The sequence below is a fragment of the Streptomyces monomycini genome, from assembly GCF_022271435.1.
Classification (GTDB): domain Bacteria; phylum Actinomycetota; class Actinomycetes; order Streptomycetales; family Streptomycetaceae; genus Streptomyces; species Streptomyces monomycini.
Map to the genome: position 1 here is coordinate 103471 of NZ_JAFIQY010000014.1, position 56959 is coordinate 160429.

A 56959-nucleotide genomic window follows, 5' to 3' on the forward strand; every position below is an offset into this window, starting at 1 on the left:
CGCGGTGGTGCCCGCCGGCTCCTTCGACCAGACGCCATAGACGATCGCCATGGCGAGGACGAAGACGGAGAGCCAGATGAACATCTTGCCCTGGATCTTCACTTGCCGACCTCCTTGCCGCCGAAGAGCGCCGTGTCCTTCTGGCCCTCGTTCTCGATGGCCTCCATCGCGGCGATCTCAGGGTGGTGCAGGTCGAACGCCGGGGATTCCGAGCGGATGCGCGGCAGCGTGAGGAAGTTGTGCCGCGGCGGCGGGCAGGAGGTCGCCCACTCCAGCGAGCGGCCGTAACCCCACGGGTCGTCGACCTCGACCTTCTTGCCGTACTTGGCCGTCTTCCAGACGTTGTACATGAACGGCAGCATCGACAGGCCCAGCAGGAACGAGGCGATCGTCGAGATCGTGTTCAGCGTGGTGAAGCCGTCCGCGTTCAGGTAGTCCGCGTAACGCCGCGGCATGCCCTCGGCGCCCAGCCAGTGCTGGACGAGGAAGGTGCCGTGGAAGCCGACGAACAGCGTCCAGAACGTGATCTTGCCGAGGCGCTCGTCGAGCATCTTGCCGGTGAACTTCGGCCACCAGAAGTGGAAGCCGGCGAACATCGCGAAGACGACGGTGCCGAAGATGACGTAGTGGAAGTGCGCCACGACGAAGTACGAGTCCGAGACGTGGAAGTCCATCGGCGGCGACGCCAGGATGACGCCGGTCAGACCACCGAAGGTGAAGGTGATCAGGAAGCCGACGGCCCAGAGCATCGGTGTCTCGAAGGACAGTGAGCCCTTCCACATCGTGCCGATCCAGTTGAAGAACTTCACACCGGTCGGTACCGCGATCAGGAACGTCATGAACGAGAAGAACGGTAGGAGTACCCCGCCCGTCACGTACATGTGGTGCGCCCAGACGGTGACCGAAAGGCCCGCGATCGAAATCGTCGCCGCGATCAGACCGATGTAACCGAACATCGGCTTCCGGGAGAAGACCGGAATGACCTCGGAAATGATGCCGAAGAACGGCAGCGCGATGATGTACACCTCGGGGTGGCCGAAGAACCAGAAGAGGTGCTGCCACAGCAATGCGCCGCCATTGGCCGCGTCGAATACATGCGCCCCGAATTTACGGTCCGCCTCCAGGGCGAACAGCGCGGCGGCCAGGACCGGGAAGGCCAGCAGGACCAGCACACCGGTCAGCAGGACGTTCCAGGTGAAGATCGGCATGCGGAACATCGTCATGCCGGGGGCGCGCATGCAGATGATCGTGGTGATGAAGTTGACCGAACCGAGGATCGTGCCGAAGCCGGAGAAGGCCAGACCCATGATCCACATGTCCGCGCCCACGCCCGGCGAACGCACCGCGTCCGACAGCGGCGAGTAGGCGAACCAGCCGAAGTCCGCCGCACCCTGCGGGGTGAGGAAGCCGGCCACCGCGATCAGCGAGCCGAAGAGGTACAGCCAGTACGCGAACATGTTCAGCCGCGGGAACGCCACGTCGGGCGCGCCGATCTGCAGCGGCATGATCCAGTTCGCGAAACCGGAGAACAGCGGCGTCGCGAACATCAGCAGCATGATCGTGCCGTGCATCGTAAACGCCTGGTTGAACTGCTCGTTCGACATGATCTGCGTGCCGGGACGAGCGAGTTCGGCGCGCATCAGCAGCGCCATCAGGCCGCCGATGCAGAAGAACGCGAACGAGGTGACCAGGTAGAGCGTACCGATGGTCTTGTGGTCAGTGGTCGTCAGCCAGCTCACCACGACGGAGCCGGGAGACTTCTTTCGTGCGGGTGGTGCTGCCGGAGCCGTTGCGGCGGCGGCACCCTGAGGTTCGTTGAGGATGCTCACTTGTTGTTGGTCTCCGCGTTCCTGGCGTGATCCGTCTGCTTGATGCCCGACGGCAGGTAACCGGTCTGGCCCTTCTTCGCCAGGTCCTTCAGGTGCTCCCGGTACTTCTCGGGGGAGACGACCTTGACGTTGAAGAGCATCCGGGAGTGGTCGACGCCGCAGAGCTCGGCGCACTTGCCCATGAAGGTGCCCTCCTTGTTGGGGGTCACCTCGAAGACGTTGGTGTGGCCGGGGATCACGTCCTGCTTCATCAGGAACGGCACCACCCAGAACGAGTGGATGACATCACGCGACGTCAGGACGAACTGGACCGTCTCGCCCTTGGGCAGCCACAGGGTCGGACCCGGGTTGCCGGTCTGCGGGTTCCGCGTGCCCGGAATGCCCTCGTCGTACACGCCGTCGGCGCCGGCGGGGACATTCTTCTTCCACTTGTCCGGGATCGCGTCGAGTTCCTTGGAGTTGATGTTCGTGGTGTCGGCCTTGCCGTCCACGTTCTCCAGGTAGTTGAACGCCCAGCTCCACTGATAGCCCACCACGTTGATGACGTGGTCGGGCTTCTTGGAAGTCTTGAGGAGTTCGCTCTCATCGCGCGCGGTGAAGTAGAAGAGCACCGCGATGATGATGAACGGAACGATGGTGTACAACGCCTCGATGGGCATGTTGTACCGCGTCTGTGCGGGGACCTCCACCTTGGTCCGGCTGCGGCGGTGGAAGATCCAGCTCCAGATGATCAGGCCCCACACCAGCACGCCCACTGCAAGGGCGGCGGCCCAGGAGCCCTGCCAAAGGGAGAGGATCCGCGGCGCCTCTTCAGTAGCCGGATTGGGCATGCCGAGGTTGGGAAAGTCCTTGTATGTGCAACCGGTCGCGGTTGCCAGGACCAGTCCCGCAGCCAGCACCTGCGGCAGCTTCCGCCGCATCGGGCGCCGCGACGAGCGGTCGGAGCCGTTGGGACTCACGTAGCGCCTTCCCGAGAGTCTCGCCCGCGAGACCGGCTGCGGCCGTCTCGCTGGTCGGTCGCCGGCCCTGGCACGGGCAGGGGTTTGGATGTTTATGCGGACCAAACCCTACTGGACGCTATTTGGGGTCGCGCGGGGAGGGTGCCCAACGCGCCGCACCGCTCCCCGAAGGGGTGGCTGCGGCATCCGGGGGAAGCCCCCCGAGCCCCGGAATGCCGGGCTCCGGCGGCCGTCTGACGCCACGCCCGGACACGCGTACGACGCGCTAGCGTCTGGGGCGTGTCCTACTTCGACGCCGCTTCGGCCGTTCCCCTGCACCCGGTCGCCCGGGAAGCCCTGCTCGCCTCGCTCGACGAGGGCTGGGCCGACCCGGCGCGCCCCTACCGGGAGGGCCGGCGCGCCCGGCTGCTGCTGGACGCCGCGCGGGAGGCCGCGGCGGAGGCCGTGGGCTGCCGCCCCGACGAGCTCGTTTTCACTCCATCGGGGACGCAGGCGGTGCATTCGGCCATGTCCGGCACGCTCGCCGCGCGTCGGCGTGTCGGCTGCCATCTGGTCCACTCCGCGGTGGAGCACTCCTCCGTCCTGCACGCCGCCGCGGCCCACGAGGCGGCGGGCGGCACGGTGTCCGAGGTCGGCGTGGACCGTACGGGCCGGGTGGACGCCGGGGACCTCGCCGCCGCGCTGCGCCCGGACACCGCGCTGGCGGCCCTCCAGTCCGCGAACCACGAGGTGGGCACCGAGCAGCCCGTGGAGGAGGCCGCCGCGGCCTGCCGGGAGGCAGACGTACCGCTGCTGGTGGACGCCGCCCAGTCGCTCCCCTGGGGGCCGGTCGGCGGCGCCTGGTCGCTGCTGACGGCCAGCGCGCACAAGTGGGGCGGCCCGCCGGGCGTGGGGCTGCTGGCCGTACGCAAGGGCACCCGGTTCGCGCCGCAGGGCCCGCAGGACGAGCGGGAGTCCGGCCGGGTGCCGGGCTTCGGGAATCTGCCCGCGGTGGTCGCGGCGGCGGCGTCACTGCGTGCCGTACGGGCGGAGGCGGCGGCCGAGGCGGCGCGGCTGCGGGAGCTGGTGGACCGGATCCGTACGCGGGTGGCCGAAGCGGTGCCCGACACCGAGGTCGTCGGCGACCCCGTGCGCCGGCTCCCCCACCTGGTCACCTTCTCGTGTCTCTATGTCGACGGGGAGACCCTGCTGCACGCGCTGGACCGGGCGGGCTTCTCCGTCTCGTCCGGCTCGTCCTGCACCTCCAGCACCCTGACGCCGAGCCATGTGCTGCGGGCGATGGGCGTGCTGTCGGAGGGCAACGTCCGGGTGTCACTGCCGCCGGGCACCGCCGAGGCCGACGTCGAACGCTTCCTGGACGTCCTCCCGGAAGCGGTCCGCTCCGTACGGGAACAGCTCGGCGCCCCCGCGGCCGCGCGGCCGGAAAGCGACCCCTCCCCCGCCGCGGAACACGTCGTGGACGCCCTGGGCAAGCGCTGCCCGGTACCCGTCATCGAGCTGGCGAAGGTGATCGGCGACGTGCCGGTGGGCGCCACGCTGGCCGTCCTGGCGGACGACGAGGCGGCGCGGCTGGACATTCCCGCGTGGTGCGGGATGCGGGGGCAGGAGTACGTGGGCGAGCGGGCGGCGGGGCGGGGCACCGCGTACGTGGTGCGGCGCCTCGTGTGACCGGAGCCGGGCCGAAGCCGGAACCGGGCCGGGGCCCGGCACGGAACCGGGGCAGCGGGCCCGCGCGGCCCGCCACCCCTGTACGGCGGTCCGATCAGGCCAGGTGACCCCGGATGTCGGCGGCCGCGTCGTGCCCGTACGCCTTGGTGAAGCGGTCCATGAAGTGGCTGCGGTGCAGCTCGTACTCCTGGGTGCCGACGGTCTCGATGACCAGCGTCGCCAGCATGCAGCCGACCTGCGCGGCGCGCTCCAGGCCGACGCCCCAGGAGAGACCGGACAGGAAGCCGGCGCGGAACGCGTCGCCCACGCCGGTCGGGTCGGCCTTGGCCTTCTCCTCGGCGGTGCCGACGACGATGTCCGGCTCGCCGGCCCGCTGGATGCGGACGCCGTCGGCGCCCAGCGTCGTCACCCGGGTGCCGACCTTGGCCAGGATCTCCTCGGCGGTCCAGCCCGTCTTGGACTCGATGAGGCTCGCCTCGTACTCGTTGTTGAACAGGTAGGCGGCACCGTCCATGAGGGTGCGGATGCCGTCGCCGTCCATCCGGGCGATCTGCTGGGAGAAGTCGGCCGCGAAGGGGATGCCGCGGCTCCGGCACTCCTCGGTGTGGCGGACCATGGCCTCCGGGTCGTCCGCGCCGATCAGGACGAGGTCGAGGCCGCCGACGCGCTCCGCGACGGCGTGCAGCTCGATCAGCCGCGCCTCGCTCATCGCGCCGGTGTAGAAGGAGCCGATCTGGTTGTGGTCGGCGTCGGTGGTGCACACGAAGCGGGCGGTGTGCTTGACCTCGGAGATGCGGACCGAGCGGGTGTCCACACCGTGCCGGTCGAGCCAGGCACGGTACTCCTCGAAGTCGTTGCCGGCGGCGCCGACCAGGATCGGCGCGGTGCCGAGCTGGCCCATGCCGTAACAGATGTTGGGACCCACGCCCCCGCGCCGGACGTCGAGTTCGTCGACCAGGAAGGAGAGAGAGATCGTGTGCAACTGGTCGGCGACCAGCTGATCGGCGAAACGGCCGGGGAAGGTCATCAGGTGGTCGGTGGCGATGGAGCCGGTGACTGCGATACGCACGACGGGTCTGCTCCTGCGGGAGGCGGAAGGACGAGGCGGACGTTGGTCAACGGTACCGGCTGTCCTGATCTCGGCCCACCAGCCGAAACTACCCGATAGTAGGGCTTTCTTCGCGCGGCGCCGGATGCGTACGGTGCGCGTATGACCAAGTATGTGAAGGGCGTCACACCCCATTCGTCCGCAGTTCGCCCCGCGCTCGAACCGGAGTCCATGGCTCAGCTGCTGGGCGACTGCGCACGGATGGCACCGCACTGGCGCAGCGGCCGCCAGGCACCGCCGCCGCCCGCCCGCGAACTGCACGGGATCAGCGTCCCCGCCTCCTCCGCGGCCCTGGTCAAGGGCATGTCCGAATACGGGGACTGAGCGCCCTCCCGGGCCCGGCCCCCGGGCCCGGGGAACCGCGGACGCACCGGCTCCGTCCAACCCGCGTCCTCCCCACGCAGGAGGGCACGTCAGTTGTTCAGCGGAGCCGAAGGAGCGATGCGGTGAGCACCGAGGACACTCCCCCCGCCACCGGCGGGGAGAATTCCAGCGACGACACCCGGGAGACGACCGCACGGCGCCGGCGCAGCCCGCTGATCGCGGCCTCGGTGGCCGCGGCGGTGCTGCTGGCCGGCGGCGGCGCGGCCTATTGGGCCTCCAGCACCTCCGGCGGCGGGGAGAGCGGCACCGGCGCCCGTCCGGAAGGCGGCCCGCCGCCGCTCGCCCTGGACGGCCACGCGAAGGAGACTGGCTCGCGCAGCGGCATCGCGCCCGGCGAGCCGGACCCGCAGGGCGCGGGCTACCGGGCCGCGGCCAAGCTGCCCGACGGCCCCTCCTCCGCCCCGGTCTACCAGCCGCGCGGCGAGGTCACCCAGGAAGCCGTGGCCCGACTGGCGAAGGCCCTGGACCTGCCCGGCAAGGTGCGTTCGGACGGCGACTCCTGGAAGGTGGGCGGCCTGACGCGGGACGCGCGCAGCCCCGTCCTGGAGGTGGCCAAGGGCGGTTCGGGCGCCTGGACGTACTCGCAGTACGGCACCCCCGACGGATCCGGCTGCGCGGAGACCGCGCCGAAGGGCAGCGGCTCGCAGGCGAGCGGGCCCGGCTGCCCGGGCGGCGACACCTCCGCCCAGAACGACAGCGGCACCCAGGACGCCGTCTCCCCGGAGAAGGCGAAGCAGGCGGCGCAGCCGGTGCTGGAGGCACTCGGCCAGAAGAACGCCGAGCTGGACGCGAGCGGTCTGTCCGGCGCGGTACGGACGGTCAGCGCCAACCCGGTGATCGGCGGGCTGCCCACGTACGGCTGGCAGAGCGAGATCCGGGTCGGCTCGGACGGCCAGGTCGTCGACGGCAGCGGGCAGTTGGCCCAGCCGGTCAAGGGGCACACGTATCCGGTGCAGAGCGCCGAGAAGACGCTGGAGCGGCTGAACGCCGCGCACCGCGGCGCGAGCCCCGGCATCGGCGGGTGCGCGACGGCCGAGCCGCAGAAGAAGCAGGGCGCCGACACCACGGACGTCGAGCCGTGCGCGGGCAGCGCCGCCGCGCGCAAGCCCGCCGACGTGACCGGCGCGGTCTTCGGCCTCTCGGCCCAGTACGTCGGCGGCCGTCAGGCGCTGGTGCCCTCGTGGCTCTACAAGGTCCAGCGGACCGGCGGCGGCACGGTCACCCACCCCGCCGTCGACCCGAAGTACGTCAAGAACGGCGACAGCGGCGCCCCGTCCAGTCCCGCCCAGCCGCCCAGCAGCGGCAAGCCGTCGGGCAAGGCCGGGGCGATGGGCCTGGAGTCGTACGAGGTCAGCGCGGACGGCAAGTCGCTCAAGCTGCACTTCTGGGGCGGCGTGTGCAGCACGTACTCGGCGACCGCCGAGCAGACCGGTAAGAGCGTCAAGGCCGAGGTCATCGGCAAGGAGAAGAAGCCGAACCAGATCTGCGTGAAGATGGCGAAGCAGTTCACGCAGACGGTGCCGCTGGAGCAGCCGCTGGCCGGGCGGGACGTGATCGACGCGTCGACGGGCAAGGAGGTCCCGGCGAAATAGCCGTACGCACGCCGGGCGCGGATACGACAACGGCGGCGCCCCCTGCGAAGGGGGGCGCCGCCGTCGTACGTCCTGCTGTCCGTCCTGCACCGGCTCCGCCGGCGTCACCGACGGATCAGTTGAAGGAGTCACCACAGGCGCAGGAGCCCGTGGCGTTCGGGTTGTCGATCGTGAAGCCCTGCTTCTCGATGGTGTCGACGAAGTCGATGGAGGCGCCGCCCAGGTACGGGGCGCTCATCCGGTCGGTGACGACCTTGACGCCGTCGAAGTCCTTGACGACATCGCCGTCCAGCGACCGCTCGTCGAAGAAGAGCTGGTAGCGCAGTCCGGAGCAGCCGCCGGGCTGGACGGCCACCCGCAGCGCGAGGTCGTCGCGGCCTTCCTGTTCCAGCAGGGCCTTCACCTTCGACGCGGCCGCGTCGGACAGGATGATGCCGTCGCTGACGGTTGTCTCGTCCTGAACGCTCATCTAGATCTCTCCCGGGTTGGTACGGACCGCTTGCCCTCGGCTGCAACCGACGGGGCCCGGAATTCATTCCGGCTGGCGCGACGTGTTCTCGTTCTTTCGTCTTTCATGCTCGCACACTGCGCACCTGTCGCGGGCGGCCCCTGCACGGGGATGCGTCACATCGACACGATGTCCATCGTCAAAGTGACGTGAAGCGGCTATGATAGATAGCGTCAAATAGACGAAAAGGGTTCCGGTGCCACCACCGGCCCTCGGTACGGCCCCGTCGGCCGTGCTCAGACGAAAAGAGAGGGTGCGTGTCGTGACCACCGCCCAGCCCCTGGACGTCCAGCCGACCCCGCTCGCGCTGCTCCTCCTCGGCCGTGAGGCCGACCCCAAGAGCGAGCGCGGCGTGGACTGCCCCGGCGACCTGCCGGCCCCGTCCGACCCCGGTCTCGTCGAGCGGGCCCGGGCCGCCAAGGCGAAGCTCGGCGACAAGGTCTTCGTCCTGGGGCACCACTACCAGCGCGACGAGGTCATCGAGTTCGCGGACGTGACCGGCGACTCCTTCAAGCTGGCGCGCGACGCGGCAGCCCGGCCGGACGCCGAGTACATCGTCTTCTGCGGTGTGCACTTCATGGCCGAGTCCGCCGACATCCTGACCTCCGACGACCAGCAGGTCGTCCTGCCCGACCTGGCCGCCGGCTGCTCCATGGCCGACATGGCGACGGCCGAGCAGGTCGCGGAGTGCTGGGACGTGCTCACCGAGGCCGGCGTGGCCGAGCAGGTCGTCCCCGTCTCGTACATGAACTCCTCCGCCGACATCAAGGCCTTCACCGGCAAGCACGGCGGCACCATCTGCACCTCCTCCAACGCCAAGCGCGCGCTGGACTGGGCCTTCGAGCAGGGGGACCCCTCAACAGGCAAGGTCCTGTTCCTGCCCGACCAGCACCTGGGCCGCAACACCGCCGTACGCGACATGGGCATGTCCCTGGACGACTGCGTCGTCTACAACCCCCACAAGCCGAACGGCGGCCTCACCGCCGAGCAGCTCCGCGCTGCCAAGATGATCCTCTGGCGGGGCCACTGCTCTGTCCACGGCCGGTTCTCCCTCGAATCCGTCGAGGACGTACGGGCCCGGATACCCGGCGTGAACGTCCTCGTCCACCCCGAGTGCAAGCACGAGGTCGTCGCCGCCGCCGACTACGTGGGCTCCACCGAATACATCATCAAGGCCCTGGAAGCCGCCCCGCCCGGCTCCAAATGGGCCATCGGCACCGAACTGAACCTCGTCCGCCGCCTGGCCAACCGTTTCGCCGCCGAGGACAAGGAGATCGTCTTCCTCGACAAGACGGTCTGCTTCTGCTCCACCATGAACCGCATCGACCTCCCCCACCTGGTCTGGGCCCTGGAGTCCCTGGCCGAGGGCAAGGTCGTCAACCGCATCCAGGTGGACCGGGAGACGGAGAGCTTCGCGAAGCTGGCGCTGGAGCGGATGCTGGCGTTGCCGTAGGGCACGGGGCGCGCCTTGGGCGCGCAGCCTCACGGTGACGTGGGGCTGCGCGCCGCAGGGCACTCGGGTCAGGGCACGAGGCCGTCGAGGTCGATGACGACGGGGAACGGGACGGAGACCTTCAGCCGGCCCCGGTGAATGCCGGTGGCCACATAGGCGCCGGTCATGCCGTCGAGCTCGTAGGCGTGCACGGCCGGGGCGCCGCCCTAGTCCTCGATGCGCCAGAAGTGAGCGATCTTGGCCTGTGCGTACTTGAAGGGCTTCAGTGACCTGTCACGGTCCGCGGATTCCTCCGAGACGACTTCGATGACCAGGGCAACGTCTTCGGGCGCGTACCAGGTCCGGTCGGGATCGTACGCGGCGGTGGCGACCAGGACGTCCGGCTCGGGGCGGCTCTTCTTGTCGAGCCGGACGGTCATCTCCCGCTCGGTCTCGAACCCGGCGGGGGCGGATTGCCGCAGCGCGAAAGTCAGGTTCTCCACGAGCCGGGAGTGCCACGACCGCTGTGGCGACCTCCTGAAGATCAAGGCTCCATCGATGAGTTCGGTGTGCCGCGGCGCCTGGGGAAGGTGGTCGAGGTCGCCGGCTTCCCAGCCACTGGGCCTCGGCGGGACCATCCAGTCGGGGAGTTCGGCGGTCACGGCTTCCTCCAGGCGCCTCGAAGACGGCGGTCAGGGGCCTTGATCCCGGATCGCGGACGCGGTCGGACGGCTGCTGCCAGCGTAGTTGATGCGGCTGCCGGACACTGGCCCACGGCCCGGCTCACAGGTAGATCTGCCGTCGGCACCCACAGCAGAACGTTTTGCCCTCGCACCTCTCGATCGCCCCGTGCCCACAGGGCCGTACCTCTGCCAGTCGGGCACCCCGGCTGATCGCGACGCGCAGTACGTCGCGCAGCGCGCGGAGCAGCCTCCGGGGTCCGACATCGGCCGTCACCAGTTCCTCCGCCGCATTCAGCACCCCTTCCTCCGCCTCGTCGGCGATCAAGGACAGCAGGCTCTCCGCGTCATCCGTACTGAGGTAGCACGCCTTGCCCTCGGGCGTGGTCCACGGCAGGAGGCGCAGCGGCGTACCGCACCGGTCACCGGTCATCACGCCGTCACCCCGGCGCCACGGCACGTCCGCCACGTACGGAACTCCTCCGGCGACATGGCGTACGGCCGAACCAGCGCGCTCGCCTCCCCGCGCAGCATGACCTCGGGCCGCCGACGCGGCGCCTTGACGGCGGGCACGTATCGCCCGGCCGGGGCGGCCGGGGGCCCGGACGCGCGGTGGCGGCCGCCCGCGGACAGCAACCCGCCCATCAGCGCCCTGCCCGATCGCACGATGCGACGCAACATGAATTCTCGCCTTCTTCGGAACCCGTAACCACCCGGCGACTACCGTGTGCATCACCATCGTCACCGTGTGACGTGGCTCTCAACGGGGGCGTCCCGTCCCAGCGTTGGGAATGGGACGGCAGAGAGGCAGACGCCGTGAAATTCACGCCGCAGAACCTGACCCCGTACGTATCCGCCCGCCATTACTTCGGCTCCGAACAACGCCGCCACCGCGAGGCCGCGAAGCTGTCGCTGGTGCAGTTGGCGAGCGTGGTCAGCTCCAGCAAGAGCACGCTGGCGCGCATCGAGACGGCGGAGCTGATGCCACCACCGGACCTGCCATCCAGGCTGGACGCGGCCTTCGGCACGGACAAGCACTTCCACGGGCTGTACCAGCTCGCGAAGCGGGAGGCGCATCCGGATCAGTACCGGCGGTTCATGGACCTGGAGGCGCAAGCCCATACGGTCGAGACTTACGAACCGCAGGTCGTACCTGGCCTGTTCCAGACCGAGGCGTATGCCCGAGTGCTGCTCCGCTGCCAGGAAGACTTGTCCGAGGAGCAGGTCGAGGAACGGGTCGCCGCGCGGATGTCCCGGCAAGAGCTCCGGCAGCCCGCCCCCTTCCGCTGGACGATCATCGATGAGTCGGTGTTGCGGCGACAGGTCGGCGGAAGGGGCTGCATGCATAAGCAATTGGCTTCGCTGCTGGAGCAGGGGAATACTCCGGACAGCAAGGTTCAGGTGATGCCGTTCAGTGCGGGCCCTCACACGCTGATGGGCGGGGCACTGAACTTGCTGACACTGCCCAACGGCTCCACAGCGGCCTACGAAGAGGGCATCGAGACCGGCCACCTGCACGAGGGGCCGGACGTGGTGCAGAAGTGGCGACGGCAGTACGAGGTACTGCGCGCCAATGCTCTCCCGCTGACTGCTTCGGCGGAGCTGATCCGAAAGGCGATGGAGGACTACGAAGCATGCGACACACCCCCGAGCTGAGCACGGTTCACTGGCGCAAGAGCAGCCACAGCAACACCAACGGGGGCAGTTGCGTCGAGGTCACCGATGACATCCCCGGCATCGTCCCCGTACGCGACAGCAAAACCCCCCACGGCCCCATACTCACCTTCCCGACCACCGCCTGGGCCGCGTTCATCGCCACGCTCAAGACGGCCTGACGCGCAGGTCAGCCCGTCCCAGAGACCTTCTGGGACGGGCTGAGCCATATGCGCCTGGCGCTCCGGGCGGATCAGACCCCCGCCGCCTCCGGCGTCCGGGGCACGCTCTCGTCGGCTGCTCCGGCCCTACGGGCCGATCGCTTGGCCGCCCGCCGTTCCTTCCGCAGCTCGATCATCGCGTACAGCGTCGGGACGAGCAGCAGCGTCAGCAGGGTGGACGTGATCAGGCCGCCGATGACGACCACCGCCAGCGGCTGGGAGATGAAGCCGCCGTCGCCGGTGATGGACAGCGCCATCGGGAGCAGGGCCATGATCGTGGCCAGGGCCGTCATCAGGATCGGGCGGAGGCGGTGGCGGCCGCCCTCGATGACGGCTTCGACCACGCCGTAGCCCTGCGACCGGTACTGGTTGATCAAGTCGATCAGCACGATCGCGTTGGTGACCACGATGCCGATGAGCATCAGCATGCCGATCATCGCGGGGACGCCCATCGGGGTGCCCGTGACGAGGAGCAGGCCGAGCGCGCCGGTCGCCGCGAAGGGGATCGAGATGAGCAGGATCAGCGGCTGGACGAGGGACCGGAAGGTGCCTACGAGCAGCATGAAGACGATCGCGATGGCGGCGAGCATGGCCAGGCCGAGCGAGGAGAACGCGTCGGACTGGTCGGCGGAGACGCCGCCGATCTCGGCGGTGGCGCCCTCCGGCAGCTTCAGGGACTTGATCTTGGACTGGAGCTGGGCGGTGACCGCGCCGGTGTTGTCGCCGGTCGGCTTGGCGGTGACGGTGGCGGACCGGGCGCCGTCGATGCGGGTGCTCTGGACCGGGCCCGCGACCGTACGGATCGTGGCGAGGTCGCCGAGCTTCGCCGGGCCGGCCGGGGTCGGTACGGGAAGGGCGCGCAGCGCCGCCTCGGAGGTGACCGGGTGGGCGGACCTGACGACGATGTCCCGCTCGGCGTTGTCGATCATGGCCTTGCCGCTGGTGGTGCCGCGCACCGCCTGGGCGACGACCTGGCCGAGGGCGGCCTGGCTGTAACCGGCGGCCGCCGCCTTCTCGTTGGCCTGGACGGAGATGCGGGGCACGCTCTGCGCGAGGTCGCTCTGCACGTCGGTGACGTGGTCGAGGCCGGCGACGGTGTCCCGTACCTGTTCCGAGGCCTTCTTCAGAACGTCCGCGTCGGCGGCCTTGACCACCACGCTCAGGTCCTGGTTGCCGAAGCCGCCGCCTCCCGACGAGACGGTCGTCTCGCCGATGTCCTTGCCGAGCTTGTCGAGTGCGGCGCGGAGTGTGTCGGTGACCTTCCCGGAGTCCGCCGCGTCCTTCAGCTTCACCTGGTACGAGGCCTGGTTGGCGCCGCTGCCGCCCCCGAAGGCGGCCATGAAGCCGGAGGAACCGACGGTGACCTGGTAGTCCTCGACCCCGTCGAGCCCGCCGAGGATCTTCTCGACGCGCTTCGCCTGCGCGTCGGCGGCCGTCAGGCTCGTACCGGGCTTCAACTCCTGCTTGACGCTGAGGGTGTCCTGATCGCCCTGGTCGAAGAAGTTGGTCTTGAGGAGGGGGGCCATGCCGAACGTACCGAGGAGGACGACGACGGCGATGACGATGCTGGTGACGCGGCGGCGCGTCGCGAAGCGCAGCACGGGGACGTACAGGCGCTGGAGCGGGCTGCCGCTCTCCTTGGCCTCGGCGGCCCGGCGCAGCTCCTCGGGGTCGGTGCCCTCGGGTATCTCCGGGGCGCGCAGGAACCAGTAGGAGAGGACCGGGACGACGGTCAGGGAGACGAGGAGGGAGGCGAGCAGGGCGACCGTGACGGTGATCGAGAAGGACCCGAACAGGGCGCCCACCATGCCGCCGACCACGCCGATGGGCAGGAAGACCGCCACCGTGGTCAGGGTGGAGGAGGTGATCGCGCCGGCCACCTCGCGGACCGCGGTCAGGATGGCCTGCTGCCGCTCCTCGCCGTAGCCGAGGTGGCGTTTGATGTTCTCCAGGACGACGATCGAGTCGTCCACGACGCGTCCGACGGCGATGGTCAGCGCGCCGAGGGTGAGCATGTTCAGCGACAGGTCGCCGGTCCACAGCACGATCAGCGTGATGACGACGGACAGCGGGATGGAGACCGCGGTGACCAGCGTCGAGCGCAGGCTGAGCAGGAAGACCAGGATCACGATCACGGCCATGACCAGGCCGAGCAGTCCTTCGGTGGTCAGCGAGTCGATGGACTTCGAGACCGCCGGGCCCTGGTCGGAGACGACCGTGACCTCGGTGCCCTTGCCGAGCGCCGTACGGATCTCCGGCAGCTTGTCCTGGACGGCCTCGGAGATGTCGACGGCGCTGCCGTCCTGGCCCATGGTCACCATGACGGCCAGGCTGGGCTTGCCGTTGGTGCGGGTGAGGGAGGTGGGGGTGGCCGCCTCCTCCTTGACGGTGGCCACGTCTCCGAGGCGTACCGGCTTGCCCGCCGCGGTGCCGCCGGAGCCGGCCGCGCCGCCGGACCCGCCGGGGCCCGCCGCCGGAGTCAGGGGCAGGTCGCGGATCTGCTGCGCGGAGGTGAAGCCGGAGCCGACCTGGACGGTGTTGCTGCGGCCCTGCTCGGCGAACGAACCGGCCGGTACGGACGCGCCGCCCGCCTCCAGGGCCTGGCCGAGCGCCGCGGCCGTCGTCCCGGCCTGCGCGAGCTTGGCGTCGTCGGGGGTGACGGCGACGACGCGGTCCCGGACCCCGTCCACGGTGACCTGGCCGACGCCGTCGATGTTCTTCAGGCCGGGCACCACGCTGCGGTCGAGCCGGTCGGCCAGCGCCTGCTCGTCCTTGCCGCCGGACACGGCGAGCACGACGGCCGGGATGTCGTCCGTCGAACCGGCCACGACCTGCGGGTCCACGTCCTTCGGCAGCTTGGCCCTGGACCGGTTGACGGCCTGCTGCACATCGGCGACCAGCCGCTTGGAGTCGTTGCCGTAGTCGAACTGGGCCATGATGACGGCCGAGCCCTCGCTCGCCGTCGAGGTGACGCCCTTGATGCCGTCGACCGCCTGGATTCCGTCCTCCAGCGGTTCGATCACCTGCTTCTCGACGACGTCGGGCGAGGCGCCCTGGTAGGGCGCCAGCACGGACACCATGGGCAGTTCGATGGTGGGCAGGAGCTGCTGTTTGAGCTGGGGGATCGCGATGGCGCCGAAGGCGATCGCGACGATCGACATCAGCGCTACCAGGCCCCGTTGTACGAGGCTGAGTCGGGACAGCCAGGACATGGGTGGGGTCTCTCTTCTTTTCTGTACGGCGTTCCGGCGGCCTGTACGGCGTTCCGGCGGGTCCGCACGGCGTTCCGGCGGGCGGGCACGACGGGCCCGACTAAACGATCCACCAAGCCCCGGACGCTTTTCCTCGCTCCCAGGTCGGTTTCCGCCCCACCCGCAGTACCGCGTTCGGAGTAGGGCGGTCTCCACCCCCTACTGCACCCGTGGGCGCACCAGCCCCGACTCGTACGCGATGACGACGAGCTGCGCCCGGTCGCGGGCGCCCAGTTTGGCCATCGCACGGTTGACGTGCGTCTTGACGGTGAGCGGGCTGACCGCCAGCTGCCCGGCGATCTCGTCGTTGGACAGGCCGCCCGCGACCAGGACCAGCACCTCGCGCTCCCGGCCGGTGAGGGTGGCCAGCTCGGCGGCGCCGCGGCGACCGGGCCCGGCCTCGGCGGTGTCCTCTCCCTGGGCGAGGAACTTGGCGATCAGCCCTTTGGTGGCGGCCGGTGACAGCAGCGCCTCGCCGGCCGCCGCGATCCGGATGGCGCCCAGCAGTTCGTCCGGCTCCGCGCCCTTGCCGAGGAAGCCGCTGGCGCCCGCGCGCAGCGACTGCACCACGTATTCGTCGACCTCGAAAGTGGTCAGGATCACCACGCGTACGGCGGTCAGGTCCGGATCGGCGCTGATCATGCGGGTGGCGGCGAGGCCGTCGGTGCCGGGCATCCGGATGTCCATCAGGACCACGTCGGCGCCGGTGGCGCGGGCCAGCTCGTAGGCCTGGGCGCCGTCGGACGCCTCCCCCACCACCTCCATGTCGGGCTCGGAGTCGACGAGGATGCGAAAGGCACTGCGCAGGAGTGCCTGATCGTCGGCGAGCAGTACTTTGATGGTCACTCGGTCTCCCCCGTGCAAAAGCCGCGGCCGGGCCGGGCGGCCCGGTTGGTGGCGTGAGTGGTCTGGAGCGGCAGCCGTACGCGTACCTGGAAGCCGCCGGCCGGGCGGGGGCCGGTCTCGGCCGTGCCGCGCAGGGCGGCGACCCGCTCGCGCATGCCGATCAGGCCGTGGCCGCCGCCGGGGTCCAGGGGGCGGGGGGCCGGGTCCGGGCCGGTGGCGCCGCCGTCGTCCAGGACCGTGACGGTCAGGGCGTCGGTGTCCCGCGCGATGCGGACCGTGGCGCGGGCGCCCGTACCGGCGTGCTTGTGGACGTTGGTCAGCGCTTCCTGGACGATGCGGTACGCGGTGAGGTCGAGGGCGGCGGGCAGCGCGTCCGTCGCTTCCGGGACGTCGAGCGTGACGGGCAGGCCGGCGCGGACGAAGCCGTCCACGAGCTGGTCCAGCACGCCGAGGCCCGGCGCGGGTTCGGTGGGGGCCCGCGGGTCGTCGGACTGGCGCAGCAGGCCCACGGTGGCGCGCAGTTCGTCGAGGGCGGAGCGGGACGCCTCGCGTACGTGCGCCAGCGCCTGCTTGGCCTGGTCGGGGCGGCTGTCCATGACGTGCGAGGCGACTCCGGCCTGCACGTTGACCAGGGCGATGTGGTGCGCGACCACGTCGTGCAGTTCGCGGGCGATGCGCATCCGTTCCTCGGCGACGCGGCGCCGGGCCTCCTCCTCGCGGGTGCGCTCGGCGCGTTCGGCCCGTTCCCGTATGGCGGTCACGAAGGCGCGGCGGCTGCGGACCGCGTCACCGGCCGCGGCGGCCATGCCGGTCCACGCGAAGATCCCGAGGTTTTCCTGCGCGTACCAGGGGCGGTCCCCGAGGAGCATCGCGGCGGCGGTGAGGCCGAGGACGGTCAGCGCGCCGACGCGCCAGGTGGTGGAGCGGTCCGTGCGGGCGGCGAGGGTGCACAGCGCGATGACCGCGGAGCATAAGACCGGGGCGCGTGGCACTCCGGTCTCCAGGAGCAGTTCGAGGACGGTGCAGAGGCCGGTGGCCGCCAGGACGCTGCGCGGGAAGCGGCGGCGCAGGACCAGGGCGCCGCCGGCGGCGACGGCGAGGACCACGGTGGTGGCGGTCAGTTCGCGTTCGCCGAACCGGGGCCCGTGCGGGCCGTGCGGCTCGGCCACCGCGCCGACCAGGATCGCCACGACGACGGCGAGGGCGAGCGCGCTGTCGAACGCGTACGGGTGGGCGCGTATCCAGGCGAGCGGGGCGCCGCCCGGACGCGGACCGGGCTGCCCGGGGGCGAGGGGAGTCACGGGAAAACGGTAGCGCCCCGGTCCCGTGCGGAATCCGGGGCGCTGCCTGCGCTGGAGGTGGTGCGGGCCGCCCGGCGGACCGGGCGGCCGGTCAGCCCGGGATCAGGCCGTCGTCGCTGAGCATCTGCTTGACCTCGTCGAGGGTGGCGTCCTCGGAGGGCAGGATCAGCTCGGACGGTTCCAGGGAGTCGTCCGGCAGCGGGGTGCCGAGGCGGCGCACCGCGTCCAGAAGGGCGCTCAGGGTGCGCCGGAAGCCGTCCTCGTCGCCGCTCTCCATCTCGTCGAGCAGCTCGTCGTCCAGCTTGTTCAGCTCGACGAAGTGCGCGTCGTCGAGCTTCACCTGCCCCTCCCCCATGATCCGTACGATCACGACGGTCTCCTTCTGGTCCGGTGCGGCGGCCTGGTCCGGTGCGCGGACCGGGCCCGGTGCGGCGGCCTGGCCCGGTGCGGCGGTACCGACGAGGCTAGCGGCCGCCGGCCGTCACTGCTTGTCGAAACGCGGCTGCCCGGGCTGCGCCTGCGGGGCCTGCTGCCCCTGGCCCGCCTGGCCGCCCTCGATGGCCTGCTTGTCGGCGCCCGGGCCGGCCAGCTCCGCCTTCATGCGCTGGAGCTCCAGCTCGACGTCGCTGCCGCCGGAGAGCCGGTCCAGCTCGGCGGTGATGTCGTCCTTGGCCATACCGGTCGGGTCGTCGAGCGCGCCGGAGGCCAGCAGCTCGTCGATGGCACCGGCCCTGGCCTGCATCTGCGCGGTCTTGTCCTCCGCGCGCTCGATGGCCATGCCGACGTCGCCCATCTCCTCGGAGATGCCGGAGAACGCCTCGCCGATCCGGGTCTGGGCCTGGGCGGCGGTGTACGTGGCCTTGATCGTTTCCTTCTTCGTACGGAAGGCGTCGACCTTGGCCTGGAGGCGCTGGGCGGCGAGGGTGAGCTTCTCTTCCTCGCCTTGCAGCGTCTGGTGCTGCGTCTGCAGGTCCGTGACCTGCTGCTGGAGGGCTGCCCGGCGGGAAAGGGCCTCGCGGGCGAGGTCCTCGCGGCCGAGCGAGAGGGCCTTGCGGCCCTGGTCCTCCAGTTTGGAGGACTGGTTCTGGAGCTGGTTGAGCTGCAGCTCCAGGCGCTTGCGGGAGGTCGCCACGTCGGCGACGCCGCGGCGCACCTTCTGCAGCAGCTCCAGCTGCTTCTGGTACGAGTAGTCAAGGGTCTCGCGCGGATCCTCGGCCCGGTCCAGGGCCTTGTTGGCCTTCGCGCGGAAGATCATCCCCATCCGCTTCATGACACCGCTCATGGGCCTCGCGCGCCCCTTTCTGACCGAGTTACATCGGGCTTCGGCTCCAGCACATCTACAGACCCCACAGTACGGGCCTCGGTTCCATTACCGCACTGTTCGGCCCCGGATGTGCTCCTCCTGCAGGACGATCAGGATGCCGCCGCCATCCGGCGCAAGGAGTAGGGACGGCCCCGGGAACCCACCCCGCGCACCTTTCGCGCCGAATGTCCCCTGCGCGGCGCCCCTCGCGGATCAGCGCCGTTGCCGGATCGTTCCCCATGCCACTGTGGTCCATGCGCGGCCAACCCGTACTCTTGCGTGTGTGTTCCGAAGCCGTTCGAAGGATGAGCAGGCCGCGACCGCCAAGGTGACCGCGTCCGAGCCGAAGCAGCCCCGCGACCCGCAGGCCCCCAAGGGCCGCCCGACGCCGAAGCGGAGCCAGGCGCAGTCGCAGCGCCGTACGCGCGCGCAGACGCCGGCCAACCGCAAGGAGGCGACGAAGGCGTCGCGTGAGGCGCGCCGCGCCGACATGGCCCGGCAGCGCGAGGCGCTGGCCAACGGCGACGAGCGGTTCCTGCCGATCCGCGACAAGGGCCCGGTGCGGCGTTTCGCCCGTGACTTCGTCGACTCGCGCTGGTGCGTGGCGGAGTTCTTCCTGCCGATGGCCGTGATCATCCTGGTGCTGACTATGCTGCGCCAGCCGGGGATCCAGAACATCGCGCTGCTGCTGTGGCTGTTCATCATCGTGCTGATCGTCGTCGACTCGTTCGTGCTGTGGTTCTCGCTGAACAAGCGCCTCAAGCAGCGCTTCCCGAACGAGAACCACAAGGGCGTCAAGCCGTACGCCCTGATGCGCACGCTCCAGATGCGCCGGCTGCGTCTGCCGAAGCCGCAGGTCAAGCGCGGAGAGCGGCCCTGAACGCAACCCCTTTGGGCTTCTCGCCCGGCGCCGAACGGTGGCTGGGCGGGCTGGACGGCCTGCGCAACACCGTCCGGCAGGAGCTGGTGGCCCGCCAGCTGGAGGAACAGATCGCGGCCCGCTTCCCGGTGGGGCAGCGGCTGCGGGTGCTCGACGTGGGCGCGGGCCAGGGCACCCAGGCACTGCGGCTGGCCCGGGCCGGGCACAAGGTCACGGGCCTGGAGTCCGACCCGGCGATGCTGGCGGCGGCCCGTACCGCGCTGGCGGAGGAGCCGGCCGGCATCCAGGAGCGGATGGAACTGATCGAGGGGGACGGCCGGGACACCGGCGTGCACTTCCTCCCCGGCGCCTTCGACATGGTGCTCTGCCACGGCGTGCTGATGTACGTGGCGGAGCCGGACCCGATGCTGGCCGGACTGGCCCGCGTCCTGGCACCCGGCGGGCTGCTGTCCCTGGTGGTGCGCAACGCCGACGCGCTCGCGATGCGGCCCGGCCTGTCCGGTGACTGGGACGGCGCCCTGGGCGCCTTCGACACGGCCGAGTACGTCAACCGCCTCGGCCTCACGGCGCGCGCCGACCGCCTGGCGGCGCTGACCGCGACGCTCGACGGGATCGGCGCGCCGCTGGAGACCTGGTACGGCGTACGGGTCTTCACCGACACCGCGCCGGACGACGCGCCGCTGCCCGCCGACGGCGAGCTGGAACGGCTGCTGGCCGCCGAGGCCCGGGCCGGACGCACCGACCCGTACCGGGCGGTGGCGGCACTGCTGCACCTGTGCGGCGTACGGGGCGGGACGGGCGGCGAGGGGCGCCAGGGCGGCTGAGCCGGCGCCCGGCTCTCAGCGGCGGCGCCGGGGTTCGACGGTGACGACGTCGTAGCCCGGGTCCTCCGATTGCCGGCCGCCGTAGCCGCCGTAGGCACCATAGGAGGACTCACCGCCGTACGCCTGGCCGCCGGGCTCGACCGTGACGACGTCCGCGCCACCGTACGACTGACCGCCGTAGCCGCCGCCGTACGACTGACCGCCGTACGCCCCGCCGCCGGGTCCGACCGTGACAATCTCCGCGCCGCCGCCGTAGGCCCCGTAGGAGGGGTCCTCGTACTGCTCGGCTCCCGGCCCGTAGTAGGCGGGACCGGTCCACCGCGCGCCGGACCCGTCCATGTAGCGGCTCTCACTCCTGGCCGCCCTGGTGCCGCCGTTGCACTTCTTGCACAGGACGCGGAGGTTCCCGGGGTGGCTAGCCGCCGCCCTGGCGTCGTCCAGGCTGATCGCCTCGACGTCGCGGTAGATGTTCTCGCCCACCTGCACGGTCCAGTTCATGGGATCCACCGAGCGGTGCACGTTGGCGATGATGCCTTCCACGTGGTCGATCTCGTACCAGTTGCTCTCCTTGGCGGCGCCGCGCGCTTCCGCCTTACTGAGGACCATTTTCCCGCATTTACCGCATTCATAGCGGTAAGTACCGGTCCGCGAACTCAGGCGCTTGGGCGTCACCGCCAGCACCGCGTTCACGGCGCCTTCCATCCAGTTGAGGTGCTTGCGGCTGCCGTCCCAGAGTCTCTGGCCCGCCTCCCCACGGCGCGGGAGGGGAACCCGCTCGGCCGCTGCCAGGGGGTTCTGCTGGCGGCTGCTGCCGGCGGCGCCCGCGCGGGTGCGTGCGTGGGTACGCGGCCCGTTCTCGGCCTCGATGCGCTCGGCTTCCCGCTGGGTGTGGGTGCGGCCGGAGCGCCGGATCATGCGCTGTACCTGTGGTGTGTGGCCACAGCCCTGGCCGCACCCCGCGTGCTGGTCCCGGCCCTGCCCGCTCTGGGCGAGCCGCTGGACGACGGCGGCGTTGCCCGCGGCCTGCTGAAGTCCCACGACCTGCGCGGCCGTCAGCGGCCCCGGCGCCACGAGGGCCCGCTCGGCGGCCGGAGCACGCGACGCGTCTCTCGCCGGTCGTACGGGCCGGTCGGCGGTGCCGCGCCGGTCCCGCTCTCGCTCTGCGTGCATACGTCCACTCCGTCGAGGTCCAAGGGGCGTTCGCGCCGATCCCGTCGGCCTCCTTGTCTACGACAGGCGGACGTCACGCGGGAAGAGCCTTGAGGGCAGCCTTGCCGCCCTCGCGTGCCAAAGAGGAGCGAGGAGCACGGAAGAGGCCGTCGGGGAAGACTTCGAGGAGGACTCCGCGGCAGGCACGTGGAGCCCGCCGAGAGGCAGGTGATCGCTGCTCTCCCGCGTCTTGTCCTGCGTGACGACTGCCGCGACCGCCCCCGAGGGGCCACCGCCTCCGAAACCGCCCGTCCGTTCGACCTGGCGGGTGCTGTACGGGCACATCAGGCCGCACCGCCCCGCCATCGCCCTGGGCGGCCTCCTCACCTTGCTCGGCGCGGCCACCGGCCTGGCCCAGCCGATGGCCGCCAAGGTGCTGGTCGAGCGGCTGGGCGAGGGCGATCCGATCACCATGCTGCTGGTGCTGCTGACCGTCCTGGTGCTGGCGGGCACGGCCGCCGACGCGCTCGGGGCGTACGTCCTGGAGCGCACCGCCGAGTCCGTCGTGCTCGCGGCCCGGCGCCGACTCGTGACGCGGCTGCTGCGGCTGCGGATGGCCGCGGTGGACCGCAGCAGCCCCGGTGACCTGATGTCACGGGTCACCGCGGACACCACGCTGCTGCGCGCGATCACCACCCAGTCGCTGGTCTCGGCCGGCACCGGCAGCCTCACCCTGATCGGCACGATCACGCTGATGGCGCTGCTGGACCCGGTGCTGCTCGGCGTCACGCTCTCGGTGATCGTCCTGATCGGCAGCTCGCAGGCGCTGGTGCTGCCGCGCATCGAGAAGGCGACGAAGCGGGCGCAGGAGGCGGTGGGAGAGATCTCCACGGCGCTGGAGCGCACGTTCGGGGCGTTCCGCACGATCAAGGCGTCCGGCGCGGAGCCACGGGAAGCCGCGGCCGTCGAGGCGGCGGCGCAGGAGGCGTGGCGCGGCGGCATCCGGGCGGCGAAGTGGCAGTCCGTCGCCATGTCCTCGGTGGGGCTCGCGGTGCAGCTCGCGTTCCTGGCCGTGCTGGGCGTCGGCGGGGCGCGGGTGGCCTCCGGGACCACCGGCATCGCCACGCTGATCGCGTTCCTGCTCTATCTCTTCTACCTCATCGAACCGATCTCCCGGCTGGTGAACGCCGCGGCGTCCTACCAGGTGGGGGCGGCGGCGATCGCGCGGATGACGGAGGCGGAGGAGCTGGAGACGGAGACTTCGCAGGCGGCTCCGGCGGCGGCCGGGGAGCGGGCCGCCGTCCCCGCGAAGCCCGCGAGCGTCGCCTTCGAACAGGTGACCTTCCGCTACCGCCCCGATCTGCCGCCGGTCCACCACGGTGTGGACTTCGCGGTGCCCGGCGGCGGCATGACGGCGTTCGTCGGCCCGTCCGGCGCCGGCAAGACCACCGTCTTCGGGCTGCTGGAGCGGTTCTACGACGCGGACGGCGGCCGGGTGCTGGTCGACGGCACCGACGTACAGGACTGGCCGCTGGACCTGCTGCGGTCCCAGATCGGCTACGTCGAGCAGGACGCGCCCGTCCTGGCCGGCACGCTGCGCGAGAACCTGCTGTTCGCGGCGCCCGGCGCCACCGACGACGAGGTGGCCGGGGTGCTCACCAGGACCCGGCTGGACGGCCTGGTCGCACGGCTGCCCGAAGGGCTGGACACGCCGGTGGGGCACCGCGGCAGCAAGCTGTCCGGTGGCGAGCGGCAGCGGGTGGCGATCGCGCGGGCGCTGCTGCGCGAGCCGCGGCTGCTGCTCCTGGACGAGGCGACCTCGCAACTGGACGCGGTCAACGAACTGGCGCTGCGGGAGACCGTCGCGGAGGCGGCCCGTACGACGACGGTGCTGGTGGTGGCGCACCGGCTCTCCACCGTGACGCTCGCGGACCGCATCGTGGTGATGGAGGCGGGGCGGGTGCGTGCGGTCGGTACGCATGCGCAGCTGGTGGCGGACGATCCGCTGTACGGGGAGCTGGCGGCGACGCAGTTTCTCGCCACGGCGCCCGATGAGGCGGCGGACCGGACGCCCTGACGGGACACTTCAGCCATGACGCCTTCACTGACTTCCCGCCGCCGGGCGGCGGTCGCCGCGGCCGCCGCCCTGTGCGCGGCCGCGCTGGTGGCCGGCTGCTCCGGCTCCGACTCCTCCGCCGGGCCCGGCAAGGACGTCTCCTCGTCGGCCTCCGCGGCCGCCGTCACCTCCCCCGCCAAGGCGGCGGCCCCCAGCGTCAGCACCGACCTCCAGAACGCGTACCAGAAGGTGGTCAAGGACGTCCTGCCGTCGGTCGTCCAGATCACCACCGGCGAGGGGCTGGGGTCCGGGGTGGTGTACGACGCGCGCGGCCATGTCGTCACCAACGCGCATGTCGTCGGCGAGGACAAGAAGTTCAAGGTCACCACGGCGCGCGGCAGCCGCTCCCTGGACGCGTCGCTGGTCGCCTCCTACCCGGAGCAGGACCTCGCCGTCATCAAGATCGACGACGCGCCGAAGGACCTGAAGCCCGCGACGTTCGGCGACTCCGCCAAGGTCGAGATCGGGCAGATCGTGCTCGCCATGGGCAGTCCGCTGGGGCTGTCCGGCAGCGTCACGCAGGGCATCGTCTCGGCGACCGGACGCACCGTCAGCGAACCCAGCAGCGGCGGCGGCACCGGCGCGACCCTCGCGAACATGGTGCAGACCTCCGCCGCCATCAACCCGGGCAACAGCGGCGGCGCCCTGGTCAACCTCTCCGACCAGGTCATCGGCATCCCGACGCTGGCCGCCACGGACCCGCAGATGGGCGAGGGCGCGGCACCCGGCATCGGCTTCGCGATCCCGGCGTCCACGGTCCGCAACATCGCCGACCAGATCATCAAGGACGGCAAGGTCACCAACTCGGGCCGGGCGGCGCTCGGCATCACCGGCCGCACCCTGGTGGGCCAGGACTTCGAGGGCGCCGGGGTGAGCGTCGCGAGCGTCAAGGAGGGCGGCCCGGCGGACAAGGCGGGTATCGAGGCCGGCGATGTCGTCGTGAAGTTCGACGGGACGGCCGTCCGTACGATGCAGGCCCTGTCGGAGGCGCTGGCGGGCCACAAGCCGGGCGACAAGGTGGACGTCACGGTCGACCGGGACGGTGCGCAGAAGACGGTGCGGGTGACGCTGGGAACGATCTAGGTCCTGTCGTCACCGGATTGCCGGTTCGGCAATACTGTTTGCCGCTCCGCAGTACGCGTGTGCACTCTGCGTCCGGAAAGCAGCACGCCGGAAGGCGTGACCGCCTCGCAGAGCGGAGGACGCAGCAGATGGAAGACCGCCATGTCGTCATCATTCCGATCGAGATCGACGAGGAGAAGGAGAGCGCGTACCTCGACACCTGGCAGGACGCGGCGGCGGTGATGGCGGCTCAGCCCGGGTTCATCCGGACGTACATGTTCCGCTCGATCGTTCCGGGGAGCACCTTCCCCCTCGTCAACGTGGCGGAATGGGAGTCCACCGCTCACTGGGAAGCGGCGATGAACGTCTGCCCGATGCTGGGACAGCAGATCGCCGTCGCCCATGCCTCGAACTACGAGGCGGTCCGTACGGTCCTGCCCGCCACGCCACGGAGCCCGGGCCCCGGCGACGGTCACCCGCCCGCCGGCCTGTCTCCTGCCGAGGCACACCGCCGCGTCGTGGACGGGGAACTCACGCTGGTCGATGTCCGGGAGGACGATGAATGGGCGGCGCGCCACCCGGCCGGCGCCGTCCACGCCGCGCTCGGCACGCTGCCGGCGTCGCTGTCGGATCTGCCCGACGGCCCGCTGGCCTTCATATGCCGCACGGGCTCCCGCAGCGTGCAAGGCGGCGCGCGGGCGGTGCGCGCAGGCCGGTCCTCCGTCCACACCGTGACGGGAGGCCTGGAAGCGTGGGAAACCGCAGGGCTTCCGGTCGTCGTCCCCGGCCGCGAGGTGGCGGAGAACGACGGATAGGTGCGGCCGGCGGGGCGCCGGCCCGGCCGGCGCCGGTCCATGGCTGAGCCACGGGCCGGCGCCGGTCCGCGGTCACCCCACGTCGGCGTGCAGACTCATCGCGTAGATCTCGGTGTCGTCCTCGAAGAGCGTCACCCTGTCGGCGCCTCCTTCGAGGAGGTCCTTCCACACCTCGCCGATCCAGGACTCCGCGTCCCCCTGGGTCGTGAAGTCCTCGGGCTCCACCGCGGGCCCCGTCTCCGTACCGTCGGCCTTCTCGAACCGCCACGTCCACGCCATGTCCGCCTCCTGGGTCCCACCGAGTGCCTGCTGGTTCGCGTACCGCTGCCGCACCGCGGGGCGCCGCGGAACGGTCCTGCTGCTGTCCTGCGCACGAGCGCCGTACGAGCGGCGTATTCCCCGCGAACGCGCGGCGTACGTCCCGCGTAGGTGCTGTTCCGCAGCCTAACGGCCGTGTCGAGACGGGCCCCCGCGCGCCCGGTCGGCACCGGCGGGGGAAAATCGGCGGGTGGAACTGACTCTCCTCGGCACCGGAGCCCCCAGCGGGCTGCCGCGCCCCGGCTGCCCCTGCGCCGCCTGTGCCTCCGCCGTCGGCGACGAGGCGCGGGCGGCCACCGCGCTGCTCGTCGACGGGGCGCTGCTCCTGGACCTGACGCCGGGTCCGGCGTTCGCCGCCGCCCGCGCCGGGCACTCGCTCACCGCCGTACGGCAGGTGCTGCTCTCGCACCCGCACGACGGTCCGGCCATGGAGGTGCCCGCCGGGCTGCCGCAGCCGGGGCGGGTGGCGGACGGCCGGGAGCTGGCGCTGCTGGACGGGCACCGGGTGCGGGCCGTCGCCGTGGACGTGCCGGGCACCGGTTACGAGGTCGGCGGCGCCGAGGGCGAGCGGCTGCTGTACCTGCCGCCGGGCGCCGCGCCGGCCGGCGCGGCCGACGGCGAGGGGCACGGCCGGGGCGTCCGCCCGTACGACATGGTCCTGCTGGACGTCCTGGGGCGGCCGGACGCGCTGGCGCGGCTGCGGGCGAGCGGCGCGGTGGACGCGGCGACGGACGTGCTGGGCGTCCACCTGGACCACACCGTGCCGCCCGGCCCCGAGCTGCACCGCCGGCTGGCGGCGGCGGGGGCGCGCACCGTGCCGGACGGCACGTCGCTGCTGGTCGGCGAGTACCACGCGGTGCCCGACCTGCCGCGCCGCACGCTGGTGCTGGGCGGCGCGCGCAGCGGCAAGTCGGCGGAGGCCGAGCGGCGGCTGGCCGCCTTCCCCGACGTGCTGTACGTCGCGACCGGCGGCACCCGGGACGGGGACACCGAGTGGGCGGCGCGGGTCTCGGCCCACCGGGAGCGCCGTCCGGCGTCCTGGCGTACGACGGAGACCTGCGACCTGCTGCCGCTCCTGGAAGGCGGCGCCCGGCCGGAGGACCGGGCGGGCGGGCCCGCCGCGCAGGCCGCCCCGGACGACTCGCCGCTGCTGATCGACTGCCTCGCCCTGTGGCTGACGCACGCCATGGACGAGGCCGGCGCGTGGGACGACGAGAAGTGGGCGGCGGGCGGTGAACGGGAGCTGCGCGCGCGGGTGGACGAGCTGGTCGCGGCGGTGCGCGGCACCCGGCGTCCGGTGGTGGCGGTGAGCAACGAGGTCGGCTCAGGAGTGGTGCCGGCCACCGCGTCCGGCCGCCGGTTCCGCGACGAACTGGGACGGCTGAACGCGATGTTCGGCGCCGAGTGCGAACACGTCCTGCTGGTCGTCGCCGGGCAGGCGCTTGCGCTGCGCGGATGACACCGGCCGGGCCGCGCCCGTGTCCGCTTGTCCGGGCCCGCCGGGACGGGTGGTCTTGTCCGGTGACCGAAACGGATGGTCCGGCGACCAGCACCTCACGCCGCCTCGACGCGGCCGTACGCGCGTACGTACGGCAGCACCCCTTCGCCACGGTCGTGGCGCTCGGCGAGGGGCCGGGCAGCGCCGCCTTCTGGCGGCTGGACGACGGGCGGCTGGACTGGCTGGCCGTGGAGCCGCCGGAGAGCGCCGCGGTCCGCCGGATGCTGCTGCCGGACGGGCCCCGGCGGCGGACCCTCGCGCATCCGGTGGCCGACCCCGGCTGGCTGGAGGCGGTCCGCGCGCCGGAGCGCGGGGTGGTGGTGGCCGCGCGCGGGCTGCTGATGTTCCTGCGGCCGCCCGAGGTCCGCGCGCTGTTCGCGGCGTGCGCGGAGCGGCTGCCCGGGGGCGCGCTGGTCTTCGACGCGGTGCCCCGCTGGTGCGCGGGCCGCGGCCGGACGCGTACGGGCGTGCGGGCGGCGCCCGGCGCTCCGCCGCTGCGCTGGGGCATGAACGCCGCCGACCGGCCCCGGGTCGCGGGCGCGCACCCGAACATCGTCGCGGTGCGCGAGGTCCCGCCGCCCGGCCGCGGGCCGCTCGCCGGGCGCCTGGCGCGGTGGCGGGAGCACGTACCGCTGCTGCACACCCCCGCCCGTACGGTCACCGAGATCCGCTTCGGCACGCGGCGGCCCGCCCCGGGCTCCGCCTCCGGAGGCGCCCGTACCGGTCCGGGGCCCGGCACCCGCGGCGCCCCGGCCGACCCGGAGCGGGCCGCCGGGCGCCGTTCCCGGTAATCTGCGCCGAATGAGCGCCCTGAACCTCGATGACTTCGCCCACCTGATCGAGCGCCCCGACGGCGGTGCGCGCCGCGATGCCGAGGAGCGCCGGCAGCGGCTGGCGGTGCCGCCCGGGGCCCTGGGGCGGCTGGACGACCTGGGCGAGTGGCTGGCCGCCGCGCAGCAGCAGGTGCCGGTACGGCCGATCGGGCGGCCGCGTGCCGTGCTGTTCGCCGGCGATCACGGGGTGGCGTCGCTGGACGTCTCCGGCCGCCCGGCCGGTACCGCGCAGAAGCTCGTACGGGACGTGCTGGACGGAGCCAGCCCGGCGGCGGTGCTGGCGCGCCGGGCCGGTGTCCCGGTGCGGGTCGTGGACATAGCGGTGGACTGCGACCCGGCGGAGCTGCCGGAGGACGTCACCCGGCACCGGGTGCGGCGCGGCTCGGGCCGGATCGACATCGAGGACGCGCTGACGCCCGAAGAGGCCGAGCGGGCCTTCCGGGCGGGCATGGCGGTCGCCGACGAGGAGGCGGACGCCGGTACGGACCTGGTCGCGCTAGGCGACCTGAGCGTGGGCGGCACCACCCCGGCGAGCGCGCTGATCGCCGCGCTGTGCGGCACCGACGCCTCGGTGGTCACCGGGCGCGGCGGCGCGGGCATCGACGACCTGGCGTGGATGCGCAAGTGCGCGGCGATCCGCGACGCGCTGCGCCGGGCCCGGCCGGTCCTCGGCGACCAGCTGGAGCTGCTGGCCGCCACCGGCGGCGCCGACCTGGCCGCGATCACCGGCTTCCTGCTGCAGAGCGCGGTCCGGCGCACCCCGGTGATCCTGGACGGGGTGGTCTCGGCGGCCTGCGCGCTGGTGGCGCAGCGGGTGGCGTTCCGGGCTCCGGACTGGTGGCTGGCCGGGCAGGTCAGCGGCGAGCCGGCGCAGTCCAAGGCACTCGACCGGATCGCGCTCAACCCTTTGCTCGATCACGGCGTCACTGCTGGCGAGGGGACGGGATCGCTGCTCGCTCTGCCACTGGTGCAGGCGGCCGCGGCCCTGGCGGCAGACCTGCCCGTACGCGACTGAGGGACGCCGGCCGGCGACGGCCCGCGGCTCTGTGAAGTGGCCGGATTCCAGTGGATCCGGGCATCGACGACGCCCCCATATGATCAAGTTTTATGGGAGAAGTCCGTTTGAGCCCGGATGAGGACCGCACCCGCGGTCGGTGGTCACGACGCGGTGCCGCGTACGCCGTCTGGTACCTGCGTGCCGTCACCTTCATCAATTTCCTCAGCGCCGTGTGGGTGTCGTTCGGACAGGACATCCGCAGGCACAACGTCGATGAGTTCTTCACCCCGTACCTGCTCACCGCGGGTTTCGCGGCCGGTGTCTTCTCGCTGTTCCTCGCGGTCACCATGCGGCGCCGCAAACGCGCCGCGTGGATACTGAACCTGATCCTGTCCGGACTCTTCCTCGCGCTGTTCGCGCTCGCGATGGTGACCGTGCCGGAGTTCCGGCAGCACGGGCAGAACTGGTTCTCCTTCGTCGTGACGCTGCTGTTCGTCGTCTCACTGCTGGTGGGCCGCAAGGAGTTCTACGCCAAGGGCGACCGCTCCAACCCCAAGCTGGCCGCGGCCGTCGCGCTCGGCGGCCTGCTGGTCACCTCGCTCCTCGCGGCGCTGCTGGTGACCGTCGCCAACACCGCGCACGACAGCCACCACGCGACGTTCCTGGACCGCTGGCGCTACGGCGTCATGCGGCTGGTCTCCATCGCCGCCGAGGAGGACCGTTTCCCCGGTATCGCCACGCCGAACTGGGCCGACGTCGTCATCAACGTCATGAGCACGGTCCTGCTGCTGCTCGTGCTGTGGTCCGCCTTCCGGTCCGTCCGCAGCACCGACCCGATCACCCCCGAGGACGAGGAGCGGCTGCGCGGCCTGCTGGCCCGCCAGGGCGACCGGGACTCGCTGGGCTACTTCGCGCTGCGCCGCGACAAGAGCGTCATCTGGTCCCCCACCGGCAAGGCCGCCGTCACCTACCGCGTCGTCGGCGGGGTCTCGCTCGCCTCCGCCGACCCGATCGGCGACCCGGAGGCCTGGCCCGGCGCCATCGACCTGTGGCTCGCCGAGGCCCGCGCGCACGGCTGGGCACCGGCCGTGATGGGCGCGAGCGAGGAGGGCGGCACGATCTACGCCCGGCACGGCCTGGACGCGCTGGAGCTGGGCGACGAGGCGATCGTGGACACCGGGGAGTTCACGCTGGAGGGGCGGGCCATGCGGACCGTCCGGCAGGCGTACAACCGTGTCGCGCGGGCCGGCTACACCGTCCGCATCCGGCGCCACGAGGACATCCCCGAGACCGAGATGGACCGGCTGCTGAAGCTGGCCGACGACTGGCGCGACGGCGAGACCGAGCGCGGCTTCTCCATGGCGCTGGGCCGGCTCGGCGACCCCGGCGACGGCCGCTGCGTGATGCTCGAATGCACCGACGCCGACGGTGTGCTGCGCGCGCTGCTCAGCTTCGTGCCGTGGGGCGCCAAGGGGCTGTCGCTGGACCTGATGCGCCGCGACCGGGAGTCCGAGAACGGGCTGATGGAGTTCATGGTGCTGGAGATGGTCCAGCGGGCGAAGGAGGTGGACGTCACTCAGGTGTCACTGAACTTCGCGATGTTCCGCTCCGTCTTCGAACGCGGTTCGCGGCTCGGCGCGGGTCCGGTGCTGCGCCTGTGGCGCTCGCTGCTCAGCTTCTTCTCCCGGTGGTGGCAGATCGAATCGCTCTATCGCGCCAACGCGAAATACCGGCCCATCTGGGAACCCCGGTACATGCTCTTCGAAAAGAGCACCGACCTGCTGCGCATCGGCATCGCCGCCGCCCGCGCCGAGGGCTTCCTGGAGGCTCCCGGGCTGCCGAAGTGGCTCAACCGCAAACACCTGGAGACCAAGAGATGAGCGAGCCGGTCCTGCGCCGCGCCGTGCGTGCCGAGTGGGGCCTGCTGGTCCGGACCGTGTGGTCCGGCCTCCGTACCAGGAAACTGCTGGCGATCCCCATGACGATCTCCGCGGTCCTGCTCACCTCCCTCTTCCAGATCGTCCAGAACCAGTCCTGGGGCTACCAGTTCGTCCAGAACATCGGCTCCGTCCAGGCCGACGAGCACCTGTGGCTGGCGCTGCTGCGTACGCCGCTGTCGCTGTTCGTGCCCGCGCTGGACCTGCCGGTGTGGGGCGCGCTGGCACAGCTCCTGCTGGTCTTCGGCATCTGCGAGATCTGCCTGGGCCGGGCCCGGACGCTGCTGATCGCGTACGCGGCCACGCTGGCCGGGACGATGTACGCGCGGATCGGCATCTGGCTCGGCCCCGACAATCCCATCGGCCTCCCGCCGACCGACGCCTTCGTCCACGACACCGGCCCCTCGGCGGCCGTGGTCGGCCTTGGCATCTTCGTGTGCTGGGTCTACCGGGCGTGGTTCACCTGCGCGCTGGTGGTGCTGTCGATGGTCTACGAGGTGGTGTTCATCAAGAACAACCTGGCGGGCCGGGAGCACATCGCCGCGGTCGTGGCGGTGCTGGCGCTGTGCGGGGTGTGGGAGGTGCTGCACCGGCGCCGCAAGCCGCGGGGCGAGCAGCAGGTGCGGGCCGGCGGCTGAGATCCGGGCGGGCGCACCGGCTCTCAACGGGTCGGCGTCCCGCCGATGACGTGGTTCACCCGGCGGCGCAGCCCGTTCCAGCGCCGGTCGTGCCGGAAGGCACGGACCTTCGCCTTGGCACGGGCTTTGGGGCGCCGCCGGTAGAACCGTTTCGCCCACGGGGAGTTCGGCCGGGCCAGCCGGACGGCCCCGAACAGCGCGACGAACGGTACGAACACCCCGATCACCGCCATCCGGCCCTTGCCCTTGAAGAGCGCCACCAGCGCGAACAGGAAATTGATCCCCACCGTCCGGACCACCCGGAAGCGGTTGTGGAACTCGCCGGGCCCCAGTTCGTTCACCCCGAACGGCAGGGCGCCGCCCAGGATCAGCGCCACCAGCGCGGCCGTGACGATCACGATCTCCACGCTCTTGGTGCCCTGCTCGCTCCAGTACACGTCGTCCAGGTGCAGGATCAGCGCGAACTCGTCCAGTACCAGCCCGACACCCGTCCCGAACAACACCGCCGCTATGCCGGACCCGTAGCCGTGCCGCCCGCCGGCCAGGGCGGTGAACCCGCCGACCACCATGAGCACCACCCCCGGCACGACGTGGTGAATGTGCAGACCGCCCGGCGAGATGTTCCGGAAGGGGCCCTTCCCGGCCCGGATCAGCCGGGTGATCATCCGGGTCACGACAAAGGTCAGCACGAAGGAGACAAGTGCGAGCAGCAGGGGCAGCTTCCCCGGCTCGATGATGTTGCGGAACCACCAGTGACCCATGCCACGTACTCCCCATTTGTCGCGTATAGGGGCAATTTAGCGCCGTACGGTCCGGAGCAGCCGGGTTAGCCTGCCGCGATGAACGACGCCGCCGCCCCGTCCGGCCCCTCGCCTTCCCCCACCCTCGGGGACGCCATGCGCTTCGCCTTCGGCACGCTGACCGTGCTGCCCGTACGGCTACGCCGCTGGGACCGGCCGGCGGCGCGCGGCGGCATGCTGTGCGCGCCGGTCGCCGGGCTGGTGATCGGCCTGGCCGCGGCCGCCCTGGGCACCGGGCTCCTCCTCCTGGACAGCGGCCCGCTGCTCGCCGCCGTCGCCACCGCGGCCGTCCCCGCCGTCCTCACCCGCGGCCTGCACCTGGACGGCCTCGCCGACACCGCCGACGGCCTGGGCAGCGGCAAGCCCGCCGAGGACGCGCTGCGCATCATGAAGCAGTCCGACATCGGCCCGTTCGGCGTCATCACCCTGCTCTTCGCCCTGCTGGCCCAGGTGGCCGCCCTCGCCCACCTGTACGAACAGGGCTGGGCCGCCGGCGCGGCGGCCGCCCTCGTCTCGGCCGTCACCGCCCGCTGCGCCCTCACCCTCGCCGCCCGCCCCGGCGTCCCCCCGGCCCGCCCCGGAGGACTGGGCGCCGCCGTGGCCGGTACGGTGCCGCTCCCCGCGGCGGCCGTCGCGGCCGCCGTCGTCATCGCCCTCTCCGCGGCTCTCGGCAGCACCCGCTCAGGCGGCTGGGGCGCCCTCCACACCGCCCTGGCCGCCCTTCTCGCCCTCGCCGTCGGAGAAGCGACCCTGCGCCGCTGCCGCCACCGCTTCGGCGGCATCACCGGCGACGTCTTCGGCGCCGTCGCGGAGACGACGGGACTGACGGCGGTGGTGGTGCTGGCGCTGGGCTGAGGGCCCGCACAGCGGAAAGCGGACCCCCGCGACGGGCGGGGGTCCGCTGCACGCCTTCCGGCCCGGTGTCAGGGTCAGCAGGCCTTGCGCCAGGCGTCCAGGTCCTTCCGCTTCTGCAGCGAGCTGAAGTGCAGGCGCTTCGTCGCGGAGCAGAACTGGGCGGCCTGGAGTTCGTACTCGACGTGGAAGACGGGCTTGCCGGCCTTGATGAAGGGGGTCATCTTGGCGCACTCGTCGTACTGGGCGCACTGCTCGTTGACGGCGAAGTCGAAGTCGCCGACGAGCTCGGGGATCTGGTCGAGGTCGTTCTTGAGGCCGACGGACATGCCCCGGTCGTGGGCCAGCTCGGCGATCATGCGGTTGAAGGCGAGCTGGTCCTCTTCGTCCAGGTCGAAGCCGGTCTCGTTCTTGTAACCGTCGACGTTGTCCGGCTCGACCGCGTCGAAGCCCTTGTCACGGCACATGTCGAAGCGCTTCGCCATCAGCGGGCGCAGCACGTCCAGGCGCCGGATGTCGAGCCACTTCTCGCCTTCCCAGCCGTTCTCCTCGCCGATGATGTCCTTGGGGAAGCGGGACGCGTCCGGGCGGAAGTCCTCGTGGGCGCCGACGCTGATGTAGCAGATGACCTTGCGTCCGCGCTGGTGGAGGTCGGCGACGACGGAGGCGTCCTGCTTGAAACCGTCGATGTCGTAGACGGGCGCATTGACGGTCGGGTCGAACTTGCCGGTGAGCTGCCACTGCCAGTCCACGCCGGCCTTGGGGTGCCACATCGTGCGGGAGTCGCCGCCTCCGGAGCTGCCCGAAGTGCTGGCCTGGCTGGCGCTGTTCGAGCTGCCGGGGCCGGCGCTCGCGTCATCGCCGTCCGGTCCGGCCGGCGCCTGGGAGCAGGCGGTGGTGACGAGCAGCAGCGAGCCGAGGAGGAGGGAGAGGGCAGCGGGGCGTCTCTTGCGCAGCAGATTCTTGCGCAGGAGGTTCGTGCGGAAGTGCGGGAGCGTCATCGAGCGATCTCCAGTAAGGGGGGAAGGGCGTCCCAAGGATGCGGCGCGGTGCCGGGAACGGCGCAGTGCACGGCGGCCCCACGCCGCCGGGCCAGCTCGGCGGCGGCCTCCGCACAGGTCGCGGGGAGGCCGTGGACGAGATGGCAGAACCGTTCGGGCGGGTGGTGCGCCGTCCACTCCGGGACCTCGGCGTTCTCGTACGCGGCCCAGGTGTTCTCGAAGGTGACCAGGACGTCGGCGAAGTCGAGATAACCGGGGTGCGGATGGAGACCGTGGTTGAGGACCACGGTGCCGGCCCCGGCGGCGCGCGCGGCGACCGCCAGACGGCGGTAGTGCGCGAGCAGCCCGGCCTCGGCGGCGGCCTGGTCGAAGAAGGCGCCGTCGGCCCCGTACCAGTCGCGGTGACGCAACAGGTCCTGGACGACGGCCGCGTGCGGGCGGCGCCCATAAGCGGTGTCGGTGTAGCCCAGGACGCGTACGCCCGCTCCCCGTAACCGCCCGGCGACCGCGGCGAATTCCGGGTCGGGGGCGGTTCCGGGGCCGCTGGCCGGGTTGAGCACCACGCCGTAGAGATCCGGCGCCGCCGCGATCAGCCGCCGCCAGACGTCCGGGCGTTCGGCCGGATGCTCGTAGAGCGGGACCAGCAGGCGGCGGGAGGCCGGACGGGACTGCCGCGAAGACGGCCGGGTCATGGTTCGGGGGCTCCTGTCGGAAATGGGACGAGATGCTGAGCATACGAGCACCTGCGACGACACCCGGACCCGGTACCCGTTACCGGTCAAGAGGGGGGATTTACGGAGGGGTTGGGCGCCGCTCCGGCGGCCGCTCAGCGGTGCGCCGTGGCCCGTCCCAGCAACGCCGAACCCGCGGCGGCCAGGACGAGCGCGGCGGCACCGCAGACCGTCAGCTGGGCGACGGCCGGGGACAGCGGCCCGGCCACCAGGACCACCGTCTGGGCGACCGCGGCCGACCCGCACACCGCCGCCGCGACCGGCACCATCCCGAACGCCTGGAGGAGCAGCGCGGTCCACAGCACGACGCCCAGGCACAGCAGTCCCAGGCCGTGTGCCGCGTCCATCGGCGGCCCCTGCCGCCACACCAGGCCGCCGGCGCCGCCGAGGACGGCGAGCACGACGAGGTAGGAGGCCAGGCACCGGGCCAGCGCGCCGGAGGTGGCGCGCCAGAACCCGGCCGGGGTGGTGCTGGAGCGCAGCCCGGCCACGGCCCGGCTGCGGTAGCGGTACAGCAGCCATTCGGCCGGGCCCATGCTGAGCGTGAGGGCCACCGCGGCGGGCGCGGCGACCTCGGCGTGGGCCCCGTACCGCAGTACGTCGCCGAGCGCCGTGAGCAGCACCAGCACCCCGATGGCCAGTCCGAAGACCCCGTACGGCACGGAGGCCACGGCCCGCGGTGCCGGCCCGTCCTGCCGCGGCTCGCGGCGGCAACGCAGGACGGTGACGGCGGCCAGCGCGACGGCGGCGCCGAGCGACAGGACGAGCAGCGCGGCCCGTACGGCGTCCGGCGGCACGTACACCGCCATCAGCGCGGCGCCGAGCGCGACCGGCGCCAGGGCGCACAGCAGCCACCGCTCCCGCCCGAAGACGAGGAGCGTGGTGGCCGCGCCCAGGTAGGCCGCCTGGCCCGCGGCGAAGGCGACCGCACCGGGCGCGTCCGCGTCGGCGGCCCCGACGATCCAGGCGGCGGCCGCGCCGGCCAGCGCGCCGAGCGGCGCGCCGACGGCCAGGGCACGGGCGGCGGCCCGCCGGGCGCCCAGGCCGAGCCAGGAGTACGCGCGGTGGGCGAGCGCCTGGTTCCAGACCCAGCCGGCCAAGGCCCCGGCGAGCAGCGGCACCGTTCCCGCGGGCAGCCCGCGGGCGTCCGGCGGGCCGGACAGCAGGTGGGAGCCGACGACGTAGGCCAGTCCCGGCAGGGCGAAGACCAGGGTGCGCAGCAGGCAGCCGAGCAGGCTCACCCGCCAGGGGTCGGTGACCGCGCGGTCCGGTTCGGGGTAGCTGCGCGGGACCCGCGCGTAGAGCTCCTCGGCGAGGGCGAAGGAGTTCTCGCGCCCGTAGGTGAGTTTGATCTGGTCGTCGCTCATGCCGTCGGACTCGATGACGGCGGCGATCTCGTCGGGGTGCACGGCGGCGGCGATCAGCTCGCCCATCCGCCCGGCGAGTTCGTCGACCGGGTCGGGAGCGGCCCACTGCGGGCGCCGGGGCCGCGGTACGTCCGGCAGGTCGTCCACCCGGTCCTTGCCGCCCTCCCCCGGCACCAGCCACAGGGAACCGCTCACCAGCCGGCCCCGTCGGCGGCGAGGGGGGCGTTCCAGGGCCCGCGCAGCTGAAGGGTCCACCGGTCCCGCTGCTGCTCGGCGGCCTGCTGGCCCGCGCCGTCGAGTTCGCGGTAGATGGTGCGGAAGCCGTCGACGGAGCGGCGCAGCGTGAACTGGTCGATGACCCGCTGCCGGGCCCGGCTGCCGAGTTCGGCGCGCTTCTCCCAGCCGCCCTTGAGCAGTTCCAGGGTGGCCTTGGCCATCGCCTCGGGTTCGCGGGGCGGTACGACGAGCCCGGTGTCGCCGACCGCCTCACGTACCCCGCCGACGTCGGTCGAGACGGTCGAGCGGCCGCAGGACATGGCCTCTATCAGGCTGAACGGGAACCCTTCGGAGATGCTGGAGAGCATGACGACGCTGCCGGCGGCGTAGGCGCGGGCCACGTCGTCGATGCGCCCCTCCCAGCCGATCCCGTCGGTCACCCCGAGCGAGGCGGCCAGCTTCTCGCAGCGGGTCTTGTACGCCTCGCCGCCGGCCGGCACCCCGCCGAACAGGCGCAGCCGCAGGTCGGGGACCTCCGCGCGGCACAACGCGTAGGCCCGGATGAGGGTTTCCAGGTCCTTGATCGGGTCGATCCGCCCGGCCCAGCTCAGCGTCGGCGCGTCCGGCTCCCGTTCGGCGTGCGGGAACTGCTGGACGTCGACGCCGTTGTAGACGGTGCGGATCTTCTCGGGCGGGGTGCCGCCGCGCTCCTCCCAGCGCTTGTTGTACTTGTTGCACGGCGTGACCAGGTCGGCGGCCCGGTAGCTCTCGATGGTCAGCTGCCGGTAGAAGCCGAGCATCAGGGCCTTGACGGGCCAGCGCTGGGCGTCGGAGCGGTAGCCGAGGTAGCGCTCGCGCAGGTATATCCCGTGCTCGGTGAGGAGGAACGGTACGCCGTCGAACTCCTTCGCGGCGAGCGCGGGCAGGCAGGCCAGTCCGTTGCTGACCGCGTGCGCGACGCTGTCCTCCGGCACCCGTACGGACAGCGGGCGCAGCGCGTGTTCGAGCAGGTCGGTGGCGGTCAGCGCGTCGTGCACGGTCGGGCCGGCCTCGCGCGTGGCGACGTGCGGCAGGGTCCAGATCCACATCAGGGAACGCAGCGCGGACTCGGTGCGCAGCGCGGCGCTCAGGCGTCCTTCGCGGGCCAGCGCGGCCAGTGCGTACAGCTCGGTGCCGAAGTCGGTGCAGGACTGCGGGTCCAGCATGGACAGCAGGAAGCGCTCGTAGGTGTCGACGAAGCGGCGGCGCTCGCGCGCGCGGAAGAGCCCGGCGGTGCGCCGGCCCGGCGGCGGGCCCCACATGGGCACGGAGGAGCGCGCGTAGACGTTGTCGGGCAGGTCCCAGGTCACCGGCTCACGGCCGCTGCCGGTCAGCGCGATGACGTTGAAGCGGACTTCGGGCATACCCCGTACGAGCTGGTCGCACCAGGTGGAGACGCCGCCGTGGACGTGCGGATAGGTCCCCTCGGTGAGCATGGTGACGTGCCTGCCGGGCTGCGGCGCGTCGTCGGGCCGATGATGCGGGCTGCCGACCTCGTACAGGGTTGCGTTCATGGCGAAATCCCCCCGGGAGTGAGTGCTGAGTGGAGCGGTACGGAACGCGCGGGCGCGGCGCTGCGGGCACCGTGCGGGCGCGTCGCGGCCGGCGGCCGTGCCGGCCTGGTGCGGGGTGCACGTGCGGAGCTGCGGGGACGTGCACGTGCTGACGTGCGGGGACATACGGGTGCGGGTGCGGGGCGTGGGGGCGTGCGGTGCTGCGGGGGCGGAGGTGCGGTGGGCCGGCGCCGGGGTGCGGGCACGGCCGCGGGACACCTGTGCGGACGCGTCCGTACCTGCGCGTCCGTCCAGGTGTACGAGTGCGGGAACTGTGGTGCGGCGTGCGGTGGTGCGAGGCGCTGTCCGCGGGCGCGGGTGCGGCCGGGCGCGTGCCGCGGTGCGCGGGCACGGCCGCCGGGCGCCCTCGGGGACGGTGGCAGGCGGGCAGGGTTCGGTGCGGGACATCGGCGGTGGTGGCGGGACGCGGCGGACACCGGCCGCCCGGTCCCTGCGCGCCCGGCCGGGTGCGCGGGCCGGGCGGAGCCGGGGACGTGTCAGGCGGTCGTCGGAAGCTTGAGTGTGATGGCCGCTCCGGGCGACTGCGCTGTGGCCCACTCCGATACCCGTCCGGCGTAGCGTTCGCCGAATTCCGCGGTCCCGTCGGCGAGTTGCTTTCTGGTTCCGTCGGGCATCGTAGCCGCAGCGGCCACCCCGGCCGGCGACGTGACGGTGACAACGTCGCCAATTCTGTACGCCGTCACCGAACCGTCGTCCAAAGCCTTCTGCCAGGCCGCACGCTGCTGCATCTCGCGTCCGATGTCCCGGTGGCGCTGGTTGACGACCGGGGTGCTGTCCTCGAAGAACCCCCGATAGTCGGCCAGAACTTTGTCCAGAACCGGGTAGGCGATCCGGTCCTCGGCGAGGTTCGACTGGTGGATGTAGTGCGGCCGCGGATCGTCGGCCAGAGCATGCCCGAGGGCGGTCCGCGCCTCCTGCGGGACGATGTACGAGGCGTAGCCGGTGTCGGTCGGCAACGGCTCCGGCATGCAGGTCGAGTTCGGGTCGGTCTCACAGATCCCGCTGCCGCCGTCGGCCTTGCTGGTGTAGATCCAGTTGTACTCGTCGACCTCTTCGGCCGCCTTGCCCACGTTGTAGTACACGTTCATCGGATAGCGCGGCACGGTCAGCGCCACACCCGCCGGGCGCTGCGCGGACTCCCGCGAGTTGTCGCTCGCCAGCCACTTGACGCCGGCGGCGGCGAGCGCCGGCCCGAGGTTGGGGTTGTCCTGCGGCTGCTGCGGCAAGGTCTTCAGCCCGGAGTGCTCGCCGGTGACCAGCTCCGCCGGGTCCACGTCCAGCCCCTTGGCCACGCCCCAGGCGTGGTTCTTCCCGATCTCCGCGGTGATCTCGCTGCGACTGGTCCACCGGGTGTTGCCCAGCCAGTCCTCGGCACAGCGCCAGGGCACGGTCGAGGTGTCCTGGACACAGCCGAGGAAGGGGTGGGTCCAGGTGTGGTTGACCCAGCGGAACGCGTCCTTGTCGGCGAGCAGCCGGTCGGCCATCGCGTCCACCCCGCCGTGCTCCGTCTTCCACTCCTCGCCGGAGCCGGCGTTGTAGACCATGTCCAGCCGGTAGCCGCTCTCACGCTGCCACTGGGCGGCGTACGCGGCGTCCGCCTCGCTCATCCGGATCGGGGTGGTGTCCGGGACGCCGGAGGGGCAGTCGAAGTCGCCGGGGGTGCAGTTGTTCTCGACGTCCCAGCGGGCGTCCGGGGCGAAGATGTCGTCGACCTGGACGGAGAAGTAGTTACGGCTCTGGCCCAGGTGGACGCCCTGGGTGAGCCAGTCCACGATGCCGCGGGCGAGCAGCCGGAACTGCTGCTGATAACGGTTCTGCGCGAAGGTGACGACCAGTTCGCGGCGGCCGTCGCGGGCGTACTCGCCGATCAGCGAGCCGCGCGCGGAGGTGCCCGGCACCGCCGCGTCCAGGTACGACGTGAACGTGGCCCCGGCGGGCGGGTCGGCCAGCGGCTGCGCGACGTAGCCGTAGCTCTCGGAGACCTGCGGGTCGGCGTCCTCGAAGGGCACCGCGCCCTTGAGGTAGCCGAACGGGCCCGCCTTGCCCGCGGCGGTGGTGCGGGTGGCGAAGCCGTCCAGCACCCCGGCGTAACCGCCGTCGTCGGGTGTGCGCAGGCCGACGTCGGGCCGGGCGTAGGTGTACGCGTCCACCTGCGGGATCTTGTACGTGGTCTCGTACGCCTTCAGGGCGACCAGCTCCGTGGAGGCGGCGGTGCCGAACGGATTGTCGTTCGGCAGCACGACGCCCTGGAACTTGGCGCGCGGCCGGCCGTCCACGGTGTCACTGAGGAACGCCGCGTCGATCACCGGGCGGCCCGGGCTCGTCAGGTCGACGGTGGTGTACGGGACGCCCTGGCCGCGCAGTTCGGCGACGATCGCGTCGGTGGACTCACCGCCGTCGCTCACGACCAGGACCCGCAGGTCGATCCGGGGCACCCCGTCCGCCACGGCAGGTGCGGTCCGCGCGGCGGCGGGGGTGCTCACCACCAGTGGCAGTGCCGTGATCATCGCTGCGGCTAACGCGGTCAAGACTCTGGCCGGTCCGGCGGCCGGCATGCCGTTGCTGCCCATGGGCGCAGTCCCTTCCCCCCCGGAAGTCCCCCTGCTGCCGGAAGCGGTACCGGGCAGGCTCGTGCACATCATGCGAAGGTTCCCGTCCGTCTATCCCGCAGTCGCCACTACTGTGACGCACGTCTCATTCGGCGCACGGAGATTGACGCCAGGGCCCCGCGTGCGGGCGGGTCCGGATCGCGGCGGAATCGGCAACTCCCCTGAGGCACGGCAGAGTTGGGGCCATTGAGGCAGGTGGTGCAGATGTGACAGGCCGGGCCGGTACGGCATCAAGCGGTTACGTCCGGCGCCCCCGAGCGTAGGCTCGGCCGCAGCAGCGCCCTCGGCGCGAACGGACAACCGGACGGAACAGGACTCTCATCACCGTGACTGCACTGACCCTCAGCACATCCTCCGCCGCGACGTTGCGTGCGGACACCGTTGTCGTCGGCGTGGCCAAGGACGCCAAGGGCGTCGTACTGGCCCCCGGCGCCGAAGCCGTGGACAAGGCGTTCGACGGCGGGCTCGCCGCCGTCCTGGAGACCCTCGGCGCGAGCGGTGCCGAGGGCGAGGTCACCAAGCTGCCGGCCGGCTCCGGCCTGAAGGCGGCGGTCGTCCTGGCGGTCGGCCTGGGCGACGCCCCGGCCGGCGACGAGGAGTACGACCCCGAGGTGCTGCGCCGCGCCGCCGGCGCCGCCGCCCGCGCCCTGGCCGGCACCAGGAAGGCCGCCTTCGCGCTGCCCGTCGGTGACGCCGGGGACACCGCGGCGATCGCCGAGGGCGCCCTGCTCGGCGCGTACACCTTCACGGCGTACCGCAGCGGCAGCGGCGACGCGAAGACCGCCCGCGGCGGCAAGAAGGCCGAGGGCAACGGCAAGGCGCCGCTGGCCGAGATCGCGATCCTCGGCGGCAAGCCGCGCGACAAGGCCTTCAAGGCCGCCGCCGAGCGCGCCGAGACGCTGGCCGCCGAGGTCAACCGCGCCCGCGACCTGATCAACACCCCCTCCAACGACCTCACCCCGAAGTCCTTCGCCGCGCAGGCCCAGGCCGCCGCGAAGGAGTTCGGCCTCAAGGCCGAGGTGCTGGACGAGAAGGCCCTGAAGAAGGGCGGCTACGGCGGCCTCATGGGCGTCGGCCAGGGCTCGGAGAACCCGCCGCGGCTGGTGCGGATCGCCTACACCCACCCGAAGGCCGAAAAGACCCTGGCGCTCGTCGGCAAGGGCATCACCTACGACTCGGGCGGCATCTCCCTGAAGCCGGCCGGCTTCAACGAGACCATGAAGTGCGACATGAGCGGCGCCGCCGCGGTGTTCGCCGCGGTCGTGGCCGCCGCCCGGCTGGGCCTGCGGGTCAACGTCACCGGCTGGCTGGCGCTCGCCGAGAACATGCCCTCGGGCAACGCGATGCGCCCCGGCGACGTGCTGACCATGTACAACGGCAAGACCGTCGAGGTGCTGAACACCGACGCCGAGGGCCGCCTGGTGCTGGCCGACGCGCTGACCCGCGCCTCGGAGGAGCGGCCCGACGCGATCGTGGACGTCGCGACGCTGACCGGCGCGATGGTGATGGCGCTGGGCAACCGGACCTTCGGGATCATGGCCAACGACGACGCCTTCCGGGCCAGCCTGCACGAGATCTCGGAGGAGGCCGGCGAGCCGTCCTGGCCGATGCCGATGCCGTCCGAGCTGCGCCGGAGCATGGACTCCCCGGTGGCCGACCTGAAGAACGTGGGCGAGCGGGCGGGCAGCGGCCTGCTGGCCGGCGTCTTCCTCCAGGAGTTCGTGGGCGAGGGCATCACCTGGGCGCACCTGGACATCGCCGGCCCGGCCTTCCACGAGAGCGCGCCCTTCGGATACACCCCCAAGGGTGGCACCGGCTCCGCGGTCCGCACCCTGGTGCGGCTGGCCGAGCACACCGCGGACGGCGACCTCGGCTGACCCTGTCGCGGTTACTGCGTTTACGGCGTTTTTGTCGGTACGGCCCCGGGCCCGGCGCCCGGGGCCGTACGCGCGTGTTCGCCCTCGACGAAATCCGTACACCCGTACGCCTTGGTAACCGCACGCGCAACCCCCCGGAACGGCCGTCGTGCCGTCCCACAGCCCGGCCCGCCGTCCCGGTCGCGTTCAACAAGTGCGAAGATGGGTTCTTGGCAGGACAGGGCCCCCCTTACCCAGGGCCGATCCAAGAAGCGGCCGATCAACAGCCGCCGCCCGGTCACCGACGACCGGCTCCGGCGTACCCATGCATGGAGGACGTGACGTGGCGAACGACGCCAGCACCGTTTTCGACCTAGTGATCCTCGGAGGCGGTAGCGGTGGTTACGCCGCTGCCCTGCGCGGGGCGCAGCTGGGCCTGGACGTCGCCCTGATCGAGAAGAGCAAGCTCGGCGGCACCTGCCTGCACAACGGCTGCATCCCCACCAAGGCCCTGCTGCACGCCGGCGAGATCGCGGACCAGGCCCGCGAAGCCGCGCAGTTCGGTGTCAAGGCCACCTTCGACGGCATCGACATCGAGGGCGTCCACAAGTACAAGGACGAGGTCATCTCGGGCCTGTACAAGGGGCTGCAGGGCCTGGTCGCCTCCCGCAAGGTGACCTACATCGAGGGTGAGGGCCGGCTGTCCTCCCCCACCTCCGTCGACGTCGACGGCCAGCGTGTCCAGGGCCGCCACGTCCTGCTGGCGACCGGCTCCGTGCCGAAGTCCCTGCCGGGCCTGACCATCGACGGCGACCGCATCATCTCCTCGGACCACGCGCTGAAGCTGGACCGCGTGCCGAAGTCCGCGATCGTGCTGGGCGGCGGCGTCATCGGCGTCGAGTTCGCCTCCGCGTGGAAGTCCTTCGGCACCGACGTGACCATCGTCGAGGGCCTCAAGCACCTCGTCCCGGTCGAGGACGAGAACAGCTCCAAGCTGCTGGAGCGGGCCTTCCGCAAGCGCGGTATCAAGTTCAACCTGGGCACCTTCTTCGACAAGGCCGAGTACACCCAGGACGGCGTCAAGGTCACGCTGGCCGACGGCAAGTCCTTCGAGGCCGAGGTGCTGCTGGTCGCCATCGGCCGCGGCCCGGTCTCCCAGGGCCTGGGCTACGAGGAGGCCGGGGTCGCCATGGACCGCGGCTACGTCCTGGTCGACGAGTACATGCAGACCAACGTGCCGACCATCTCGGCCGTCGGTGACCTCGTCCCGACCCTCCAGCTCGCGCACGTCGGCTTCGCCGAGGGCATCCTGGTGGCGGAGCGGCTGGCCGGTGTCAAGACCGTGCCGATCGACTACGACGGCGTGCCGCGCGTGACGTACTGCCACCCCGAGGTCGCTTCGGTGGGCATCACCGAGGCGAAGGCCAAGGAGCTGTACGGTGCCGACAAGGTCGTCGCCCTGAAGTACAACCTCGCGGGCAACGGCAAGAGCAAGATCCTCAAGACCGCGGGCGAGATCAAGCTCGTCCAGGTCAAGGACGGTGCCGTGGTCGGCGTCCACATGGTCGGTGACCGCATGGGCGAGCAGGTCGGCGAGGCCCAGCTGGTCTACAACTGGGAAGCCCTGCCGGCCGAGGTTGCGCAGCTCATCCACGCGCACCCGACGCAGAACGAGGCGCTCGGCGAGGCCCACCTGGCCCTGGCCGGCAAGCCTCTGCACTCCCACGACTGATCCCGGTCCGGGCGCGACCACATCCGCACTTTTCTGTAAGGAGCAAGAGAAACCATGGCGGTTTCCGTAACCCTTCCGGCGCTCGGCGAGAGCGTCACCGAGGGCACCGTCACCCGCTGGCTGAAGGCCGAGGGTGAGCGCGTCGAGGCCGACGAGCCCCTGCTGGAGGTGTCGACCGACAAGGTCGACACCGAGATCCCCGCCCCCGCCGCCGGCGTGCTGGCCTCCATCAAGGTGGCCGAGGACGAGACCGTCGAGGTCGGCGCCGAGCTGGCCGTCATCGACGACGGCAGCGGTGCCCCCGCGGCCGAGTCCGCCCCGGCGCAGGCCGAGGCGCCGGCCGCCGAGCCCGAGCCCGCCGCGGCTCCGGCCCAGGAGGCCCCGAAGCAGGAGGCCCCGGCCCAGGCTGAGGCCCCCGCCGGTGGCGCCCAGGGCTCCGACGTCGTCCTCCCCGCGCTCGGCGAGAGCGTCACCGAGGGCACCGTCACCCGCTGGCTCAAGGAGGTCGGCGAGGAGGTGGCCGAGGACGAGCCGCTGCTGGAGGTCTCCACCGACAAGGTCGACACCGAGATCCCCGCCCCCACCGCCGGCACCCTGCTGGAGATCCTGGTGGGCGAGGACGAGACCGCCGAGGTCGGCGCCAAGCTCGCCGTCATCGGCGCGAAGGGTGCTGCTCCGGCCCAGGCCGAAGCTCCCGCCGCTCCGGCCCCCGCCCAGGAGGCCCCGAAGCAGGAAGCCCCGAAGCAGGAAGCCCCCAAGCAGGAGGCTCCGGCCCCGCAGGCCCCCTCGGCGCCCGCGCCGCAGCAGGTCACCACCCCCGCCCCGGACCCGGCCCCGGCCGCTCCGGCCCCGGCGCCGGCTCCGGCCGCCGCCCCCGTCACCCCGGCCCCGGCCGCGGGTGAGGCGGACGCCGCGTACGTCACCCCCCTGGTCCGCAAGCTGGCCCAGGAGAACAGCGTGGACCTGGGCTCGGTCAAGGGCACCGGCGTCGGCGGCCGTATCCGCAAGCAGGACGTCGTCGCCGCCGCCGAGGCCGCCAAGCAGCAGGCCGCGCCTGCCGCCGCCCCGGCCGCCGCTGCCAAGTCGACGGGTCCGGCCATCGAGGCCTCCCCGCTGCGTGGCCAGACCGTCAAGATGCCGCGGATGCGCAAGGTCATCGGCGACAACATGATGAAGGCCCTGCACGGCCAGGCGCAGCTGACCTCCGTGGTCGAGGTGGACATCACCAAGATCATGCGGATGCGCAACAAGGCCAAGGACGCCTTCGCGCAGCGTGAGGGCGTCAAGCTCTCGCCGATGCCGTTCTTCGTCAAGGCCGCTGTCCAGGCGCTGAAGGCCCACCCGGTCGTCAACGCCCGGATCAACGAGGACGAGGGCACGATCACCTACTTCGACACCGAGAACGTCGGTATCGCGGTGGACGCGGAGAAGGGCCTGATGACCCCGGTCATCAAGGGTGCGGGCGACCTGAACATCGCCGGCATCGCCCGGAAGACCGCGGAGCTGGCCGGCAAGGTCCGCACCAACAAGATCAGCCCGGACGACATGTCGGGCGCGACCTTCACGATCAGCAACACCGGCTCGCGCGGTGCGCTGTTCGACACGGTCATCGTGCCCCCGAACCAGGTCGGCATCCTGGGTATCGGCGCCACCGTCAAGCGTCCGGTGGTCGTCGACCACCCGGAGCTGGGCGAGACCATCGCCGTGCGCAACATGACCTACCTGGCGCTCTCCTACGACCACCGCCTGGTGGACGGTGCCGACGCGGCCCGTTACCTGACGACGGTCAAGCAGATCCTGGAGGCCGGCGAGTTCGAGACCGAGATCGGTCTCTGAGCACGGTAGCCACCACGTAGGTGTGCAGGGTCGGCCCCGGTTCGTACAAGTTCGTACGAGCCGGGGCCGACCCGTTTTCGTTGCACGGATAATGGCCGTCCTGCGGTGGTCTCCCGTACCGCCTTCCGGTGCGGGGCCCCGGCCGCCGTCTGCCGCACGCTCTGAAGGAGCACGTCATGACCCCGCCCGTCGTCCATTCGCTCCGCGAGCAGATCCGCGAGCACATCCTGGAAGGGATCGTCAGCGGCCGCTGGCAGCCCGGTGAGCGGATCGTGGAGCGGCGGATCGCGGTCGAGCTGGAGGTCAGCCAGACGCCCGTACGGGAGGCGCTGCGCGAGCTGGAGTCGCTCCAGCTGATCGAGTCGGCTCCGAACAAGGGCGTACGGGTACGGAATCTGACCGCGGACGACCTCAAGGAGAGCTACCCGGTACGGGCCGGCCTGGAGCAGGTGGCCGCCGAACTGGCCGCCGGGCGGCTGGCCGAGGACTGCGCGGCGCTGGACCGCGAGGTGGCGGCGCTGTGCGAGGCGGACCGGCACGGCGACGGCGAGGCGCAGGTGCGGCACACCGTGGCCTTCCACCGCGAGATCGTGCGCGCCGCCCGTAACGCCGTCCTGCTGCACACCTGGGAGTCGCTGGGGGTCGAGGTGTGGACGACGCTCTCGATCCGCTGGTTCAGTCCGGAGCCGCGCTCGCACGCACGGGACCACCAGGAGATCGTGGACGCGTTCCGGCGGCGCGACCCGAGGATCGGCGAGCTGCTGAAGACCCACGTACTGAGCTGCGCGCCCAGGGTCTGACGCGCAGGTCAGGCCCCCTCCTCCCCTTCGATTCGGAGCCGCAGACAGCCTGGCACCCCGTGCCCGAAAGGCTGGCACCCCGTGCCGACCTGCGGTTTTTCCTTCAACCTGCATTGATCGATCATCGATCAGAGGCGTATCGTCATACGTGGGGCGCGACCCCTGCCTGCCAAAGCACTCATCGCACCTCCCTCCTCCGTCCGGAAAGGGGCCACCCATGCCCGATCCCGTACGTATGCCGTACAGCCAGCTCGACCAGGTCCCGGACCGCGACCCGGAGGAGACGGCCGAGTGGCGCGCGTCCCTGGACGCCGTCACGAAGGCGGCCGGTCCGCACCGCGCCGCCTACCTGATGCGCCGTGCCGTGGAGCACACCGGTGCCCCGGGCCTCGCGCCGCTCGAAACCGACTACGTCAACACCATCCCGACCTCCGCCGAGCCCGAGTTCCCCGGTGACGAGGCGATGGAGGCCCGGATCACGGCGTGGAACCGCTGGAACGCGGCCGCCATGGTCACCCGCGGCTCCCGCCTCGGCCTCGGCGGCCACATCGCCACCTTCGCCTCGGCGGCCTGGCTCTACGAGACCGGCTTCCAGCACTTCTTCCGCGGCAAGGAGGCCGACGGGAGCGGCGACCAGCTCTACATCCAGGGCCACGCCTCCCCCGGCATCTACGCCCGCGCCTTCCTCGAAGGCCGCCTCACCGAGGACCAGCTCGACCGCTTCCGCCAGGAGGCGGCCGGCGACGGCCTGCCCTCCTACCCGCACCCGCGGCGCCTGCCCTGGCTGTGGGAGTTCCCCACCGTCTCCATGGGCCTGGGCCCGCTCTCCGCGATCTACCAGGCGCGCTTCAACCGCTACCTGGAGCACCGCGGCATCAAGGACACCGCCAACTCCCACGTCTGGGCGTTCCTCGGCGACGGCGAGATGGACGAGCCCGAGTCGACCGCAGCGCTGGCGCTGGCCGGCCGCGAGGGCCTGGACAACCTGACCTTCGTCATCAACTGCAACCTCCAGCGCCTGGACGGCCCGGTCCGCCCCAACTTCAAGATCGTGCAGGAGCTGGAGGCCCAGTTCCGCGCCGCGGGCTGGAACGTCGTCAAGTCCCTGTGGGGGCAGGCCTGGGACGAGGTCTTCGCCCAGGACACCGACGGCGCCCTGCTGCGCCGTCTGCGCGAGACGCCCGACGCGCAGTTCCAGACGTACGCCACCCGCGACGCCGCCTACCTGCGCGAGCACTTCTTCGGCTCCGACCCGTCGCTGGGCCGCATCGCCCAGGGCCTGTCGGACGCCAAGCTGCTGGAGCTGTTCCAGACCTCCCGCGCCGGCCACGAGCCGCGCAAGGTGTACGCCGCGTACAAGGCCGCCGTCGAGCACAAGGGCGCGCCGACCGTCATCCTGGCGCAGACCGTCAAGGGCTACACCCTCGGCGAGGGCTTCGAGTCCCGTAACGCCAACCACCAGATGAAGAAGCTCACCGGCGAGCAGTTCCGCGCCATGCGCGACCTGCTGGAGCTGCCGATCCCGGACAGCGCCCTGGACGCGGACGTGGTGCCGTACGCCCGCCCGGACGAGAACTCCCCGGAGATGGAGTACCTGCGTCAGCGGCGCGCCGCCCTCGGCGGTCCGGCCCCGGCCCGCAAGGTCGTCGCCAAGCCGCTGCCGATGCCCGCCGACAAGGCGTTCGACGCGCTGAAGAAGGGCTCGGGCTCGCAGGAGATCGCCACCACCATGGCGTTCGTCCGCCTGGTCAAGGACCTGATGCGGGACAAGGAGACCGGCAAGCGCTGGGTGCCGGTCGTGCCCGACGAGGCCCGTACCTTCGGCATGGAGTCGCTGTTCCCGTCCGCCGGGCTCTACTCCCCCGTCGGCCAGACCTACGACCCGGTCGACCGCGACCAGCTCCTGTACTACAAGGAAGCCAAGGACGGCCAGATCCTCAACGAGGGCATCACGGAGGCCGGTTCGCTGGCCGACTTCACCGCGGCGGCCACCTCGTACGCCACCCACGGCGAGCCGATGATCCCGTTCTACATCTTCTACTCGATGTTCGGCTGGCAGCGCACCGCCGACCAGTTCTGGGCGCTCGCCGACCAGCTGGGCCGCGGCTTCGTCATCGGCGCCACGGCCGGGCGTACGACGATGACCGGCGAAGGCCTCCAGCACGCGGACGGCCACTCGCACCTGATCGCCTCCACCAACCCGGCGGCGCTCTCCTACGACCCGGCGTTCGCGTACGAGGTCGCGGTGATCGTCAAGGAGGGCCTGCGCCGGATGTACGGTCCGGACGCGGAGGACGTCTTCTACTACCTGACGGTCTACAACGAGACCAAGGTGCAGCCCGCCATGCCGGAGGGCGTCGAGGAGGGCATCCTCAAGGGCCTCTACCGCTTCAAGGAGGCCGCCGCGGCCGCAGCCGACGCGCCCCGTCTCCAGATGCTGGCCTCCGGCACCGCCATCCACTGGATCCTGGAGGCCCAGGAGATCCTGGCCCGCGACTGGGGCGTGGCGGCGGACATCTGGTCGGCACCGTCCTGGACGGAGCTGCGCCGCGACGCGCTGGAGTGCGACGCCGCCCGCCTGGACGGCGAGGACCGCGTCCCGTACGTGACCCGCGCGCTGGCCGGCGCCCCCGGCCCGGTCGTCGCGGTCAGCGACTGGATGCGGGCCGTGCCGGACCAGATCGCCCCGTGGGTCGAGCAGGACTGGACCTCGATCGGCACCGACGGCTTCGGCCTCTCCGACACCCGCGAGGCGGCCCGCCGCCACTTCGGCGTCGACGCGCAGTCGGTCGTCGTGCAGGCACTGGCCGCGCTCGCCCGCCGCGGGGACGTGAAGGCGGAGACGGTCAAGGAGGCCAAGGAGCGGTACGGGCTGTAGGCCCTCGGGACGCGGCGGGCGGCCCGCCCGCCGCGTCCACCCCTCGCGCCGGCTCCGGCCGGCGCCCCCCGCTCCCGTGCGGAGACCACCTGAACCGCGCCCGGGGTCTCCGCACGGGATCTTCCTCGCGCACGGGAACGACGGACGTGCGCCGGGCCGCGCCGCCGCGCGGCATGATGCAGCCATGCGCGCTGCCCGGCTGATCAAAATGGTGCTGCTGCTCCAGTCCCGCCCGTCGATGACCGGCGCCGAACTGGCGCGGGAGCTGGAGGTGTCGGAGCGTACGGTCGCCCGCGACGTGCTCTCCCTCTCCGAGGCCGGGGTGCCCGTCTACGCGGACCGCGGCCGGGCCGGCGGCTACCGCCTCATCGGCGGCTACCGCACCCGGCTGACCGGCCTCGGCCGCAGCGAGGCCGAGGCGCTGTTCCTGTCCGGTGTGCCCGCCGCGCTGCACGACATGGGCCTCGCCGACGCCGCCTCCGCCGCCCGCCTCAAGGTCTCCGCCGCGCTGCTGCCCGAACTGCGGGACGCCGCGGACGGCGCCGCCCAGCGCTTCCACCTCGACGCCCCCGCCTGGTACCGCGAACCGGCCACTCCGGACCTGCTGCCCGCCGTCGCGGACGCGGTCTGGGACGACCGGCGCATCGCCACCCGCTACCACCGCAAGGACGCCGAGGTGGAGCGCGAGCTGGAGCCGTACGGCCTGGTGCTCAAGGCAGGCGTCTGGTACCTCGCGGCCCGGGCCGGTACGGAGGCCGGTACGGAGGCCGGTACGGACATGCGCGTGTACCGCATCGACCGCTTCACCTCCGTCACGCCCCTCGACGACCGCTTCACCCGCGGCCCGGACTTCGACCTGCCCGCCTTCTGGGCGGAGCGGGCCGCCCAGTTCGCCCGCTCGATCCTGCGGGACGAGGTCGTCGTACGGCTGACACCGGCGGGCACCCGCCGGCTACGGCACGTCACCGACCGCGCCGGCGCCGAGGAGGCCCTGGCCGCGGCGGGCGAACCCGACGAGCAGGGCCGGACCACCGTCACCCTGCCCGTCGAATCCCTGGACATCGCCTACAGCCAGCTGCTCGGCCTCGGCCCGGAGGCGGAGGTGCTCGGCCCACCGGAGCTGCGGGAACGGTTCGCCACGGCGGCAGCCCGTACGTACGAGCTGTACCGGGAGCCCTGAGAGACGGCTCCCGGCACCGCTTACCGGTACCGCTTACCGATATCCGGCCGTGTCCGCCGGCTTCCCCTCCTGCTCGACCTCGGTGATGTAGCGCCAGGCGTCCGGCGCCGACCCGTCCACGTCCGTGAAGCCGTACTCCTTCGCCAGACCGCCGCTGGACAACGCCTGCCCGTTGAAGCGGGCCACGTCCGGGTCGGCGGCCAGCGCCGCCAGCGCCCGCCCGACGAACACCGGTGTCTCGGAGATCGCGAAGTGCGGGTTCTGCTCGCAGCCCGCCCGCCAGTCCTCCTCGGTGACCTTGAAGTGGGTGTCCAGCATGGCTTCCGACCGCAGCCAGCCCGGCGTCAGGCACACCGCCGTGCAGCCGTACTCCGGGAGTTCCTGCGCCAGCCCCTTCGTCATCCGGATCGGCCCGCTCTTGGCCAGGTCGTAGTAGAAGGGCTCCCGGTAGCGCCGGTTGAACTCCTCCGTACCGTCCGTCACCTCCACCAGCAGCCCGCCGGGCCGGCGGACCAGCAGCGGCAGCGCGTAACTGCTGGTGATGATGTGGCTCTCCACCCCGAGCCGCAGCACCCGCAGCCCCTTCTCCAGGTCGTGCTCCCACATCTTCTTGCCCCACTCGACATGCACGTCCCCGCCCCACAGGTCGTTGACGAGGATGTCCAGCCGCCCCTGCTCACGGTCGATGCGCTCGGTCAGCGCCCGTACCGCCGCCGGATCCAGATGGTCCGTCGGCACGGCGACGCCCATGCCACCGGCCGGTTCGCCTTCCTTCCGCTCGCCTTGCTTCCGCTCGTCCTCCCTCCGCTCGCCTTCCCTCCGGGCCGCCGCTCCCGCCGCTCCCGCCGCTCCCGCCGCCGTCACCAGCTCCGCGGTCTCCTCGATCGTCTCCGTCGCCCGGCCGACCTCACTGACGTGCTCCCTGGTCGTACGGCCGGTGACATAGACCGTGGCACCGGCCCGCCCCAGCTCCACCGCCATCGCCCGGCCCGCGCCCCGCGTGGCGCCGGCGACCAGCGCGACCTTCCCGGTGAGCGGTCCCCGCGGGCTGCCTGCCTCGGCCATGGTGTGTTCTCCTTCTGTCATGCCACGACCCTCCCGCCGAAACCCGACACCTTGTGTCCGCTTTTCCGCGCGAGGGGCCGCGGATAACGACACCGTCGCATCTGGGGCACTCCGCGTGCGGCGCCGTGCGGCAGGAACGATGCTGTACCCGTGATGGACGAGACGGAGTTCTGGCAGCTGATCGACAGCTCCCGCGAGGCCGCCGAAGGCGACCCGGAGGAGCAGGCGGACGCGCTCGTCGAACGACTGGTGGCCCTCGACCCCGACTCGGTGGTGGACTTCGCCCGGCACTTCGAGTCCCGGGACAGCCGCGCCTACACCTGGGACCTGTGGGCCGCGGCCGGCATCCTGCTCGGCGGCGCGAGCGACGACGCCTTCGACAACTTCCGCAGCTGGCTGATCGGCCAGGGCCGGGAAGTCTTCGAGGGCGCCGTGCACGACCCCGACCACCTCGCCGACCTGCTGGACGCGTTCGACGACGAGGTGGACGGCGACGCGGAGGAACTCGGGTACGCGGCGGACGAGGCGTACGAACAACTCACCGGCGCCGAAATGCCGGACCTCGGCCTGCCGGCACAGCCCCGCGAACCTCTCGGCACCTACCTGGATCTGGACGATGATCGGATTCTGGCGGAACGGTTTCCGCAGTTGTGGGATCGGTACGGGACCTGACGTCTTTCATGTTCAGACAGTGAGATCACCGAGGCATCGATGAAAGTAAGTAAAAACCGCCGCGTCGGCTGACGAAATGGCTGGTCGCGGCCTGTGGTCCCCGCGCGTGCGGGGGTGGTCCCCTGGAGTACCGGGCCGCCAGCCAGATGTGGGCGTGGTCCCCGCGCGTGCGGGGGTGGTCCCACCCATGCGTCGTGCGCATCGCCGAACTGGACGTGGTCCCCGCGGGTGCGGGGGTAATCCCATGTCGCCGGGGCCGGCGGCGAGGGCGACACCGTGGTCCCGCGGGTGCGGGGATGGTCCCCCGTGTTCGCGCACGATGTCGAAGACACCGTCGTGGTCCCCGCGCATGCGGGGCTGGCCCCGCGCCGCGCCACAAGTCACAAGCCAGGCCGCGCACGACAGCCGACTGCTGGCTGCCTAAATCCGTTGCCGCGCCTAGAGCCCGTCGGCTATACCTAGAGGCCCTAGGAAATAACTAGCGCCCCTAGGTCACACCTAGAGTATCTAGGCGAATGGCAGGAGGGAGCAGCCCCATGGCACGAGCCGGTTTGACGGCGGCCCGAGTGACGCTCGCAGGCGCCGAGCTGGCGGACGAAGCCGGATTCGACCAGGTCACCATGTCGCAGGTGGCGCGGCGGCTCGGTGTGAAGGACGCGAGTCTGTATACGCACGTACGCGGCCTGGACGACCTGCGCGGGCGGATCGCGCTGCTGGCGGCGGACGAAAAGACCCTCCGCATCGCGGAGGCCATCGCCGGCCTCGCGGGCAAGGACGCCCTGGTCGCGTTCGCCGACGCCTGGCGGGAGTACGCGGCCGCCCACCCCGGCCGCTACATGGCGACGCAGTTGCCGCTGAAGATCGACCCCGCACTGGTCGCGAACGCCCCCGGGCCGCGGCGCGCGGTCGAGCTGACCTATGGCATGTTGCGCGGTTACGGCCTGGCCGAACCCGACCTGACCGACGCGGTCCGGCTGCTGCGCAGTACGTTCCACGGCTTCGTCGCCCTGGAAGCCGCCGGCGGCTTCGCGCACGAACGGTCGCCGCAGGACTCCTGGGTCCGCGCCCTCGACGCCCTCCACACCGCCCTGACGCACTGGCCCGCGCCTCGCGAAGCCCGAGAAGGAGACCCGACATGAACGGTCCGACCACCGGCCCGACCACCGGCAGCCTGCGTGTGAACGGCGCGACCCTGCACTACGAAGTACGCGGCCAGGGCCCGCTGCTGCTGCTCATACCCGGCGGAGCGGGTGGCGCGGCCTCTTTGGACGGCATCGCCGACGAGCTGGCCGCCACACACACCGTCGCGACCTACGACCCGCGCGGCATGTCCCGTAGCGCGCTGGACGCCCCCGGGGCCGAGCAGCACGTGGCCGAGCACGCCGACGACGCGTTCCGGATGCTGGAGCTGCTGTCGCCCGGCGAACCCGCCCGGGTGCTCGGCATCAGTTCGGGTGCCATCGCCGCCCTGCACCTGCTCACCACCCACCCCGAACGCCTCGCACGCGTCGTGGCGCACGAGCCGCCGGTCGTGGAGGTCCTGCCGGACGCCGCCGAACACCGCGCGCTCGTCGCACGCGTACAGGAGACGTTCCGTACCGAGGGGCTCATGCCCGCGATGGCCGTGTTCGCCGCGGGCCTCAAGAAGGAAGGCAGCGATTCCGAACCCCAGCCGGAGATGAAGCTTCCGCCGCAGGCCGCGGCGCGTGCCGAGCAGACCATGGCCAACCTGCCGTACTTCGTCGGGCAGATCGTGGCCCCCTTCATGTCCTACGCCCCGGACACCGCGCGCCTGGCGACGCTGACCGACCGGCTCGTCCTGGCCGGCGGCCAGGACTCCCGCGGGGAGCTGTCCTACCGGCCGGCCGCCTTCCTGGCCGAACGTTTCGGCACGGAACTCCTGCACTTCCCCGGCGGGCACACCGGTACGACCACACACCCGGCCGAGTTCGCCGACGTCCTCCTGAAGGCACTCGTCTCCTGAAGGCGCTCACTCCCTGAAAGCCGCCTCGGCCGCTCAGTTCAGCTTCTTGCCCATCAGCACGTCATCGACGTACTTGCCCTCCAGCAGGAACTCCTCGGGCAGAACGCCCTCCACCACGAAGCCCGCCGACTCGTAGAGCCTGCGCGCCGGAGCGTTGTGCCCGAGGACGCGCAGGGTGATCCGGCGGGCGCCCTCGTCCGCCGCCTGCGCGCACGCCGCGTCCAGCAGCGTACGGGCGATGCCCCGGCCGCGCGCCCAGGTGTCCACGGCCAGGCCCTGGATCTGCCGGACGTGCGCGTTGCAGGGCAGCGCCGTCGGCGGCACCATCCGCAGAAAACCGGCTAGCTGCCCCGCGATCTCCGCCACCAGCAGGTCCTCGGGCCGGTGCCGGTCGTCGAAGAACCGGCCGTACGGAGACTGCGGCCGGGGCGTCACGGCGTGCAGCGTCGACCACGTACGGCGATCGATCACGGCGAGCTGCTCTTCATCGGCGAAAACGGCGGTACGGACGAACGATTCGGACATGCGTGCCACTGTGCCACGTGTACGCTCCCCGAACCGGCAGTATGGCTGTCATGCGGATCGCGATCACCGGCTCGACCGGTCTCATCGGAACGGCACTACTGCGCTCCCTTCGCGCGGAGAGCGCCACCCGCCCTTCGGAAGCCGGGGAGCGGCCCGACATCGTCCGGCTCGTCCGGCGCCCGCCGCGCGGCACCGACGAGGTCCGCTGGGACCCCGAGCGCCAGAAGGTGGACGCCGCCGGACTCGCGGGCTGCGACGCCGTCGTGCACCTCGCGGGCGCCGGCGTCGGCGATCACCGCTGGACCGATGCGTACAAGCGCACAATCCGGGACAGCCGCGTCCTCGGTACGGCGGCGCTCGCCGAGGCCATCGCCTCCCTCGACACCCCGCCGCGCGTCTTCGTCTGCGGCAGCGCCATCGGCTACTACGGCGACACCGGCGACCGGCGGACGGACGAGTCGGCGCCGCCCGGCGACGACTTCCTGGCCCGCGTCTGCGTCGACTGGGAAGAGGCCGCTGCCCCGGCCGTCGAAGCCGGCATCAGGACGGTCTTCCCCCGCACCGGGCTGGTCGTGGGCCGCCAGGGCGGCGCCTGGGGACGGCTGTTCCCCCTGTTCAAGCTGGGCCTGGGCGGACGGCTCGGCAGCGGCCGGCAGTACTGGAGCTTCATCTCCCTGCACGACCACATCGCCGCCCTCCGACACCTCATCGACACCGAGGAACTGAGCGGCCCGGTCAACTTCACCGCGCCCGAGCCGGTCACCAACCGCGAGGTCACGGCGGCGATGGGGCGCGTACTGCACCGCCCCACCCCGTTCCCCGTACCGGCCCCCGCCCTGCGGCTGGCCCTGGGCGAGTTCGCCGGCAACGTCCTGTCCAGCCAGCGCATCATCCCCCAACGCCTCCTGGACTCCGGCTTCACGTTCGCCCATCCCACGGTGGACGACGCGATCCGCTCGGCCCTGGCGGGTTAGTTCTCTCCCCACCGGGGCGGCACCCACGTCTTCATCTCTTCCCCCACCGGGGCGCGGCCCGCACCACCCATACCACCGGCGGGCCCCGCCCCACACCCCGACGCCGACGGCGCCGCACCCGGCAACGCCCCGCACCATCCCGCCGACTCGCGGCACTCCGTGCCGCATCGTGCGCCCGTGCGCGGTCTACGCGCGATCGCGCCCCCGCCGCCGCGTTTCTTATGGTTCCAACCTCACGAACTCGGCATCCCGCGCGCCGGTTCGGGGCAGGAGCCCCTCAGCGCCGGCACCGGGACCGACCTCGGGAGGGCACGTGCTGCGCACCGCATCGACCGTGGACGTCGTCATCGTCGGGGCCGGCCTCGCCGGTCTCGCCGCCGCCCACCATCTGACCAGCGCGGGAGCCACGGTCACCGTGCTGGAGGCCGCCCCACGCACCGGCGGCCGGACCACCACCGACCGGCTG

50 protein-coding genes and 1 pseudogene (2 of these 51 running past the window's edge) are annotated in these 56959 nt (G+C 71.9%); 28 read left to right on the forward strand and 23 right to left on the reverse strand.

Features of this window, described 5'->3' with window-relative positions:
* The 3 genes in view from JXZ78_RS18250 to ctaC are tightly spaced (each overlapping or abutting the next) and all read right to left on the reverse strand, a layout consistent with a single transcriptional unit that may run on beyond the window.
* Nucleotides 1-102, reverse strand: the start of a protein-coding gene (locus JXZ78_RS18250; protein WP_030020847.1) for a cytochrome c oxidase subunit 4. The gene continues 297 nt to the left of window position 1, outside the view; the window shows 102 of its 399 coding nt (coding positions 1-102); its start codon is at nt 100-102; its stop codon lies off the left edge, out of view.
* Nucleotides 99-1829, reverse strand: coding sequence for an aa3-type cytochrome oxidase subunit I (gene ctaD, locus JXZ78_RS18255; protein ID WP_125056785.1), 1731 nt, complete (start codon nt 1827-1829; stop codon nt 99-101). The genes JXZ78_RS18250 and ctaD overlap by 4 nt, the downstream gene beginning before the upstream one ends.
* Nucleotides 1826-2788: an aa3-type cytochrome oxidase subunit II gene (gene ctaC, locus JXZ78_RS18260; RefSeq protein WP_030022068.1), complete on the reverse strand. Its 963-nt coding sequence runs from the start codon at nt 2786-2788 to the stop codon at nt 1826-1828. Before ctaC ends, ctaD begins: the two co-directional genes overlap by 4 nt.
* A 279-nt stretch (nt 2789-3067) precedes the next feature.
* Between ctaC and JXZ78_RS18265 the strand changes: the two genes are divergently transcribed.
* A complete protein-coding gene (locus JXZ78_RS18265) occupies nt 3068-4456 on the forward strand; it encodes a cysteine desulfurase/sulfurtransferase TusA family protein (RefSeq protein WP_030022067.1) in 1389 nt (462 codons plus the stop codon).
* A 94-nt stretch (nt 4457-4550) separates the two neighbouring features.
* On the opposite strand, the gene JXZ78_RS18270 is transcribed toward JXZ78_RS18265, so the two are convergent.
* On the reverse strand, nt 4551-5525 hold the full coding sequence (locus JXZ78_RS18270) for a carbohydrate kinase family protein (protein ID WP_030022066.1): 975 nt from the start codon (nt 5523-5525) through the stop codon (nt 4551-4553).
* A gap of 141 nt (nt 5526-5666) precedes the next feature.
* Here JXZ78_RS18270 and JXZ78_RS18275 point away from each other — a divergent pair, with 141 nt between their 5' ends.
* Both JXZ78_RS18275 and JXZ78_RS18280 read left to right on the forward strand, forming a co-directional pair.
* On the forward strand, nt 5667-5888 hold the full coding sequence (locus JXZ78_RS18275) for a hypothetical protein (RefSeq protein WP_030022065.1): 222 nt from the start codon (nt 5667-5669) through the stop codon (nt 5886-5888).
* 122 nt (nt 5889-6010) lie between these two features.
* On the forward strand, nt 6011-7540 hold the full coding sequence (locus JXZ78_RS18280; RefSeq protein ID WP_238783200.1) for a hypothetical protein: 1530 nt from the start codon (nt 6011-6013) through the stop codon (nt 7538-7540).
* A gap of 115 nt (nt 7541-7655) precedes the next feature.
* Here the strand turns inward: JXZ78_RS18280 and JXZ78_RS18285 are convergent, their stop codons facing one another.
* Nucleotides 7656-8009, reverse strand: a complete 354-nt coding sequence (locus JXZ78_RS18285; protein WP_030022062.1) for a HesB/IscA family protein — start codon at nt 8007-8009, stop codon at nt 7656-7658.
* Between the two features lie 292 nt (nt 8010-8301).
* Here JXZ78_RS18285 and nadA point away from each other — a divergent pair, with 292 nt between their 5' ends.
* Nucleotides 8302-9501 carry a quinolinate synthase NadA gene (nadA, locus tag JXZ78_RS18290; protein WP_030022061.1) on the forward strand — a complete coding sequence of 400 codons (1200 nt, stop codon included), beginning with the start codon at nt 8302-8304 and terminating at the stop codon, nt 9499-9501.
* A 68-nt stretch (nt 9502-9569) separates the two neighbouring features.
* Here the strand turns inward: nadA and JXZ78_RS18295 are convergent.
* The 3 genes and pseudogenes from JXZ78_RS18295 to JXZ78_RS18305 all read right to left on the reverse strand — a co-directional run bounded on the left by JXZ78_RS18295 (nt 9570) and on the right by JXZ78_RS18305 (nt 10841).
* Nucleotides 9570-10118 (reverse strand): annotated as a pseudogene (locus JXZ78_RS18295) (Uma2 family endonuclease).
* Between the two features lie 145 nt (nt 10119-10263).
* Nucleotides 10264-10629, reverse strand: coding sequence for a hypothetical protein (locus JXZ78_RS18300; protein ID WP_063726129.1), 366 nt, complete (start codon nt 10627-10629; stop codon nt 10264-10266).
* Complete coding sequence (locus tag JXZ78_RS18305; RefSeq protein WP_030022059.1) at nt 10593-10841, reverse strand: hypothetical protein; 249 nt, start codon at nt 10839-10841, stop codon at nt 10593-10595. The genes JXZ78_RS18300 and JXZ78_RS18305 overlap by 37 nt, the downstream gene beginning before the upstream one ends.
* Before the next feature lie 135 nt (nt 10842-10976).
* On the opposite strand from JXZ78_RS18305, the gene JXZ78_RS18310 reads away from it, so the two are divergent.
* Nucleotides 10977-11816: a helix-turn-helix domain-containing protein gene (locus JXZ78_RS18310; protein ID WP_030022058.1), complete on the forward strand. Its 840-nt coding sequence runs from the start codon at nt 10977-10979 to the stop codon at nt 11814-11816.
* The gene (locus JXZ78_RS18315) at nt 11795-11995 is read left to right on the forward strand and encodes a DUF397 domain-containing protein (RefSeq protein ID WP_030022057.1); all 201 of its coding nucleotides are present in this window, start codon (nt 11795-11797) and stop codon (nt 11993-11995) included. Before JXZ78_RS18310 ends, JXZ78_RS18315 begins: the two co-directional genes overlap by 22 nt.
* Before the next feature lie 71 nt (nt 11996-12066).
* Here the strand turns inward: JXZ78_RS18315 and JXZ78_RS18320 are convergent, their stop codons facing one another.
* The 5 genes from JXZ78_RS18320 to JXZ78_RS18340 form a co-directional block, all read right to left on the reverse strand.
* Nucleotides 12067-15246: an efflux RND transporter permease subunit gene (locus JXZ78_RS18320; RefSeq protein WP_030022056.1), complete on the reverse strand. Its 3180-nt coding sequence runs from the start codon at nt 15244-15246 to the stop codon at nt 12067-12069.
* Between the two features lie 198 nt (nt 15247-15444).
* The gene (locus JXZ78_RS18325) at nt 15445-16131 is read right to left on the reverse strand and encodes a response regulator (protein ID WP_030022055.1); all 687 of its coding nucleotides are present in this window, start codon (nt 16129-16131) and stop codon (nt 15445-15447) included.
* A complete protein-coding gene (locus JXZ78_RS18330) occupies nt 16128-17432 on the reverse strand; it encodes a sensor histidine kinase (protein ID WP_238783201.1) in 1305 nt (434 codons plus the stop codon). Before JXZ78_RS18330 ends, JXZ78_RS18325 begins: the two co-directional genes overlap by 4 nt.
* A 91-nt stretch (nt 17433-17523) precedes the next feature.
* Complete coding sequence (gene pspAA, locus JXZ78_RS18335) at nt 17524-17802, reverse strand: PspA-associated protein PspAA (protein WP_238783202.1); 279 nt, start codon at nt 17800-17802, stop codon at nt 17524-17526.
* A 111-nt stretch (nt 17803-17913) separates the two neighbouring features.
* A complete protein-coding gene (locus JXZ78_RS18340; protein ID WP_078624462.1) occupies nt 17914-18714 on the reverse strand; it encodes a PspA/IM30 family protein in 801 nt (266 codons plus the stop codon).
* 304 nt (nt 18715-19018) lie between these two features.
* Between JXZ78_RS18340 and JXZ78_RS18345 the strand changes: the two genes are divergently transcribed.
* Both JXZ78_RS18345 and JXZ78_RS18350 read left to right on the forward strand, forming a co-directional pair.
* Nucleotides 19019-19615: a DUF3043 domain-containing protein gene (locus JXZ78_RS18345; RefSeq protein WP_030022050.1), complete on the forward strand. Its 597-nt coding sequence runs from the start codon at nt 19019-19021 to the stop codon at nt 19613-19615.
* A gap of 86 nt (nt 19616-19701) precedes the next feature.
* The gene (locus tag JXZ78_RS18350; protein WP_030022049.1) at nt 19702-20439 is read left to right on the forward strand and encodes a class I SAM-dependent methyltransferase; all 738 of its coding nucleotides are present in this window, start codon (nt 19702-19704) and stop codon (nt 20437-20439) included.
* A gap of 15 nt (nt 20440-20454) precedes the next feature.
* Here the strand turns inward: JXZ78_RS18350 and JXZ78_RS18355 are convergent, their stop codons facing one another.
* Complete coding sequence (locus JXZ78_RS18355) at nt 20455-21609, reverse strand: hypothetical protein (RefSeq protein ID WP_030022048.1); 1155 nt, start codon at nt 21607-21609, stop codon at nt 20455-20457.
* Nucleotides 21610-21847: 238 nt separating this feature from the next.
* On the opposite strand from JXZ78_RS18355, the gene JXZ78_RS18360 reads away from it, so the two are divergent.
* The 3 genes from JXZ78_RS18360 to JXZ78_RS18370 all read left to right on the forward strand — a co-directional run bounded on the left by JXZ78_RS18360 (nt 21848) and on the right by JXZ78_RS18370 (nt 25581).
* Complete coding sequence (locus JXZ78_RS18360; RefSeq protein ID WP_030022047.1) at nt 21848-23665, forward strand: ABC transporter ATP-binding protein; 1818 nt, start codon at nt 21848-21850, stop codon at nt 23663-23665.
* A gap of 15 nt (nt 23666-23680) precedes the next feature.
* The gene (locus tag JXZ78_RS18365) at nt 23681-24787 is read left to right on the forward strand and encodes a S1C family serine protease (RefSeq protein ID WP_030022045.1); all 1107 of its coding nucleotides are present in this window, start codon (nt 23681-23683) and stop codon (nt 24785-24787) included.
* Nucleotides 24788-24915: 128 nt separating this feature from the next.
* Entirely contained in the window at nt 24916-25581 is a 666-nt protein-coding gene (locus JXZ78_RS18370; RefSeq protein WP_030022044.1) for a rhodanese-like domain-containing protein, read from the forward strand.
* 72 nt (nt 25582-25653) lie between these two features.
* On the opposite strand, the gene JXZ78_RS18375 is transcribed toward JXZ78_RS18370, so the two are convergent.
* On the reverse strand, nt 25654-25860 hold the full coding sequence (locus JXZ78_RS18375; protein WP_030022043.1) for a hypothetical protein: 207 nt from the start codon (nt 25858-25860) through the stop codon (nt 25654-25656).
* A gap of 229 nt (nt 25861-26089) precedes the next feature.
* Between JXZ78_RS18375 and JXZ78_RS18380 the strand changes: the two genes are divergently transcribed.
* From JXZ78_RS18380 to JXZ78_RS18400, 5 genes are all read left to right on the forward strand, one after another.
* Nucleotides 26090-27358: a bifunctional adenosylcobinamide kinase/adenosylcobinamide-phosphate guanylyltransferase gene (locus JXZ78_RS18380; protein ID WP_238783203.1), complete on the forward strand. Its 1269-nt coding sequence runs from the start codon at nt 26090-26092 to the stop codon at nt 27356-27358.
* 62 nt (nt 27359-27420) lie between these two features.
* The gene (locus JXZ78_RS18385; protein ID WP_208870192.1) at nt 27421-28188 is read left to right on the forward strand and encodes a class I SAM-dependent methyltransferase; all 768 of its coding nucleotides are present in this window, start codon (nt 27421-27423) and stop codon (nt 28186-28188) included.
* 10 nt (nt 28189-28198) lie between these two features.
* On the forward strand, nt 28199-29245 hold the full coding sequence (cobT, locus tag JXZ78_RS18390) for a nicotinate-nucleotide--dimethylbenzimidazole phosphoribosyltransferase (protein WP_030022036.1): 1047 nt from the start codon (nt 28199-28201) through the stop codon (nt 29243-29245).
* A 92-nt stretch (nt 29246-29337) separates the two neighbouring features.
* Nucleotides 29338-31107: a phosphatidylglycerol lysyltransferase domain-containing protein gene (locus JXZ78_RS18395; RefSeq protein ID WP_030022034.1), complete on the forward strand. Its 1770-nt coding sequence runs from the start codon at nt 29338-29340 to the stop codon at nt 31105-31107.
* Nucleotides 31104-31802 (forward strand): hypothetical protein, encoded by a 699-nt coding sequence (locus tag JXZ78_RS18400; protein ID WP_030022033.1) that lies wholly within the window; start codon nt 31104-31106, stop codon nt 31800-31802. The genes JXZ78_RS18395 and JXZ78_RS18400 overlap by 4 nt, the downstream gene beginning before the upstream one ends.
* Nucleotides 31803-31825: 23 nt before the next feature.
* Here JXZ78_RS18400 and JXZ78_RS18405 read toward each other — a convergent pair whose 3' ends face one another.
* Nucleotides 31826-32563, reverse strand: coding sequence for a hypothetical protein (locus tag JXZ78_RS18405; protein ID WP_030022032.1), 738 nt, complete (start codon nt 32561-32563; stop codon nt 31826-31828).
* Between the two features lie 78 nt (nt 32564-32641).
* Between JXZ78_RS18405 and JXZ78_RS18410 the strand changes: the two genes are divergently transcribed.
* Nucleotides 32642-33457, forward strand: a complete 816-nt coding sequence (locus JXZ78_RS18410) for an adenosylcobinamide-GDP ribazoletransferase (protein ID WP_238783204.1) — start codon at nt 32642-32644, stop codon at nt 33455-33457.
* Between the two features lie 74 nt (nt 33458-33531).
* On the opposite strand, the gene JXZ78_RS18415 is transcribed toward JXZ78_RS18410, so the two are convergent.
* From JXZ78_RS18415 to JXZ78_RS18435, 5 genes are all read right to left on the reverse strand, one after another.
* Nucleotides 33532-34455 carry an endo alpha-1,4 polygalactosaminidase gene (locus JXZ78_RS18415; protein WP_050502734.1) on the reverse strand — a complete coding sequence of 308 codons (924 nt, stop codon included), beginning with the start codon at nt 34453-34455 and terminating at the stop codon, nt 33532-33534.
* Nucleotides 34452-35147, reverse strand: a complete 696-nt coding sequence (locus tag JXZ78_RS18420) for a spherulation-specific family 4 protein (protein WP_030022030.1) — start codon at nt 35145-35147, stop codon at nt 34452-34454. The genes JXZ78_RS18415 and JXZ78_RS18420 overlap by 4 nt, the downstream gene beginning before the upstream one ends.
* Before the next feature lie 134 nt (nt 35148-35281).
* Complete coding sequence (locus JXZ78_RS18425; RefSeq protein ID WP_030022029.1) at nt 35282-36748, reverse strand: hypothetical protein; 1467 nt, start codon at nt 36746-36748, stop codon at nt 35282-35284.
* A complete protein-coding gene (gene pelF, locus JXZ78_RS18430) occupies nt 36745-38244 on the reverse strand; it encodes a GT4 family glycosyltransferase PelF (protein ID WP_033038678.1) in 1500 nt (499 codons plus the stop codon). Before pelF ends, JXZ78_RS18425 begins: the two co-directional genes overlap by 4 nt.
* Before the next feature lie 614 nt (nt 38245-38858).
* Nucleotides 38859-40889: a hypothetical protein gene (locus JXZ78_RS18435; protein ID WP_238783205.1), complete on the reverse strand. Its 2031-nt coding sequence runs from the start codon at nt 40887-40889 to the stop codon at nt 38859-38861.
* Between the two features lie 428 nt (nt 40890-41317).
* Between JXZ78_RS18435 and JXZ78_RS18440 the strand changes: the two genes are divergently transcribed.
* The 6 genes from JXZ78_RS18440 to JXZ78_RS18465 all read left to right on the forward strand — a co-directional run bounded on the left by JXZ78_RS18440 (nt 41318) and on the right by JXZ78_RS18465 (nt 51273).
* Complete coding sequence (locus tag JXZ78_RS18440; RefSeq protein WP_030022026.1) at nt 41318-42868, forward strand: leucyl aminopeptidase; 1551 nt, start codon at nt 41318-41320, stop codon at nt 42866-42868.
* Nucleotides 42869-43190: 322 nt separating this feature from the next.
* Nucleotides 43191-44579 (forward strand): dihydrolipoyl dehydrogenase, encoded by a 1389-nt coding sequence (gene lpdA / locus JXZ78_RS18445; protein WP_030022025.1) that lies wholly within the window; start codon nt 43191-43193, stop codon nt 44577-44579.
* A gap of 54 nt (nt 44580-44633) precedes the next feature.
* The gene (gene sucB, locus JXZ78_RS18450; protein WP_030022024.1) at nt 44634-46415 is read left to right on the forward strand and encodes a 2-oxoglutarate dehydrogenase, E2 component, dihydrolipoamide succinyltransferase; all 1782 of its coding nucleotides are present in this window, start codon (nt 44634-44636) and stop codon (nt 46413-46415) included.
* 176 nt (nt 46416-46591) lie between these two features.
* Nucleotides 46592-47215 (forward strand): GntR family transcriptional regulator, encoded by a 624-nt coding sequence (locus JXZ78_RS18455; protein ID WP_030022023.1) that lies wholly within the window; start codon nt 46592-46594, stop codon nt 47213-47215.
* A gap of 217 nt (nt 47216-47432) precedes the next feature.
* On the forward strand, nt 47433-50093 hold the full coding sequence (gene aceE, locus JXZ78_RS18460; RefSeq protein WP_030022022.1) for a pyruvate dehydrogenase (acetyl-transferring), homodimeric type: 2661 nt from the start codon (nt 47433-47435) through the stop codon (nt 50091-50093).
* Nucleotides 50094-50277: 184 nt separating this feature from the next.
* The gene (locus JXZ78_RS18465; protein ID WP_030022021.1) at nt 50278-51273 is read left to right on the forward strand and encodes a helix-turn-helix transcriptional regulator; all 996 of its coding nucleotides are present in this window, start codon (nt 50278-50280) and stop codon (nt 51271-51273) included.
* A gap of 33 nt (nt 51274-51306) precedes the next feature.
* On the opposite strand, the gene JXZ78_RS18470 is transcribed toward JXZ78_RS18465, so the two are convergent.
* Nucleotides 51307-52338, reverse strand: coding sequence for an SDR family oxidoreductase (locus tag JXZ78_RS18470; protein WP_030022020.1), 1032 nt, complete (start codon nt 52336-52338; stop codon nt 51307-51309).
* Nucleotides 52339-52491: 153 nt separating this feature from the next.
* On the opposite strand from JXZ78_RS18470, the gene JXZ78_RS18475 reads away from it, so the two are divergent.
* The 3 genes from JXZ78_RS18475 to JXZ78_RS18485 all read left to right on the forward strand — a co-directional run bounded on the left by JXZ78_RS18475 (nt 52492) and on the right by JXZ78_RS18485 (nt 54994).
* Nucleotides 52492-53010: a DUF4240 domain-containing protein gene (locus tag JXZ78_RS18475; protein ID WP_030022019.1), complete on the forward strand. Its 519-nt coding sequence runs from the start codon at nt 52492-52494 to the stop codon at nt 53008-53010.
* A 536-nt stretch (nt 53011-53546) separates the two neighbouring features.
* Entirely contained in the window at nt 53547-54149 is a 603-nt protein-coding gene (locus JXZ78_RS18480; RefSeq protein WP_030022018.1) for a TetR/AcrR family transcriptional regulator, read from the forward strand.
* A complete protein-coding gene (locus tag JXZ78_RS18485; protein ID WP_030022017.1) occupies nt 54146-54994 on the forward strand; it encodes an alpha/beta fold hydrolase in 849 nt (282 codons plus the stop codon). The genes JXZ78_RS18480 and JXZ78_RS18485 overlap by 4 nt, the downstream gene beginning before the upstream one ends.
* A 33-nt stretch (nt 54995-55027) precedes the next feature.
* Here the strand turns inward: JXZ78_RS18485 and JXZ78_RS18490 are convergent, their stop codons facing one another.
* Nucleotides 55028-55519 carry a GNAT family N-acetyltransferase gene (locus JXZ78_RS18490; RefSeq protein ID WP_030022016.1) on the reverse strand — a complete coding sequence of 164 codons (492 nt, stop codon included), beginning with the start codon at nt 55517-55519 and terminating at the stop codon, nt 55028-55030.
* Between the two features lie 41 nt (nt 55520-55560).
* Here JXZ78_RS18490 and JXZ78_RS18495 point away from each other — a divergent pair, with 41 nt between their 5' ends.
* Together JXZ78_RS18495 and JXZ78_RS18500 are read left to right on the forward strand one after the other, a co-directional pair.
* A complete protein-coding gene (locus tag JXZ78_RS18495; RefSeq protein WP_030022015.1) occupies nt 55561-56493 on the forward strand; it encodes a TIGR01777 family oxidoreductase in 933 nt (310 codons plus the stop codon).
* A gap of 313 nt (nt 56494-56806) precedes the next feature.
* On the forward strand, nt 56807-56959 hold the 5' end (the start) of the coding sequence (locus tag JXZ78_RS18500; RefSeq protein ID WP_030022014.1) for an FAD-dependent oxidoreductase. The gene runs 1074 nt beyond the window's last position; the window shows 153 of its 1227 coding nt (coding positions 1-153); its start codon is at nt 56807-56809; its stop codon lies off the right edge, out of view.

Bases quoted from the DNA above. Each gene is read 5' to 3' on its own strand.
- JXZ78_RS18275 (WP_030022065.1), top strand. From the start codon at position 5,667: ATGACCAAGTATGTGAAGGGCGTCACACCCCATTCGTCCGCAGTTCGC.
- JXZ78_RS18285 (WP_030022062.1), bottom strand. From the start codon at position 8,009: ATGAGCGTTCAGGACGAGACAACCGTCAGCGACGGCATCATCCTGTCC.
- JXZ78_RS18305 (WP_030022059.1), bottom strand. From the start codon at position 10,841: ATGTTGCGTCGCATCGTGCGATCGGGCAGGGCGCTGATGGGCGGGTTG.
- JXZ78_RS18315 (WP_030022057.1), top strand. From the start codon at position 11,795: ATGCGACACACCCCCGAGCTGAGCACGGTTCACTGGCGCAAGAGCAGC.
- JXZ78_RS18320 (WP_030022056.1), bottom strand. From the start codon at position 15,246: ATGTCCTGGCTGTCCCGACTCAGCCTCGTACAACGGGGCCTGGTAGCG.
- JXZ78_RS18340 (WP_078624462.1), bottom strand. From the start codon at position 18,714: ATGAGCGGTGTCATGAAGCGGATGGGGATGATCTTCCGCGCGAAGGCC.
- JXZ78_RS18355 (WP_030022048.1), bottom strand. From the start codon at position 21,609: ATGCACGCAGAGCGAGAGCGGGACCGGCGCGGCACCGCCGACCGGCCC.
- JXZ78_RS18365 (WP_030022045.1), top strand. From the start codon at position 23,681: ATGACGCCTTCACTGACTTCCCGCCGCCGGGCGGCGGTCGCCGCGGCC.
- JXZ78_RS18370 (WP_030022044.1), top strand. From the start codon at position 24,916: ATGGAAGACCGCCATGTCGTCATCATTCCGATCGAGATCGACGAGGAG.
- JXZ78_RS18375 (WP_030022043.1), bottom strand. From the start codon at position 25,860: ATGGCGTGGACGTGGCGGTTCGAGAAGGCCGACGGTACGGAGACGGGG.
- cobT (WP_030022036.1), top strand. From the start codon at position 28,199: ATGAGCGCCCTGAACCTCGATGACTTCGCCCACCTGATCGAGCGCCCC.
- JXZ78_RS18395 (WP_030022034.1), top strand. From the start codon at position 29,338: ATGGGAGAAGTCCGTTTGAGCCCGGATGAGGACCGCACCCGCGGTCGG.
- JXZ78_RS18400 (WP_030022033.1), top strand. From the start codon at position 31,104: ATGAGCGAGCCGGTCCTGCGCCGCGCCGTGCGTGCCGAGTGGGGCCTG.
- JXZ78_RS18405 (WP_030022032.1), bottom strand. From the start codon at position 32,563: ATGGGTCACTGGTGGTTCCGCAACATCATCGAGCCGGGGAAGCTGCCC.
- JXZ78_RS18410 (WP_238783204.1), top strand. From the start codon at position 32,642: ATGAACGACGCCGCCGCCCCGTCCGGCCCCTCGCCTTCCCCCACCCTC.
- JXZ78_RS18415 (WP_050502734.1), bottom strand. From the start codon at position 34,455: ATGACGCTCCCGCACTTCCGCACGAACCTCCTGCGCAAGAATCTGCTG.
- JXZ78_RS18420 (WP_030022030.1), bottom strand. From the start codon at position 35,147: ATGACCCGGCCGTCTTCGCGGCAGTCCCGTCCGGCCTCCCGCCGCCTG.
- pelF (WP_033038678.1), bottom strand. From the start codon at position 38,244: ATGCTCACCGAGGGGACCTATCCGCACGTCCACGGCGGCGTCTCCACC.
- JXZ78_RS18435 (WP_238783205.1), bottom strand. From the start codon at position 40,889: ATGATCACGGCACTGCCACTGGTGGTGAGCACCCCCGCCGCCGCGCGG.
- sucB (WP_030022024.1), top strand. From the start codon at position 44,634: ATGGCGGTTTCCGTAACCCTTCCGGCGCTCGGCGAGAGCGTCACCGAG.
- JXZ78_RS18455 (WP_030022023.1), top strand. From the start codon at position 46,592: ATGACCCCGCCCGTCGTCCATTCGCTCCGCGAGCAGATCCGCGAGCAC.
- aceE (WP_030022022.1), top strand. From the start codon at position 47,433: ATGCCCGATCCCGTACGTATGCCGTACAGCCAGCTCGACCAGGTCCCG.
- JXZ78_RS18465 (WP_030022021.1), top strand. From the start codon at position 50,278: ATGCGCGCTGCCCGGCTGATCAAAATGGTGCTGCTGCTCCAGTCCCGC.
- JXZ78_RS18470 (WP_030022020.1), bottom strand. From the start codon at position 52,338: ATGGCCGAGGCAGGCAGCCCGCGGGGACCGCTCACCGGGAAGGTCGCG.
- JXZ78_RS18475 (WP_030022019.1), top strand. From the start codon at position 52,492: ATGGACGAGACGGAGTTCTGGCAGCTGATCGACAGCTCCCGCGAGGCC.
- JXZ78_RS18480 (WP_030022018.1), top strand. From the start codon at position 53,547: ATGGCACGAGCCGGTTTGACGGCGGCCCGAGTGACGCTCGCAGGCGCC.
- JXZ78_RS18485 (WP_030022017.1), top strand. From the start codon at position 54,146: ATGAACGGTCCGACCACCGGCCCGACCACCGGCAGCCTGCGTGTGAAC.
- JXZ78_RS18490 (WP_030022016.1), bottom strand. From the start codon at position 55,519: ATGTCCGAATCGTTCGTCCGTACCGCCGTTTTCGCCGATGAAGAGCAG.
- JXZ78_RS18495 (WP_030022015.1), top strand. From the start codon at position 55,561: ATGGCTGTCATGCGGATCGCGATCACCGGCTCGACCGGTCTCATCGGA.